This is a genomic window from Sphingobacterium sp. UBA3549 (genome assembly GCF_002376635.1).
GTDB lineage: Bacteria > Bacteroidota > Bacteroidia > Sphingobacteriales > Sphingobacteriaceae > Sphingobacterium.
The window spans coordinates 230,687-288,357 of record NZ_DFOE01000011.1 but is presented as its reverse complement, the minus strand read 5'-3'; the positions used below and the strand labels follow the sequence as shown (position 1 = coordinate 288,357).

The 57,671-nt window shown below is 43.0% G+C and carries 41 protein-coding genes (2 of these 41 running past the window's edge); 17 read left to right on the top strand and 24 right to left on the bottom strand.

All coding sequences use genetic code 11. The features are described from left to right. The 5 genes from B2W36_RS07620 to B2W36_RS07600 all read right to left on the bottom strand — a co-directional run. Positions 1-674, bottom strand: partial view of a ParM/StbA family protein gene (locus tag B2W36_RS07620; RefSeq protein WP_293887226.1) — the 5' portion only. It extends 343 nt beyond the left edge of the window; 674 of the gene's 1,017 nt are visible here — the first part of the coding sequence; its start codon is at positions 672-674; its stop codon lies beyond the left edge, outside the window. A 26-nt stretch (positions 675-700) separates the two neighbouring features. Continuing rightward, positions 701-1,450 carry a response regulator gene (locus B2W36_RS07615; RefSeq protein ID WP_293887224.1) on the bottom strand — a complete coding sequence of 250 codons (750 nt, stop codon included), beginning with the start codon at positions 1,448-1,450 and terminating at the stop codon, positions 701-703. A gap of 108 nt (positions 1,451-1,558) precedes the next feature. Then, the gene (locus B2W36_RS07610; protein ID WP_209579378.1) at positions 1,559-2,212 is read right to left on the bottom strand and encodes a response regulator; all 654 of its coding nucleotides are present in this window, start codon (positions 2,210-2,212) and stop codon (positions 1,559-1,561) included. A 33-nt stretch (positions 2,213-2,245) separates the two neighbouring features. Next, positions 2,246-2,998, bottom strand: coding sequence for a hypothetical protein (locus tag B2W36_RS07605; protein WP_293887222.1), 753 nt, complete (start codon positions 2,996-2,998; stop codon positions 2,246-2,248). 1 nt (position 2,999) lies between these two features. Continuing rightward, a complete protein-coding gene (locus tag B2W36_RS07600) occupies positions 3,000-5,927 on the bottom strand; it encodes a histidine kinase (RefSeq protein ID WP_293887221.1) in 2,928 nt (975 codons plus the stop codon). Between the two features lie 393 nt (positions 5,928-6,320). Here B2W36_RS07600 and B2W36_RS07595 point away from each other — a divergent pair, with 393 nt between their 5' ends. Next, the gene (locus B2W36_RS07595) at positions 6,321-6,935 is read left to right on the top strand and encodes a hypothetical protein (protein WP_293887220.1); all 615 of its coding nucleotides are present in this window, start codon (positions 6,321-6,323) and stop codon (positions 6,933-6,935) included. A gap of 10 nt (positions 6,936-6,945) precedes the next feature. On the opposite strand, the gene B2W36_RS07590 is transcribed toward B2W36_RS07595, so the two are convergent. Genes B2W36_RS07590 through B2W36_RS07580 form a run of 3 tightly spaced genes read right to left on the bottom strand, consistent with a single transcriptional unit; the run spans position 6,946 to position 8,364 of the window. After that, positions 6,946-7,782, bottom strand: coding sequence for a helix-turn-helix domain-containing protein (locus B2W36_RS07590; RefSeq protein ID WP_293887219.1), 837 nt, complete (start codon positions 7,780-7,782; stop codon positions 6,946-6,948). Next, positions 7,758-8,204 (bottom strand): response regulator, encoded by a 447-nt coding sequence (locus tag B2W36_RS07585; protein WP_293887218.1) that lies wholly within the window; start codon positions 8,202-8,204, stop codon positions 7,758-7,760. Before B2W36_RS07585 ends, B2W36_RS07590 begins: the two co-directional genes overlap by 25 nt. 16 nt (positions 8,205-8,220) lie before the next feature. Continuing rightward, complete coding sequence (locus B2W36_RS07580) at positions 8,221-8,364, bottom strand: hypothetical protein (protein WP_293887217.1); 144 nt, start codon at positions 8,362-8,364, stop codon at positions 8,221-8,223. 312 nt (positions 8,365-8,676) lie between these two features. On the opposite strand from B2W36_RS07580, the gene B2W36_RS07575 reads away from it, so the two are divergent. Further along, complete coding sequence (locus B2W36_RS07575; RefSeq protein ID WP_293887216.1) at positions 8,677-9,933, top strand: tyrosine-type recombinase/integrase; 1,257 nt, start codon at positions 8,677-8,679, stop codon at positions 9,931-9,933. A 29-nt stretch (positions 9,934-9,962) separates the two neighbouring features. Here the strand turns inward: B2W36_RS07575 and B2W36_RS07570 are convergent, their stop codons facing one another. The 4 genes from B2W36_RS07570 to B2W36_RS07555 all read right to left on the bottom strand — a co-directional run bounded on the left by B2W36_RS07570 (position 9,963) and on the right by B2W36_RS07555 (position 14,639). After that, complete coding sequence (locus B2W36_RS07570; protein WP_293887215.1) at positions 9,963-11,144, bottom strand: C1 family peptidase; 1,182 nt, start codon at positions 11,142-11,144, stop codon at positions 9,963-9,965. Next, entirely contained in the window at positions 11,141-12,283 is a 1,143-nt protein-coding gene (locus B2W36_RS07565; protein ID WP_293887214.1) for an acyltransferase family protein, read from the bottom strand. The genes B2W36_RS07570 and B2W36_RS07565 overlap by 4 nt, the downstream gene beginning before the upstream one ends. 101 nt (positions 12,284-12,384) lie before the next feature. Further along, positions 12,385-13,467, bottom strand: coding sequence for an endonuclease/exonuclease/phosphatase family protein (locus B2W36_RS07560; RefSeq protein WP_293887212.1), 1,083 nt, complete (start codon positions 13,465-13,467; stop codon positions 12,385-12,387). Positions 13,468-13,553: 86 nt separating this feature from the next. Then, entirely contained in the window at positions 13,554-14,639 is a 1,086-nt protein-coding gene (locus B2W36_RS07555; protein WP_293887211.1) for a mechanosensitive ion channel family protein, read from the bottom strand. 323 nt (positions 14,640-14,962) lie between these two features. Here B2W36_RS07555 and gldL point away from each other — a divergent pair, with 323 nt between their 5' ends. Both gldL and gldM read left to right on the top strand, forming a co-directional pair. Continuing rightward, positions 14,963-15,775 carry a gliding motility protein GldL gene (gldL, locus tag B2W36_RS07550; protein WP_293887210.1) on the top strand — a complete coding sequence of 271 codons (813 nt, stop codon included), beginning with the start codon at positions 14,963-14,965 and terminating at the stop codon, positions 15,773-15,775. 30 nt (positions 15,776-15,805) lie between these two features. Then, positions 15,806-17,341, top strand: a complete 1,536-nt coding sequence (gene gldM, locus B2W36_RS07545; protein ID WP_293887209.1) for a gliding motility protein GldM — start codon at positions 15,806-15,808, stop codon at positions 17,339-17,341. A 147-nt stretch (positions 17,342-17,488) separates the two neighbouring features. Here gldM and B2W36_RS07540 read toward each other — a convergent pair whose 3' ends face one another. Then, positions 17,489-18,583 carry a PAS domain-containing sensor histidine kinase gene (locus B2W36_RS07540; protein WP_293887207.1) on the bottom strand — a complete coding sequence of 365 codons (1,095 nt, stop codon included), beginning with the start codon at positions 18,581-18,583 and terminating at the stop codon, positions 17,489-17,491. A gap of 359 nt (positions 18,584-18,942) precedes the next feature. Here B2W36_RS07540 and B2W36_RS07535 point away from each other — a divergent pair, with 359 nt between their 5' ends. From B2W36_RS07535 to B2W36_RS07515, 5 genes are all read left to right on the top strand, one after another. Then, positions 18,943-20,334: an IPT/TIG domain-containing protein gene (locus B2W36_RS07535; protein WP_293887205.1), complete on the top strand. Its 1,392-nt coding sequence runs from the start codon at positions 18,943-18,945 to the stop codon at positions 20,332-20,334. A gap of 88 nt (positions 20,335-20,422) precedes the next feature. After that, the gene (locus tag B2W36_RS07530; protein ID WP_293887203.1) at positions 20,423-23,491 is read left to right on the top strand and encodes a SusC/RagA family TonB-linked outer membrane protein; all 3,069 of its coding nucleotides are present in this window, start codon (positions 20,423-20,425) and stop codon (positions 23,489-23,491) included. A 10-nt stretch (positions 23,492-23,501) separates the two neighbouring features. Then, entirely contained in the window at positions 23,502-25,520 is a 2,019-nt protein-coding gene (locus B2W36_RS07525) for a RagB/SusD family nutrient uptake outer membrane protein (protein ID WP_293887201.1), read from the top strand. Positions 25,521-25,600: 80 nt separating this feature from the next. Next, a complete protein-coding gene (locus tag B2W36_RS07520) occupies positions 25,601-26,602 on the top strand; it encodes a DUF4973 domain-containing protein (protein WP_293887199.1) in 1,002 nt (333 codons plus the stop codon). Positions 26,603-26,672: 70 nt separating this feature from the next. After that, a complete protein-coding gene (locus tag B2W36_RS07515; RefSeq protein WP_293887198.1) occupies positions 26,673-28,211 on the top strand; it encodes a family 43 glycosylhydrolase in 1,539 nt (512 codons plus the stop codon). An 88-nt stretch (positions 28,212-28,299) separates the two neighbouring features. Here B2W36_RS07515 and B2W36_RS07510 read toward each other — a convergent pair whose 3' ends face one another. Further along, positions 28,300-29,064: a response regulator transcription factor gene (locus tag B2W36_RS07510; RefSeq protein ID WP_209579360.1), complete on the bottom strand. Its 765-nt coding sequence runs from the start codon at positions 29,062-29,064 to the stop codon at positions 28,300-28,302. 2 nt (positions 29,065-29,066) lie between these two features. Beyond that, positions 29,067-32,243, bottom strand: coding sequence for a ligand-binding sensor domain-containing protein (locus B2W36_RS07505; protein WP_293887197.1), 3,177 nt, complete (start codon positions 32,241-32,243; stop codon positions 29,067-29,069). Positions 32,244-32,485: 242 nt separating this feature from the next. Here B2W36_RS07505 and B2W36_RS07500 point away from each other — a divergent pair, with 242 nt between their 5' ends. Continuing rightward, positions 32,486-33,550: a glycoside hydrolase family 43 protein gene (locus B2W36_RS07500; RefSeq protein WP_293887196.1), complete on the top strand. Its 1,065-nt coding sequence runs from the start codon at positions 32,486-32,488 to the stop codon at positions 33,548-33,550. A 110-nt stretch (positions 33,551-33,660) separates the two neighbouring features. Here B2W36_RS07500 and B2W36_RS07495 read toward each other — a convergent pair whose 3' ends face one another. After that, positions 33,661-34,650, bottom strand: a complete 990-nt coding sequence (locus tag B2W36_RS07495) for an Rpn family recombination-promoting nuclease/putative transposase (protein WP_293887194.1) — start codon at positions 34,648-34,650, stop codon at positions 33,661-33,663. Between the two features lie 334 nt (positions 34,651-34,984). Between B2W36_RS07495 and B2W36_RS07490 the strand changes: the two genes are divergently transcribed. The 3 genes from B2W36_RS07490 to B2W36_RS07480 are packed head-to-tail and all read left to right on the top strand — an operon-like array spanning position 34,985 to position 40,979. After that, positions 34,985-38,179 carry a SusC/RagA family TonB-linked outer membrane protein gene (locus B2W36_RS07490; RefSeq protein WP_293887193.1) on the top strand — a complete coding sequence of 1,065 codons (3,195 nt, stop codon included), beginning with the start codon at positions 34,985-34,987 and terminating at the stop codon, positions 38,177-38,179. 11 nt (positions 38,180-38,190) lie between these two features. Further along, positions 38,191-40,050, top strand: a complete 1,860-nt coding sequence (locus B2W36_RS07485) for a RagB/SusD family nutrient uptake outer membrane protein (RefSeq protein WP_293887192.1) — start codon at positions 38,191-38,193, stop codon at positions 40,048-40,050. 2 nt (positions 40,051-40,052) lie between these two features. Beyond that, positions 40,053-40,979 carry a hypothetical protein gene (locus B2W36_RS07480; protein WP_293887191.1) on the top strand — a complete coding sequence of 309 codons (927 nt, stop codon included), beginning with the start codon at positions 40,053-40,055 and terminating at the stop codon, positions 40,977-40,979. A 160-nt stretch (positions 40,980-41,139) separates the two neighbouring features. On the opposite strand, the gene B2W36_RS07475 is transcribed toward B2W36_RS07480, so the two are convergent. The 8 genes from B2W36_RS07475 to B2W36_RS07440 form a co-directional block, all read right to left on the bottom strand. Beyond that, positions 41,140-42,786, bottom strand: a complete 1,647-nt coding sequence (locus B2W36_RS07475; RefSeq protein ID WP_293887190.1) for a RagB/SusD family nutrient uptake outer membrane protein — start codon at positions 42,784-42,786, stop codon at positions 41,140-41,142. 5 nt (positions 42,787-42,791) lie between these two features. Beyond that, positions 42,792-45,842 (bottom strand): SusC/RagA family TonB-linked outer membrane protein, encoded by a 3,051-nt coding sequence (locus B2W36_RS07470; protein ID WP_293887189.1) that lies wholly within the window; start codon positions 45,840-45,842, stop codon positions 42,792-42,794. A 385-nt stretch (positions 45,843-46,227) separates the two neighbouring features. Continuing rightward, positions 46,228-47,028, bottom strand: coding sequence for an endonuclease/exonuclease/phosphatase family protein (locus B2W36_RS07465; protein WP_293887188.1), 801 nt, complete (start codon positions 47,026-47,028; stop codon positions 46,228-46,230). 8 nt (positions 47,029-47,036) lie between these two features. Continuing rightward, positions 47,037-47,912, bottom strand: coding sequence for an endonuclease/exonuclease/phosphatase family protein (locus tag B2W36_RS07460; protein ID WP_293887187.1), 876 nt, complete (start codon positions 47,910-47,912; stop codon positions 47,037-47,039). 12 nt (positions 47,913-47,924) lie between these two features. Next, on the bottom strand, positions 47,925-49,520 hold the full coding sequence (locus B2W36_RS07455; protein ID WP_293887186.1) for a RagB/SusD family nutrient uptake outer membrane protein: 1,596 nt from the start codon (positions 49,518-49,520) through the stop codon (positions 47,925-47,927). A gap of 5 nt (positions 49,521-49,525) precedes the next feature. Next, complete coding sequence (locus B2W36_RS07450) at positions 49,526-52,732, bottom strand: SusC/RagA family TonB-linked outer membrane protein (RefSeq protein ID WP_293887185.1); 3,207 nt, start codon at positions 52,730-52,732, stop codon at positions 49,526-49,528. Positions 52,733-52,891: 159 nt separating this feature from the next. After that, positions 52,892-53,932: a FecR family protein gene (locus B2W36_RS07445; protein WP_293887184.1), complete on the bottom strand. Its 1,041-nt coding sequence runs from the start codon at positions 53,930-53,932 to the stop codon at positions 52,892-52,894. Between the two features lie 46 nt (positions 53,933-53,978). Then, positions 53,979-54,533: an RNA polymerase sigma factor gene (locus B2W36_RS07440; RefSeq protein WP_293887183.1), complete on the bottom strand. Its 555-nt coding sequence runs from the start codon at positions 54,531-54,533 to the stop codon at positions 53,979-53,981. 274 nt (positions 54,534-54,807) lie between these two features. Between B2W36_RS07440 and B2W36_RS07435 the strand changes: the two genes are divergently transcribed. The 4 genes from B2W36_RS07435 to B2W36_RS07420 form a co-directional block, all read left to right on the top strand. Further along, positions 54,808-55,149 carry a helix-turn-helix domain-containing protein gene (locus B2W36_RS07435; RefSeq protein WP_293887182.1) on the top strand — a complete coding sequence of 114 codons (342 nt, stop codon included), beginning with the start codon at positions 54,808-54,810 and terminating at the stop codon, positions 55,147-55,149. A gap of 177 nt (positions 55,150-55,326) precedes the next feature. Next, entirely contained in the window at positions 55,327-55,911 is a 585-nt protein-coding gene (locus B2W36_RS07430) for an RNA polymerase sigma factor (protein ID WP_209579346.1), read from the top strand. A gap of 56 nt (positions 55,912-55,967) precedes the next feature. After that, complete coding sequence (locus tag B2W36_RS07425; protein WP_293887181.1) at positions 55,968-57,131, top strand: FecR family protein; 1,164 nt, start codon at positions 55,968-55,970, stop codon at positions 57,129-57,131. Positions 57,132-57,162: 31 nt separating this feature from the next. Then, positions 57,163-57,671 carry the start of a SusC/RagA family TonB-linked outer membrane protein gene (locus B2W36_RS07420; protein WP_293887180.1) on the top strand. Its footprint extends 3,100 nt past the window's final position, so only the first 509 of its 3,609 coding nucleotides appear in the window; it begins with the start codon at positions 57,163-57,165; its stop codon lies off the right edge, out of view.

Below are 57,671 nucleotides of genomic sequence, written 5' to 3'. Positions count from 1 at the left end.
TTGATATAGAGATAGCCATTTCGAAAAGCCTCATCAAGTTGCTGCATGCTCTGGAAGGATAAATCATGAGTCTGCTGAAGTTGTTCGCGTAGTATATTAACAGCATAATGCATTCCCGGAGCACTTCCCATAGCATTTTCCACCACGCCCTCATCTGTACTCAACCCAGTTTCCAATGTCCCGAAGCCAAAGCTAAAAACAAAAAAAGCACCCCTTTCACAGCTTTCACCTCTGCGCAGGGCTACCATACAGCTCACAATCTCAGGTAGCACATCCACCTGTGTAACATCTATGGGCAACGTGCCAGATCCCTCCTCACCATACACTCCAGGATCCGACTGGATGATATGCTTTCCACGAAGCGTTTGTTCTGCAGTTTCCCGATACAGGCGGTAGGTACTATTGGGCAGGCCTACGGTAACCATCAGCGGGGTGTTGGCACTCACACCGCTCGACAAAATTGCTGCTTTAAAAAGCAATTGGCATTCCAATGAGTCCGGAGATGCATTTAATGGCCTCCTTGGGCTGTTCCCTTCGTTTAGGGCCAATTTACCACAGATATACCATTGCTGGCCCATCCTTATTTTTAATCCCGTCAATAGCGAGTTGGCCGTATTTACCAATGGTGAATTGGTCGCCTGCATCAGGCTTGAGAAAGACTGTATTGTATACATATAATTTTTCGTATTTAAGCGTTATTTTACCACCATCTTTTACCTGAAGTCACCTGTGTTTTCGGCTCAAAAGCAAGCAGAACATGCGGCTCTGTAGCGACATCTATAGCTAAAGTTTCTTCCTTCGCCACAAATTCAGCCACAAAAAGCTCACTCATGACAGCTTCTTGCGCATCCAACCGCTCCTGTACATGAACGAAATCCGGCTCTTCCAGACGCTCCAATACAGGAGCTAACTCTTGCACATTTACTATATCTTGTACATTGCCTGATACGGGCACATCCATTAGTTCTTGCGCTTCATCACGAGTTTCCAACCTTATTTGATTCACCTCGGTCGATTTGTAGCACATCTCAGGTACAGGAATGACCTTCGGATCTCCACCCATGATATGCTTCACCCGCTCGAGTAGTTTGCCCACCACGAGTGGCTTTTTAAAACAGTCTTCCCGCACAATCTCAAGCCCTTCACGGATATGAAGGTAGCTCATGTTCGATGTGATAATTGTCCGCGTCCGAGGAGATTCTTTCATCACCTTATTGATAATCTCATACCCGTTTGCATATTGCATATGCATTTCGGTAATGATAATATCATACTGATAATCCCGCGCTTCCAAAAGAGCGAATGCTTCCTTTCCATTCGCAGCTGAATCCAGCTGAAATGCTTCGTTAGAAAAAACATTGGAAATTATTTTTCGCATAAGCAGATCGCTATCTGCATGCAATACCGAAAACACCCTGGTTTGCTTAGGTTGGACATCATGAATTTGCATACTTTTAATTAAATAGATTAAGTTGCTTTAAAATGGCATCACAAACTTAAAAATACAAGCAAAGTATTTACCTACCCATTCGGGTGGTTTTTCAGAAAAAAACAACCGTCATATTGGCTTATTATATTTCAGCATAAGCTCGGACCTACTGTTGACTTGTAATTTTCCATAGATATTTCTAATGTGAAATTTTACCGTATCCACGCTTATGAACGCTGTTTCAGCAACTTTTTTATAGGTATATCCTTGTTGCAACAGGGAAACAATTTCGATCTCACGCGGAGTAAGCTGTTCGCGATGCCGATAATCAATTTTATGGTCCAGTGCAGGGTTAAAATGGGAAATTACAAGCCGAGCCACCTGCGGACTCATCACAGAGCCTCCTTTCATCACTTCCACCAACAATTGTTCCATCTCAGGTAAAGGCGTACTTTTAAGCAGATAACCGGACGCACCCGCACAAAGTGCCTGAAAGATATGTTCCTTATCATCAAACACAGTAAACATAACCACCTGTATATGCGGAAACTTACGCTTTATATACCAAGTCACTTCGATACCACTTTTATTCGGTAATCCAATATCACAGAGCAACACATCCAAACATTCAGGACTCCAGGCGGCATACACCAGCTCATCAAATTCACGGGCAGCAATCAATAGATCAAATTGCGTATTATTATCATCAAAATAAGAACGTAATGATTCAAGTACCGGCATACGGTCTTCAATGATAGCTAATCTAAATTTTGTGTTCGGCATAAGAATAATATCAGTATATATGAGTTGAATAACTTACTTTTTTTTTATGCCATCCACTACAAACCACAGACTAAACAATAGAAAGCAAAAGCTTACCCACACCAGCTTATCTAGGCTCTTAAGAATATAGGCTTCCTGACTGCTGTTAAAAATAATGGCCAATACCATACTACACTGAAGCAAAAGATAGGTACTGTATACACAATTAAAAATCAGCACTTCTCTTTTTACTGCTTTAGAAGCGGCATCAGAAATATAGTACATCCGCCATTGCCCGATAGCATAGGCTATCGCGAGTGCAAATCGTAACATATAATGTAATTGCTGATCTACAAAACCATAGTGGTGCTTAAAACCCAAAGGGATATCCTCCACAAGCATCTTGAGCAGGTGCTTCTGTTCAGCTACAGGTGCTAGTGCATAAGGGATGATATCAACCAATCCAAAGAAAAATGGCAATAAATGCAGGATCCAAAATTTTGGCAGCGTTGCGTTCGTCGTAAATTTGAGCCAAACATAGAAATAAAAACAAGGCGCCACCAAGTAGTAAAAAGGAATACCTTTGTTATAAATTCGCGGATAATATTGAATTTCTCCCGTATAGATCATGCAATAGATCAACACATGCCAGATCAAGGCCATCACACCCACGCAGAGCAGCAACTCCCCCACCTCCCGGTATTTGATGAAGCGAAAAAGACGGAATAATAGGCCTGATGAACAAAACAATCCCCCAAGCATAGCAAAGCCTAAACTTATCCAGAATTGAGGATTATGCTGCATCATATCAATTAAATAGGTTAAAAAAAAGTTTTTTCACATTCAGCTTCGCAACTAATTGCAGATGATAATAGCTGCCGCTCCTTTCCACATCTAATTTAGCACCTATAGCCTCAGACCTGCGTTTCATGTTGGATATCCCCTGACCACGACGAGGGTACCTCGTATCCGATGTAGCTACCCCCGTAAATTGCAGGGTATTGGAAAGTCTTAAAATCAGCTGATGAGCATCAATTTTTAAAAATACATCCACTTTCCCCTCGGGACTGTGCTTAGATATATTATGTAAAGCCTCTTTAAATATAAGGTATACATTCTGCCTAACATATTGGGGCAGTTGTCCAGCACTGTGCAAGTTGATATCAAATTGTACATCCACATCTTGCATGGGTAAAATCTGCGAGACCAAAAACCTCATTCGGTCTTCTAAACTTCCTGCGCTATTATTGCGTGAGTCTATCGCCCAGATTACATCGTCCATCGTCTGAACCGCTTCCCGGCTATAAGCTGCAATTTTTTCCAAAGACCGATGTCGACCTCCAATCTGCTGATCCATCGTCATCAGATCAGTCTGCATAGCGATTCCAGTAAGCAAGCCTCCAACCTCATCATGCAAATCGCGTGCAAGTTCCAGTCGTAGCTTTTTTTCTCTCTTGAGTTGGGATGATCGCATAATGGCAAGAATATAAAGTAGGACTCCAAGCCCCAAAGTAATCAGCACATAGAAAAGCTGTGTCTCATAAAAATTCGGCTTTTTATAAAAAAGCCATCGTTTGCTTTTCACACTGAGCCCATTGTCACTTACCGTCTTTACGTCAAGTTCGTACTCCCCTGTTTTCAGATCGGAAAGACTGATTTCCCCCGATGCCGACAATTCCTGATAGGATTTTATGAGGGGGCGAAGGCGAAAGTAAATTTTGTAATTTTGCTTATAAGCATCTATTTTGGCTATCCGGAGGTTGACAAATTCGATTTGCTTGTCTAACAGCACAGTATCCTGACCAGCATTTGGAGTATATGAACGAATGATATTGCTCGAGCCACTACCCATAGAAATTGTACCCAATACCGGTTGCGGTACAGTTTGCTGCTTCAAACTATACAAAAATTGCTGAGGTCTAATGGAAATGCATCCCAATATCCCACCGATAAATAACTGTCCGTTCGGTCTATCTTCTAATATGGAAGGCTGATTGAACTCCTCAAATGGAAGACCGTGCATGGCGTAAGCATTATAAAAATTTTTACCGTCCCAAACCGACAAGCCCCTGAATGTTCCCAAAAATAGTAAGTCATCTACCCAAGCCATATTATAGACCACGTTATGTGCCAGACCAATACGCATGTTGTAGTTGTCCACCTGACCCGTAATAGCATCAATCGCTACAAGCCCTTTTCCTTTCGTTGCCAGATAGACCTTGTTGTGCCGAAAGGAATGGCTATATACCTGTATTTTCTCACGCTTATTCGGATAGATTTTACGTAGTCCACCCGCTAAATATTCAAAATAACCATTTTCAGTAGTGAAGGAGATGATTTGTCCCCGTAGCTGAATGGAATTGATCCGCTCACCCATGCCGACCAGCTTTCCCATTTTATCCCTTAACGGACACACAATTCCCGTATCCCGATCAAAAACCCAAATCCCACAGGATGTCCCCACCAGATAGTTGCCATCCCGATATTGACAGAGGCTGTACACTATGGTGGACAAGTCCTCGATAACGCCCTTGGCTTTTTTATAATATAAAGAGCTAAATTTTCCGTGCACCAACAAACCAAGAAAATTACCCTCCAGTCCTACTAACGCCGTATCGCGGCTCAAAGGCAGGAAAGCATAGTAATTATTTAGCGGAGCCGATTCATGAATAGCGAAGTCATTCAGTGTAAAATATTTCAACGGCCCATAGCCACCCACATAATACACATGCTGCTGTTTGACAATTGATCTAGCCGTACCAGTGTTCCAATAGTTCAGGTCGAAAGCAATTCTTGTCAGGCTATACAAGCCATGCTCCGTAGCACAAAGGCCCTCATGGTCATGGAAATCAAGCTGATTGAGTTTAGACTTAAACAGATCCTTACGGATAGCGTGCCGATCTTGACGCAAAGCAGTCATTTCTTGGTTGTTTTTAAACTCAAAATAACGGCCGTCACCAAAAACGAATATAATCTTTTCCCCATCTGCAAACGACCAGTGCGCCCAATCGCGCATGTCGCTTGTATGGAGCCCTTTCAGATGTGTCTTAGCAAAATGCTGCCCGTCAAAAGTCATGTAACCTAAACCATAATTCCGCAACAACAGCCCATTTTGCAATAAAAAAATATCATCTAAGCCTTGATATACGGTTTTAGGCATTTGAAAACGCTGCGTTTCACCCTTCTTTAAGTCTACACAATACAGTGAGCTGTTGTAAGCAAACCAAAGCCTATTTTCATCGGCGAGCATACAGTGCCCCACCGGCCGCCGCAACTCCGATAATGCAGGTTTAAATTCTAGAACTTTCCGTTTCTTAAAACCGATAATCTGCCAGACAACCCCCGATCGGGTGGACACATAAAGAGTATTACCTTTGTTAAAAATGGCGATAACATGCTCCCCGCACAATCCTTTTGAAAATGCATTTTGCCCGATAAATTGCCATTGCTGGGTATCAAAGATAAACAGACCATCCCGCGTCTCTAGCCACAGTCGTCCACAATCATCAGCGGTAAGTTTATTTACCTCTGTAAAGCCCATAGGTCCTAAATAAAGTTCATGGAAAGGTTTTATTGCAACACCATCATATCGGTAAAGCACACTTCCGGCAATAAACCAGATAAACCCTTGCTTATCGCGGCTCGCCGATTCGATGTTACGATGAAAGGGATCGATTCCCGAAATAATTTCAATTTCATGATAACCCGAGGCCCATGCCCTGTTAAATACGGGCATAGCGAAACAAGTGCTTAACAGCAATAGAATTTTTAGCGCTTTTTCAAACACAATAGACTAAGTTCAATAATATGGACAAATCAAATATAGCTATTTTGAAAATAATTATATATTAAAAATCGATATAAAATTTTCCTCCAAAGAGATTTTAAAACTTGTAGAAATAACAGCATCAAAGTTAATAGTAGTCATTATACGCCTAATCTTTTCACAATTGGGAATTTGCACACGATAATCCCCAATTTTTACACGCTGTTATTCATTTTATTCAACTAGCTTTGACCATCAGTTTTCAAAACACGCCACATTAGACCCTAGTGTACCTATTGAACTTATTGACCAAATAATATTATAATACGCTCTTGAGATAAAATTGCAGAGAAAAGATTAAGTATGGGAAAAATATCAGATCAGCAATTAGCAGAATTAATTTCAAAAAGAATACTTGAAATTATTGATTTAACTGGATTGACGATAGAAAGCCTAGCAAGCTTTACAAACGTTTCCACATCCACTATTCGGAGTGCTTACCGTAAAACGAGTTCGTTATCCGTAGATAGCCTTTCAAAAATCTGCACGCCATTTGCTATTAGGCTTACAGACTTTTTTGATCCAATTCTATCTTTAAAAATCGAAGAAGAAAACCTGACTCATTTAAAGCGATTTAAACAGCCTTACACTGCGAATGCAGAATTAAAGAGCTCAAAATTACCTATGGATGAAAGGGTTAATCGAAGCGTATACCATCGCAAGCAGCGCGATTTAATCGCAAAGATCATCCTTCAGTCAGACTATTTTGATAGTCCAAAGACAATTGATGCAATGATCATTGATTTCAGAAAAGATTATCAGATGACCTTCACGACTGACAGATTGTACGCCTTACTTTTGAAGCATTTAGGCAGTGGGCTGCTCGACAAAAAGGCTTTACCGAAAGTAGCTCAAAGAATGCCCGCCAGTAAACGTCCTTTCCTCTACTTTAAAAAAGAGTCGAAAAAGCAAGAATAGATTCCCCTAATTAAATCTGACGAAAGGAAAGCGGATTGTTCCCTGTCTGTCTTTTAAAAAAATTGCGAAAATTCGACTCATCCGAAAAACCCATTTCATAAGAAATCTGAGATATCGATAGATCAGTATGCTGTATATAGCGCAATGCCTGCTGAGTCACCACACTAGATATCACACATTTAGCCGATTTGCCGGTAACTGACAAACACAGTTCCGTCAACTTCCGTGGCGAAAGATGTAAACGGCCCGCATAGTATTGTACGCTGGTATATTCCCGGTAGTGCTTATGCAGCAATACCGAAAATTTGTTAAACAACTGAATGGAAGCTGTTTCTACAGATGACGTCGTTGTATCCAACTTTAACATTTTTTGATACCCATCCAGTAACAACGATTCAAAGCAGTGATGCGCAATCATCATATCCACTCCACAATCCGCAGCGCATTCCTTCAAACGCTCCACGATGAGTCGCTTAAAAACCAGATCCGATCTGCATTCACGCATAGACAGAAAAGGATAATTTCCAAAAAATAATCCCGAATGTAGTATTTCTGTATCAGCTTTGGACCTTTCGTAAAAATCTGCGGTAAACCACAGCAAATATCCGTCAGCAGCATTAGCTTCAGCAAGCTCAACTTCGTATTGTGGTCCGATAAATATGAGTTCGTTTGCATCAAAATCATACAACATGGGACCAATTTTTATACGGACAGGCAAACAGGTTCGAATGATTGAAAATACCGACGCATTGTGTAGCCTCTTAGTTTGCTCACCACGATACTCAGCGAGATGAAGCACATCAAACTGTCGCTCTTCTTTTCCTATAATTGGCTTACAAAATTCCATTTCCTAAATAAATTTTTCTCAAAATCAATAATATCCAAATTTTCACAGAGCATGGTATAATGATAGATGGATGTTAACATTTTTCGGGGAGATTGTTTCGAAAAGACAAGCTTGACGCCACTATCTAGAAATCTCTTTTTTTCATCTGCACTTTCGCTAGCAGAATAGCCAAATAAACGAATCATCGGGTATCGACGTCGTAATAAACGAGCCGTTTCCATACCATCCATCTCCGGCATATGCAAATCCAGAATGCATACATCTGGATGATCGATACTCTTATCAAGGAAATGAACCAGCTCCTTCCCATTATGACAAGAATATAGCATCTCATAGTTCCCCATTTCCCTGGCCAAATGTTCAATTACTTTCAGGTGCAACACATTATCATCTACAAATGCAAGTTTTAGTTTCCTGTCCATGGAGGTCATTGTTAAATTATAAATTTGACACCTTATAATCTACACGTTGGCTGTATTTGGCTTTACTACTGAAACACATGGCCATTGTCTTGTCAGAACTTTCCTGTACAATTAAAAGCATCTCAATTTTAGGCGCGATATACCTTTGTTTACTATTCATATTTAGGCCAATTATAATTTTTTCCACAAACGTGTACGAGCTATTTTAATTTTAAATTATTAGTCTAATTCAGACTAGAAAAAAAACATTACGCTCTGATTACAAATAAGATACATAGAAAACTTTTTGATTCTTAACATGTCTTTTGTACAAATAAAAACATTTACTAACCAAATGGTTATTTTAAAGGCATATCTTGTAATTAGTTAAAAAAAAATAGTTATATTTGAATAGGTAGAATTGTAGTCTGAATTAGACTAATCTGTATAATCTAGTATCTTTATGCTCAGACAATAGCAAAAAGTTTACCTCATGATTTTTAATTTTACTTTATTGAATCCTACTTCAATATCTTTCATCTACCTTGCATTTGTTGACGAGCAACAACAGCAATTTTTAATTAAAACTCCTTTAAAAATTATTCCAGCTCAATGGAATGAAGAAAAGCAAAGGCCCAGTAATATTTATTTAAAAAAATTTAAAAAGCTAAATACAAAGCTCGATGCGTTAAAAATTTCAATCGCATCCTATCTTTCTGACTTAAAGTCAAATAGAAAAGAATTTTCACTACGAGCTATCAACCGCTTGGTCAAAAAATGCTGTACAGATTCAGAATCCACACTTCCAGCAGGAGGACTGCTACAAAGTGTAGACAATTTTATCCAGAGCAGAATGCACCTGATTACCCCAGCCACACACAAACGCTACCTGGTCTTCTTCCGTTTATTGAAACGATTTGAAGGGTTTCAGCAGAAACATCTTATGCTAGAGCAAGTGAATAGCTTATTTGTACAGCAATTTATTGCATATGGTGAAGCTGAAAACTATAGCATAAGCACGATCCACCGCACGATACATTTTGTGCGAACAGTCCTTAATTTTTTGGAGAAAAGAGGGGTCAGAACATTTGTTTACGAATTGGAACTGCCCAAAGTCAGAAAAATAAACCGCGCCATAAGCCTCAATGAAGACGAAATTAGCATAATAAAAAATATAGACGTACCAGCCCATCTAAAGGCTGCTAAAGATTGGCTGATAATCAGTTGTTACACAGGACAAAGGGTGTCTGACTTTATGAATTTTAATCTGGATATGATGGAAATTCTTGATGGAAAGCCCTGTTTATCCTTTACCCAGCAAAAAACACAAAAAAGTATCTTACTCCCACTCCATCCTACCGCGTTAATTATTATGTCAAATAATGGACATCGCTTCCCTCATAAAATGAATGCCCAAAAATACAATGAGCAGATCAAGGAAGTAACTCGCCTTGCTGGTATTACCACATTGGTGAAAGTCAGAAAGCGTAAAGGGTTCCGCGCGTCAGACCAACTTATCCCAAAGTGTGAGGCCATTACCAGCCATATTGGCCGAAGAAGTTTTGCCACGAACTTTTATGGTAAAATTCCGACAGCATTGCTAATGGATGCAACCGGACATAGTACAGAGCAGATGTTTCAGCGTTATATCAGTAATGTCGATACCGAACGTACACGATCTTTAGGTACATACCTAGAAAATATGTATCAAAATCGAAGCAGGACAAAAGAGCAGCAGTTAATTCAATAAATAACTTGGGAAAGCATGTGCTTATCTATTCATTTGATTTTTAACTGAATTTTTAAGCCAGGAGCAAGGGCATCTTTGTGAACCATTAAGGCTGTGCTTTTATAGCGTAAATATTCTTTCGTGAGGTATATAATTCCCCGGAAGGCATTGCCCCTGCCCCAAGAATTCTTAGCCAAATAGTACTCCCGACCATTTTGATCTTGAGCTAAGCCTATAATATGTAGCGCATGATCGTCCGTTGTTTCCCACGCATCAAATGCCTTTTGACGCATCAGGACGTCGACTTTCCGTTCAGGTTGCGGCCGCACAAATTGATACGTCTTTTCTTCCGCTGTCATCATTGACACTGATTTCTGGGGGACATAAGCGATGCCATAAGGCCAAGAAAAACCGGGCTCCGAAATGTCGATCGTACACGCTACCGTAAAACCTTTTTTTAAAGCCCCGTCAACGACAGTGGATAGATCATCCATAGGCATATTGTAAAATTGACTGAAAGACCAATTGTCGGGAATCAAAAACACAAAAGATTTGTAGTAAGGCGCGGTCGTAACGGAAGCAATATGGATATATTGATCCGGATCAATCCCAATAACCTCATCAGCAAAACTACGCGCCGTAAACTCTTTACCCTGATAGTCAAAATGAACAGGTACTTTCCCCAGATGGTCGTCCATCACAGCATCAATTTCTCGCTCCCAACTGCTTTTCAATAGCCTTGTCTTTACCATCCCAGATAGTGTGCTATTCAAAACAGCGCGCATGCGCTTAAAATCCCCCGAGCTTTTCCCCGCTTTAATACCCGTATAGGCAGCTGTGGGCATCGCCCCATGTAAACGCAACATATCCATCACATCATGAAGCTGCCCGCCCTCGTTTAATTTTAATCCACCATGCAGACGAAGATAATTCCGCGCACGTTCCAGATAAGCCATCCGGACCGTAAATAGCGGCGAAATCGCCACAGGGTTTTTACCCATTCGGATCATTTCTGATTCAAGAAAGGAATTCCCAGTATAAGACCAACAGGTATTGGAGGCACCCTGGTTCTTTACTGCTGTACTTTTCAACCGGATCAAATCAGTAAAGACAAATTCTGACCGCAGTAATGTTGAACTTTGTAGATAATAAAATCTATAGAAAAGTACAATACCTACCAAAATAGTAGCTGTGATGGCCAATATGATCCGTTTTCTTAGTTTTTTTCTCATAATCTACCTCCACAGATAACAGCAGTAAAGCGGGGAAATAGCATGCTTATAACCCAAAAAAATAATAAGCCCAAAAGAATAACACAGACTGGACAAACGAAATACAAAAACAGCAGAGCGACATCCGTTTGCGGTCTAACCTGAATAAACAAAAATTTGATAATAAAGACCAGCGGCAAACGGTGGTAAGCAAATATGAAAAAACTCGCACTAACCAAAAAGTGATTTGGCTGCCAGCTACCCTTTTCAATAAAGTGCCCTGTCACTGCAACCGCAGATAGCAATCCCAGCAATACATTGGCACAATACAGATAACTCCACCCACCTTTTCCAAAACCACAAAATGCTGCTATGATCAGCAGCACATAACAGAAAACAGACCAGGGTAAAAATGACTGCATAACGAGCACAAAGTTCTTATTATGTAAACTAAAATAAGCCCCTGCCGAAAAGAAAAAAAAGGATACAGTACTCCATCCAGGCAGATAAAAATAGGGGTTTAAAAGCCAGACTACCCCAAGTATCAGCACGGCAAATATACCCACTTTCCTAATTAAAAAGTAAATGATCGGAGATAGCAGTAAAACCACCATAAGGTCACGAATAAACCAAAAAGGCGAATTGATAGGTAAATTTTTTGCGGCCTTCACATGCACATGTGACGTGTCCCAAAAAGACCAAAGCCAATCGGTCAAATTATACTGGATTATAGGTTTATTGACACCCGACAAATAGCCTCCAAAAAAAGTCTGTGCCAAAAAGAAAAAAAGTAGTACCGCCAAATTCCAAAAAATATATGGAATCAGCAAACTATGTACCCGCCTCCTTAACTTATTAAAATAAACCGAAAACGTGAAAGACGCTGTACCATAAAAAAAAAGAAAACCGGAGATAAAAAAGAAAAGAGGTACACACACCTCAAACACGAGCTTCGAAAAGAGAAGAAAAACCTGCGCAAAAACAGCAAATTGACGCAAATCAACCTGCTTCGAGCCTTGAATGATAATGTTTGAAAAATCTGTATGAATAAAGACAACCCCAACAATCAACGGAAAACGCAAAAAATCAATCGTTTTCGACAACAGCTGCTCTAAAGTCAAGTAATCTAAAGCTAACGGAGGCGAATGGTCTCTTTCCATGAATTGGGCTTGGTTATCTCTCTTATTTCTGTTAAATTAAACATTTTTAAGCAAAATCTCTTGCTTTTTTTTTATAAGAAGAAATCCCAAGTTCCACTTTATTACCCCTCCTTAGGAACTCGATTATCGCTCTCCTCCTCTTTTCCCGCAGCAATCATTTCTTTAACATCGGCCATATCCCCAGCTTCCATATGCTCGATATCCTCAGCTTGTTCCTCAGAATAACGATCAATAAAGAATGAACAGCCCATTGGAAAATGATCCGAGCCTACAGACGGATAAATAAATAGTTTATCGATAAATACCGTTGGACTATGAAATAAAAGGTCCAGTGGTACTCTGAAAAACCAATAATTGGCATGGAAAGAAGATAGAATGCCCCTACCAATACGTGCGTCAATCAATTTGCTGGTTTTCTTAAATAACAGTGAAGATTTAGCCCAGGCTACATTGTTAAAATCCCCGGTCACAACCACCGGCATTTTATAGTCTCTTACTCGTTTCGCCACACTGAGCAGATCGCCATCACGCTCTTTACTATTTTCTTCTTCTGTAGGACTTGGTGGCGGTGGATGAACAGCAAAAAAAACAAACCGATGCCCATCTGGAGTTTCCAGTTCGGCCTCAATACTAGGAATGTCATCAGCTACAAAATAATGTACCTGACTTTTATTGATTTTCAGATTAGTATAAAAATGCATGCCATAGGTATTGTCTAAAGTTACCTTCTCATAATTAGGGTAATCCTTTTCCAATCCACGCAACGCTCTTTCCCATCCAGCATCACTTTCCATGGTCAAAAAAATATGTGGACTCTCCTTCTGAATCAGCTCGATAAAGCAATTATACGCTGTATTGAATTGTAATACATTACAAGAGATCACCTTAATGCTATCCGATGCATCTTCGCCCTTTTGATACGTTTCCCTCCGCCAAAATTTGGTATAGCGTATCAATATATAGCTATGGTATACAACCAAAGTGATCTGTATACCCTGAAGCCACCAAATCCAAGGGTCATAGCCCACCAAATAAAAACCCAACGCAAGGGTGGGCACCTGAAAGACCAACAGCTGCAACTTCACAAACTCAGCTACCCGAAAAATCCAGTGTTGGCTTTGGATAAAGGGCAATACACTCAGTATAATCAATATACTCGAGACTACAATATAGAAAATCAGCATATCGCTAGCACTAACATTTTAAACAAACTTAAACAAATTATGCATATTTTTTCTTGAGACCATCATCTTCGACCGCTCTGCAGACATTAGGAATCTTTGTGCAAACCCTCCTGATAATCCACCCGCGTTTTGGCTAACGCATGAGGGAAGTTCGTATGGATATACGCAATCATTTCTTCCCGGATGTAACAGCGTAGGTCAAAAGCCTGGCCCGAATTGCGGCAGCTCATCAGACACCGGATTTCCATGGTACGCTCTTTGAAGTCGGTCACCTGTAGTACATTGACCTGACCATCCCAAAGCGGGTGGCCGCTAAGTAGACTTGTGAGTTTCTCACGTAATAGCTGTACAGGTACCGTAAAATCTGTATAGATAAATACAGTCCCCAATATCTCAGAAGTAGTCCGCGTCCAATTCTGAAAAGGCTTTTCAATAAAATAAGTAATCGGCAATACCAAGCGGCGCTTGTCCCAGATATTAACAACCACATAAGTGAGGTTAATTTCCTCCACACGGCCCCACTCACCTTCAACAACCAGTACGTCATCCATGCGAATGGGCTGTGTAAAAGCAATCTGAAAGCCTGCCAGTAGATTCCCTAGAGATTTCTGTGCTGCAAACCCAATGATGATACCGCCCACTCCCACGCCCGTCAACAGACCAGCACCAATTTTTTGCATACTATCAAAACTTAGCAGAATAATCGCCAGAGAAATCACAATAATCAGCGTAACAACCACTTTTCGGATAAAAACAATCTGAGTTCTGATCTTTCTTTCGCGCAGGTTATTCTCTTTGTTGATATCAAAACGATGGTAAAGATAGTCTTCAAAAACCTTAATCCCCTGTATCAGTACTAGTGCAAAGAAACTCACCAGCAAAAGTTCGTTTGTTTTACTTACCACACGCAGCGTCCGGTCGTTAAATTGAGCAAAAGGCAACAAACTGTTAAATAAAATCAAAGGTATAAAAACACTCAGCACACGGTTAAATCGTCTAACAAAAGAACGGAACACACTGTAAGACTCCTGCTGAATGGCCTGTCGTCGCAAAAGCGGTATAAAAATCAGTTTAATCAAAAAACCTATTAAAAATGAAAATAGAATTAATGCAATATTCCAGAGCCAGGCAGGCCATTGCTGTGAAAGTTGAATTAATGTTTCGTTCATCATGCTGTACTATCTTTGTGTTTATATTTTATTCTTATGAAAGAATAACTGTTAAGAAGGGCTAACGTTTGCTTTAATTTGAGAAAGATCAATTCAGACTTCTCCTGTCGGTTTTGAACACCATCGTTATGTCTAAATTTGCTGCAGTTCGGAAACTCTTTTTGGTATGTTTTTTGAGTCTAAAAAGCCTATTGCAAGGCAACTAACAAAATATGTACATCAGCAAGACGATATACTACAGAAAACACATTTACCGTTTATTGATGATGGAAATAGGTTAGCACAAGAAACTTTCCAAGAAAATTAAACCAAACACTAATAAAAAAATGAGCAAGAAAAAAGACAATTCAAGATGGCTAAATGTGGCCATATCCTGGGGAGCAAGTATCGTCATCATTGGAGTACTGTTTAAGATCCTGCATATCGGTGGCGCCACAGCCGATTATGTGATCGGAATTGGTTTGGTCGTAGAGGCTTTCCTTTTCTTTTTAATGGGGTTCAATCCGCCACCACCCGAACCCGACTGGACCCGTGTCTATCCAGAATTGGACGAAAAATTTAATGGTGAACTGCCACAAAGAGCAACAACTGTTGTTGCCCAGCCGGCCGGCGCCTCAGCAACTGCTGCTTTAGATAAAATGTTTGCCGATGCCAATATAGAACCAGCAAGCATTGAAAACCTAGGCCGTGGCCTACGTGACTTTAGTGAAAAAGTATCTGCCATAAACAAGCTTTCTGATGTCTCATTAGCAACAGAAGAATTCACCAATAAGCTACGAACAGCAACTTCTAAGTTTGACAACCTAAGCATCGCCTTCGAAAAAGCGTCCGAAAACCTCGTCGCGATGTCAAATACTTCAGGCGATACGTCCAACTACCACCAGCAGGTAAAAAGTTTGACAACAAACCTAAGCCAGCTGAATGAGATGTACGAACGCGAATTGCGCGATTCGGCATCCCATTTACAATCGATGAACAAGTTTTATGAAAATCTAAGCTTTACCATGCAAAACTTCAATGAATCACTGGATGACTCCAAAGCATTTAAAGATGAAGTAGGCAAACTTGCGAAAAACCTCAATGCCTTGAATGCCATCTATGGAAATATGTTGAGCGCGATGAATCAGCCGCGTGTGTAATTAATTCTTGTATTACTTAAATCAAAAACAATGGCATTAGGAAGAGAAACTCCAAGACAAAGGATGATAGGCATCCTCTATCTGGTCCTGCTCGCCTTATTGGCGCTCAATGTACCGGATTCCATCTTGGATGCATTCAAAAATATAAACAACAGTCTCGAAACATCCAAATCGAATGTCAGCACAGCAGTACAGCAGCTGTTCAATGCATTTGAAAACACCAAACTGAAAGAAGAGCCCGCACGTGCGAAGCCCATCTATGACAAGGCAAAAAAAGTTCAGGCAATTATCGGCGAACTCAACCAGTATATCGCCTCCTTAAAAGAAGAATTTGTCAAACAGGGCGGTGGATATGACGAAGAAAAAGGCGATCTAGCCCAGCGTGAAAACCAAGACATCTCGCCAAATCTTATGATCAATAAGAAAAAAGGCACCGTGTTAAAAGACAAAATCAATGCTACTCGCGCAAAATTGCTCGCTCTGCTCACACCTGAAGAACAAAAGATGGTATCATTTTCCTTGGAGGCAAAAGATCCAGAAAAAGCCATCAATGGCAAAAAATCATGGGAGGAAATCAATTTCGGTAGCGGCACCCCTTTAACCGCTGCGATGACCATTTTAACGAAAATACAAACAGACGCGCAGAATGCAGAATCTGATGTAGTTAAACTTATCTTGGGCAAAATGGATCAGGCGGTGGTCAATCTAGATAAATTTGCAGCAGTTGCTGTTGCCCCAACATCCTACTTAGTACAGGGCCAGCCCTACAAAGCAGAAGTATTTCTGACAGCATCCGATTCCAAATCTCAACCCGCAATCTCGGTCAATGGATCAGCACTTCAAGTAGTTGATGGAAAAGGGGTATATGCAGTCAATACCAGCCGTGAAGGAATCTATACCTGGACCGGCGTGATCAAAGTCAAACAGACCGACGGATCATATAAAGAATATCGCACCCCTGTACAGACCTATCAAGTAGCACGTCCATCGGCCGTTGTATCACCCGACAAGATGAATGTACTCTATATTGGTGTAAATAATCCCATTTCGGTATCAGCCCCAGGAACGCCAGCCGATAAAATCCGTGTCAGCATGAGCGGAGGCAGCATTTCTAACGCTGGTGGCGGCAAATACAATGTGAAGGTAAGCTCTCCGGGCACAGCACATATTTCAGTCTCTGCTGAAGTAGCACCCGGAAAAACACAGACATTGAGTTCGACCGAATTTCGTGTAAAACGCATTCCAGACCCCATTGCCAAATTTGCTGGCAAAACAGGTGGTTCCATGGCTACCGTGGCCCTTAAAGCGCAAAATGCACTGTTCGCAAAATTGGATAACTTTGACTTCGATGCCACCTTCAGGGTAACCAAGTTTACGATGATCATTGCTAAGCCACGGGCCGATGCCATCGTATTATCGACATCCGGAGGACAGTTGAGTTCAAGCATGTCTTCTGCCTTAAGTGGAATTGTACCAGGTACACGTGTAATATTCGATAATATTGTTGCAGTGGGTCCTGACGGTACATCAAGACAACTGAATGCTGTCGCGTTAACGGCAAACTAAAGTTGCCAAATATACTTGCATTTAAATTTTTTTAGCTATTAAAAACTACAAAAACAGAGCTACCAAAAATGGGTAGCTCTGTTTTTATTTTAAAGAATGAACGCGAAAAACTATATCAAATAGTTGTTCCTGTGTATACCATAGTTCCTATGAATGATGCGGAAAAAACAAGCGAATAACCGTTCCCTTACCTAGCTTACTGGAAAGATTAACAGTACCGTCCAAACGTTCCATCAACTCCTTTACCAATGAAAGTCCTATTCCCGATCCCTGCGCTTCAACAGTGTTGCTCGCACGCTCATGCGCTTTAAATACAAGCTCCAAATCTTCTTCCGGAATACCGATCCCATTATCTTCCAAATAATAGACAGTCCCTTTGCTCGTATTTTCACTATAGATAGCAAGATAATCCTGCTCTGTCTGCTTGGCGTATTTTACAGCGTTAACAATCAAATTAAAAAAAATCTGATACACTACACCACAATCTGCTTCCAGCTTAAGGAGATTCCCCAACCTAAATGCCAGCTGGGAAGCCGGATAAATAAGCTTCGCTTCAGCAATCCATTCAACAAGTTTCTTATCCATCTCGATACATTCTTTAACAGGATTGACAGCACGTATTTTATTGATCTGCAGTGTTTGGTTAATGATAGACTGAATATTCTCTATCGCACCGCGCATATTTTCATACCACTTTTGCTGAACATGTTCCGGTAAACTGATATCCTTTTGACGCAACATATCATTTCCCATCTTCAAAATAGACAATGGATTTTTTAAATCATGGGAAAGCGTATTGGACAGGAGATCCAATTTTCTATTGAAAGAGATTTGCTCCTTCTGGCTTTCCGCTTTCTCATAGGCTAGCTTTCTTTCGGTAACATCCCACGACGAATGTAGAATAGCATAGGTATTTCCCTTCTCGTCCAGCAATGCTTTATACTCGAAATCAAAGTATCGTCTGATAATATTTTTCCCCGATACGATATCAGCAGGTGTATCCTTGGCCCGGTAGCTAATCCCGGTTTTCCATACATTTTTTAAAATAGATGAAAATCCTTCTTTTTCAAAACTGGGAAAGCAAGCGCTTAAAGTACGTCCTATAATCGAGCTGTCTGCATGCCAGGTATTCAGCATCGCCTGATTGGCAAAGGCAATATTTAAGTCCGCACTATCATAGATAGCCGTAGCTAGCGGAGACTGCTCCAGTACCGAAAGCAAAAGGTGCTCATCAAAAGGCATAAACAAAAATTTAATGTTCGTGTATCAATAAATATATGGGAATTCTAAACAAATTTACGCAACAGAAATAATGCCATTATTACACTCCTGTACACAAAGAAAAATTAAAAAACAGCTGCAAAAAATGCATATACCAGTATCCTAACAGGTTACCTGCACGCGCGATCTGAGACAAATCAACAAAAGATTGAATGGATTGATATTGCGCATTCCCCGAAATTAGCAGTATTAGATAAACCAATTTATAAACCAAATTCACGATTACTCTTAATTCTCGCTGTCCACAAACGCGAATCTCAAGAAAATCAAACGCATACTTCACGTAGTTTGAAAATCGGCAGAATTTAACCGAATGAATGATGAAAAAGTATAAAAAGCATTTTATGCACCTCAGCTTAGCTGTGATTTTCGGCCTCCTTTTTAATTCCTGCAAGGAAAAAGAAGGCGCCAGTGAAGATCCAGACAAGGGCATCTCAGGCAAGGCCGTTTTTACCGATTTCGCCCCAAAAAAAGGAGCCGTCCGCACAAGGCTGTATATTGAAGGAAGTAATTTCGGCAGCGATGTCAACAAAATTAAAGTCTTTATTGGTGAGCAGGAACTCAAAGTTGTTGGGTCAAATGGCAGCCAGATTTATTGCATGATCCCGCGGTACACCAGCTCCGGAAAAGTAAAAGTGGTTATCACCCGAAGCGCAGGAGAAGCAGTTGAACACATTTTCCCAGATGAATTCCAGTATGCTAAAAGTACCGCTGTCGGCACCCTTGTCGGCAATGTGGATGAAAACGGGAATTCATCCATTATAGATGGTAATTTTGAAGAAGCTAGATTTGCCTATCCAGCCTATATCACCTACGAGCCCGAAAGCAATGCGCTCTTCGTAACCGAATTGGACAGAGCCGTCCGGCGCGTAGACCTACAAACGAAAACAGTCTCTACACTGATTACCAATGGACAGGCCGGCTTCACAAAAATGCAGACCACCACATTAAGTGCAAATACAGATACCCTATTCCTCACCGACGACAACCAAAATCTGACGGCCAGAACCAAGGTCGCCATTGCCTATTCCCTCCGCTCCGAAAACTACCGCCGCGTACATCCTTATCTCTATGATCCTGCCGCCTATTCCTGTGCCCCACACCCCATTCACAATAACATGTTCTACAATGGATATGCCGGTATCGCTATCAAAAAGGCAGTATTTGATTCCTTTCTGAATGAACTCGCTCCCAAGGAACTCTTTAAAATAGGCGGAAATACCAATAACAGTTCCCTGATCTTTTTTCATCCAACAGGCAACTACGCATACATCGTTTCCTACGGCTGTATCTATAAAAGCGTGTACGACTGGACGACCCGAGAATTACAACCTCCCATTATCTTTGCCGGTAGTCCTACCGCCAAAGGCGATGTGGATGCCATTGGCACCTCCGCCCGTATCGAGCGTGCCTATCAAGGTGTATTTGTAAAGAATCCCGACTATACAGGACAGGCCGATGAATATGATTTTTACTTCTGCGACCAGTACAATCAAAGTATCCGCACGTTAGCCCCTACAGGTGTGGTCAGCACTTTCGCAGGCAAGGGTAGCCCCACCCCCGATGGTAGTAAAAGCGGCTATATTGATGGCGACCCGCGCAAGGAAGCCCGGTTTGCCGATCCCACAGGAATCGCCTACGATGAAGAACGTAAGATATTTTACATTGCCGAGCGCAATAATAAACGTATCCGCACCATATCGATCGAATAAAGAAATTTAAAAGCATACAAACAGATCCATTCCGTACGCTATAATCTAAAGATAGCGTCAGAAAGGCGTATTGACCAATAATAAACCGATGAAAAAAAGAATTCTACTGCTCCTACTGGCTCTGATCGCCGTTAAGCTCAACCATGCGCAAAACGGCTCGCGCATTCCGGTCACCATCACCGGAACTGTCAGCAACAAGGCGAAGGAACCGCTTAGCGGCGTTACGGTAACCATAAAAGACCAACCCGGACTCGGAACAGCAACCGACAACAAAGGAAACTATACCATCAAAGCATCCAAGTACCAATGGCTGGTCTTTGCCATGCTCGGTTACGAAAAACAGGAAATATTAATCAAAGATGACCTCAAAATAGATATTATGCTAAAAGAAGCAGATCATAGAGCCATGGACGAGGTCATCGTCACTGCGCTCGGGCCACAAAAGAAAGCCACAGTCACCGGTGCCGTCACTACTGTCGATCTCTCCCAGCTAAAGACACCAACCTCGAGTATTACCAACGCACTAGCAGGAAATGTGGCGGGCGTAATGGCGATGCAGTCTAGTGGTCAGCCCGGAAGTAACATGTCCGAATTTTGGATAAGAGGTATCTCCACATTTGGCGCCGGCACCTCAGCTTTAATCCTTGTCGACGGATTTGAGCGTAGCCTAAATGAAATCAGTATTGAAGATATCGAATCATTTTCGATCCTCAAAGACGCCTCCACAACCGCGATATATGGTTCTAGGGGAGCCAACGGTGTCGTTTTGATCACCACAAAAAAAGGAAAAACAGATCGCGTGAGCATCAACGGCAAACACGAGGCCTCCTACAATACACGAACATTTACACCGAGTTATGTCGATGGGCATACCTATGCAAGCCTCATGAATGAATCACGCATCACACGCAACGAAGAACCATTTTACAACAACGAGGAACTCTTCCTCATAAAAAACAGGCTCGATCCTGATCTATACCCCGACATCAATTGGATGGATATGTTTTTAAAGGACGGTGCCTTTACACAACGTAGCTCGCTCAATTTCGACGGTGGCGGCTCACTGGCAAGATACTTTGTTTCCGGAAGTTACATCAACGAAGGCGGAATGTACGAAACTGACGAGAACCTCAAAAATTATAATACCAACGCCAACTATAGGAGATGGAATTACCGCGCCAATATCGATATGAACCTCACCAAATCCACTTTGCTAAGCGTGGGTATCAGCGGGTCGTTGGGCAAACAGAACCTCCCCGGTGGCACCTATGATGAAATCTGGGCCTCGCTCATGGGGCAGAATCCCATTTCTATTCCTATTAAATACAGCGATGGACGTGTTGCATCCAGAGGTGGAGCAGAAAAGCAGAACCCCTGGGTATTGATCACACAGCAGGGATATATCGAAAATTGGGCAAACAAACTGCAGACCAACGTTACACTAGAGCAAAACCTAGATGTGCTGACCAAGGGGTTACGTTTTGTAGGACGCTTTGGTTACGACATCAACAACAACAATAATATCCGCAGGATGAAATGGCCAGAAGGTTGGATGGCCGAACGGCTGCGCAACTCCGACGGCGAGCTTGTACTCAAAAGAACAATCACCGAGCAGCTCCTCACACAGCGCTCCAATGCCACCGGCGACCGCTTTGAAACCATGCAAGGTGAATTGCACTATAACAAACAACTCAAAGATCATACCCTCGGCGGAGTCGTACAGTATACACAAGAAAAACGCGTCAACACCTCCAATTATGGCGAAGACATCATGCAGGGCATAGAACGCCGAAATCAGCGGCTCGCAGGTCGGTTTACGTATGGCTATCAGTCGCGTTACTTCTTCGACTTCAATTTCGGTTACAACGGATCAGAGAATTTTGCCAAAGGCCATCAGTTTGACCTCTTTCCAGCCGTCTCCGGAGCATGGAATATAGCAGAAGAAAAATTCATCAAAGAGCGGCTTAGCTGGATGAATATGCTCAAGATCAGGTACTCTTTTGGTAAGGTCGGCAACGACGCCATGCCCGTACGCTTCCCGTATCTAGCTTCTTTTAGCACCGATGAGAATCTCGGCTACAATTGGGGCGATATCGAAAGCAAAAATCTATACCCCGGACTCACCTATTCCCGCATAGCCTCCAATTCCATTACCTGGGAAATTGCCACCAAGCACGACCTCGGACTTGATTTTTCTTTTTTCAATGACAAATTCGGTGGACAGCTCGACTACTTTCATGAACAACGTGATGGAATATACATGGAACGTAAATATATCCCTTTTGTGGTCGGCCTACAAGGACAAGATCCCAGGGCCAACGTCGGTTCTACACGATCAGAAGGCTTTGATGGCCAGATGCGGTTTACCCAAAAGATCAATCAGCTCAGTCTAACGGCGCGCGGCACCATGACCTACAGTAAAAACACCATCCTCGAAGCTGACGACCAGTTCAGCAACTACCCATACACCACCCTTTCCGGCTTTCGGGTCAATCAGAACAAAGGGCTCATCGCCTTAGGACTTTTTAAAGACTATGAAGATATCCGAAACAGTGCTACCCAAAACTTTGGCCGTACCGCCCCCGGAGATATCAAATACAAAGATATTAATGGCGATGGTAAAATCGACGACACCGATATCGTACCCATCGGCGCAACGCGTTACCCTAACCTCGTCTATGGCTTTGGCTTATCAGCAAACTACAAATCATTTGATGCCAGCGTACATTTCCAGGGTGCTGGAAAATCCTCCTTCTTTATCAATGGGTATACCGTATACCCATTCAGCCAGGGCGACTGGGGAAATATTCTGACCGATGTGGTCGAATCCAACCGCTGGATACTTGGCGTCAACGAAGATGTAAATGCCCAATACCCCAGACTCAGTTACGGCGGTAGCGCCAATAATTACCGCGCTTCAACCTATTGGCTCCGCGAGAGTTCGTACCTACGGCTCAAAACCCTCGATATAGGATATGCCATACCCAACGGATTCACAAAAAGAATAGGCGTCAAATCGGCACGGCTCTATGCCATGGGCACCAACTTGCTGACCTTCTCCAAATTTAAATTGTGGGACCCCGAGATGAACAGTTCCAATGGCCAAGCCTATCCACTGGCCAAAACAATCACCCTCGGACTTACCATCAACCTCTAACGATAGAAACATGAAGAAAATACCACTACTCGCACCCTTGCTGCTCAGCGTCAGTTTATGTCTATCCATCAGCTCCTGCTCCAAATACCTGGATGTTGAGCATTTTTTTGATGACCGACAGAGCGAAGATCGCATTTTTAAAAGCAAAGATTATACCGAGCAATGGCTCGGAAACTGTTACAACAAACTATTGGATTACAACCTCGAAATGGGCCATCGAAATTATACCATCTCCAACTACTCGGACGATATGTTCTACAATGAATCTGCCGGAGGCAACGGCGATGAGTACCGACGATTTAAATTTGGAGAGTACGATTATACCTGGCAGCGTCAATCGTGGGCACAGTCCTATGGCGGAATCCGTCAAGCCTCAGTCATGATCCACAGCATGGCTGAAGGCGGCGCTTTCACGCCAAAACAGGTAACGGATTACAAGGCGCAGGCACGCTTTATCCGCGCCTACCTCTACTGGCTACTCCTACGCAAGTATGGTCCAGTACCAATTATGCCAGATAAAGGCGTAGACTACGACGAAAGCTACGACAAACTAGCCTACCCGCGTAACACCTACGATGAAGTAGCCACCTTTATTGCCGAAGAAATGGCCCTGGCAGCGCAAGATCTCCCCCTAAAACGCGACAATCGCAACATCGCCCGTCCTACGCGTGGAGCAGCATTGGCCACACGCGCCAAAGCATTATTATTTGCGGCAAGCCCCCTGGCCAATGGTAACGCAGAAATGAGCGACTTTACAGACGATAAAGGCCGCGCGCTGATTTCGGCACAATACAACGAAGAAAAATGGGCACGCGCAGCAGCGGCAGCCAAAGATGTAATCGATTTAAATGCCTACAAGCTGTATACAGCCGATTTTAAAGCCAAGGGTACTACCGACTATCCGGCCACCATCACCCCCCCATATCATCCAGCATACTCCGAAAAGAATTTTCCCGAAGGGTGGGCCAATATTGATCCCTTCGAATCCTATCGCGCCGTATTTAACGGTGATCTATATGCGGCCGAAAATCCAGAGATGATCTTTACCAGAGGCGAAAATCAAACCGATGAAAACCATGGTATTATCGCGCTGACAAGGCACCAGATGCCCCAGGTGGGCGGCGGATACAACTGCCATGGCATTACTTTAAAACAATGTGATGCCTACGCCATGAATGACGGAACCACATTTAATAGACAGCAAATCCGGCAGCAATACGGAGCAAATATGTTTGTGCAAAAGGCTGAACTCGATCAATTCAAGCCACTCCTGGAAAATGTTTGGAAAGACTTTGCCCATCGAGAACCACGATTTTATGCTTCAGTGGCCTATAGTGGTACGCTGTGGACCATGTCTAGCGCCACCTCCAACTTATCCAATGTCACGAACAAGCAGATCTTCTATTATCGGGGTGAAAATGAGGGTATGATCAATGGCGACCGCTGGCTACCTACAGGGATAGGCATGATGAAATTTGTCAACCCAAAAGATAATGCCACAGGCAATGGCGGCAAGATATACCCCAAAGTGGAAATTGCCATACGATATGCCGACCTGCTACTCATGTATGCTGAAGCGCTCAATGAGATCAATGGATCCTATATGATTGCTAGCTGGGATGGCAAAACTACCCATCAGATCACTCGAAATATCGATCAGATGAAAAACAGTATAGGTATGGTTCGTATCCGCGCGGGAGTGCCCAATTATGACAACGCCATATATACCGACCAGACAGCTTTACGCCGCCAAATCAAAGGTGAGCGGCAGATCGAATTGCTGGGCGAAAATCAGCGCTACTACGACTTGCGCCGATGGAAAGACGCTCCAATAGATGAGGCGCAACAGATCTACGGTTACAATGTCTATATGACCAAAGACAATGCAGACCTATTCTATACCCCTGTGCGCGTACCGCAACTCCAAACTATATTTTCTAAAAAAATGTACTTCTGGCCCGTCGACTGGGATGAGCTCCGCAAAAACAGACGCATGACGCAGGCACCGGGATGGCCTTCTTTCGATTAATCAAACCAGCCAAAAAGAACTAGATAGAAAATACCGCAAGAGACATTGCATACTTATTTAAGCATTAGAAATAAAAACACATGAAAAAGCTTTATATCTATATTTTAACCCTAGTCTTGGTCTTGTTCCAAACGGGGTGCAACGATGAATGGGAAGAAGAATTGTATACACAGATGGTGTCTTTTAAAGCCCCAATTGGAAGTGAAGGTGTATCCGAAGTCTATCTGCGCTACAACAAGACCGGCGAAGTCACCTACAAATTGCCTGTCATCCTGAGCGGCTCCCGCGAGAACGACAAAGATCTATATGTCAAGGTGGTTGTGGATAGCGATACACTGGCCACCTTTAACCAGGAAAAATATCAGTACCGCGAAGACTTATATTTTAAACAGCTTCCCGAACAGTTTTTTGCACTGCCCAAGGAGAGCTGCCTGATTCCCAAAGGAGCACATACCGAAAATTATCCGATCAAATTTAAGTTTGACAACCTCGATCTTGTCGAACGCTATGTACTTCCACTCTCCATTCAGGAAGACCCCTCCTATGTAACCAATAAGCGCAAAGGATGGCGCAAAGCATTGCTTTATATCAAACCATTCAATAATTATTCGGGCAATTATTCAGCCACGTCCATGAATGTCTATGCCGACGGGCAAACTAAAAATCCACTTGTATCTAGCGTCAGAACATCGTGGGTGGTAGACGAAAAAACAGTATTTTTCTACGCCGGAGTTCTGGAAGAGAAATCAGAAGATCGGGGCCGTTACAAGATTATCATGGAGTTTATGGAACCCTCAGAGGATGTTAACGGTATAAAATCGGGCACCCTTCATGTGTATGCCGCCGACAAATCCATCAATTTTGAAATGCTCGGGCAGCCCACCTATCAATTAAGGGAAATCGAAGATGCGACCAAAAAATATTTGGTCAAACAGTACTGCACCGTCAACCTAAAATACAAATATGACGATATCACCACCATGCCCGGTGTGCCCGTGCGCTACCGCGCCGAAGGAAGCATGACAATGGAACGCTCACGCAACACCCTTATTCCAGATGAAGACCAGGCAATACAGTGGTAGCATACGTCCAGGTAAATGCTGATCAAATAAACGATGCAATCCAATTGAAAATCTTTAAACAAACACATCCATGAAAAGAATGACAGTGACCTTTTATTTTATGATGAGCAGCATGTTATGGGTATCTGCCTGTCAAAAAAACAGTCCTACAAACGATTTAGATCCTATCCCAAAAAGCAATACCCAACCCGTAGATCCCACTGTAGATGATACAGTAGTTGTAGATAGTACCTTCTCCAATCCACTCATGCCCGGAGGTCCCGATCCCTGGGTAATCCAAAAAGACGGTACTTACTATTATACCTATACCCAGGGAAGCAAGCTCGTCATCCTCGAAACCAAAAGCATGTCCGAACTCGCCTCCGCACGGCGATATGAAGTCTATACCCCTCCTGCAGATCAGCCCTATTCAAAAAATTTATGGGCACCCGAATTGCATGAAATCGATGGTAAATGGTATTTCTATTTTGCAGCAGATAATGGCAGCAATGCCAACCACAGAATGTATGTACTCGAAAATTCTTCTCCCACCCCCGTTCAGGGCAACTGGGAAATGAAAGGTAAGATTTCCGATAGTGCAAGCGAATGGGCCATTGACGGAACCATTTTGCGGCATGATGGAAAGATGTATATGATCTGGTCGGGCGGGAATGCCGGCGCACCGCCCCAAAACATTTATATAGCGCCCATGAGCAACCCCTGGACCATTTCCGGACCCAAGGTCATGATTGCCACGCCCAACTATGCATGGGAGAAAAACGGAAATCCAATCAACGAAGGCCCCCAGGTGTTGATCAACCCACAGGGCAAAGTACATATCGTTTACTCGGGTAGCGGTTACTGGTCTGACGGCTATTGCCTCGGCCTGCTCACACTAAAAGATGACGGAGACCCACTACAGGCAGCAGATTGGACAAAACGCAACCATCCCGTATTTTCCATGAGACCCGAAAGTAGCATTTATGGTCCCGGCCACAACGGCTTTTTTAAATCTCCTGATGGAAAAGAAGACTGGATGATTTATCACGCACGTAATGTAGCCAACGACGGCAATGCCACACGACGTCCCTATATCCAGCGATTTTCCTGGCATACAGATGGCTCCCCAAACTTCGGTTTACCGGCCAATCCTGCACTCAAACAAAAGCGGCCAGCGGGAGAAAAATGGCGGAAAATATATACCAAGAAAGGGTGGACGGTCGCTGGCTTCAGTTCCGAAGAACCCAATAACAACCGGTCTGCTGCCGCAGTGATCGATAACAATATCAACTCCATATGGATAACCCGCTATTCAGTCAATCCAACAAAATACCCCGACCATTACCTCACCATCGACATCGGAGCAGCCCAATCCGTAGATGGTTTTGTAATCCATCAGAAAGATGGCGACAGAAAGATCAAAGAATTGGAAATCCATGTCGGCAATGACAATCAAAACTGGGAAAACCTGGGCACCTTTACCTTGAGCGATGTCAATCTGCTGCGGCAGTTTATCGACCTGGCGCAGACCAAGCAATTTCGCTATTTTAAACTCATACCCAAGTCAGGCTACGACAATCAACAGCAGCCCGGCCTGGCGGAAGTCGGTATATTCCGCAATAGCGATTAGTATACCCTAAACGATGATTACTGAAAACTATAGGGGCAGTCCAAAATTATTGGATTGCCCCTTTTTAAACCCCTATCGTTACATCGAATCAGGATCTCGGCATTGACTTCAGGTAAGCCGATGGAGATACCTTATAATACTTTTGGAAGTTCTTATTAAAGATACTCTGCGAACTATACCCGACTAGGGTAGCGATCTGCTGTAAACTAAATTCATTTTGCGCCATGAGTTCAGTCGCTTTCTTTAAACGCGTTTTATCGACAAGTTCCTTGGGCGAAAGCGCAGAAAGCTGCTTTATTTTTCGGTAAAATGTAGGCCGGCTCATCAACATATGTTCAGCAAGTTCATCAATACCAAGTTCCGGATACCTAAAGTTTTTTTTGATATAAGCATCCAGCTTGTGCAAAAACTCAGCGTCCAGCTTTGAAGGCGCCAGCAAACGGACATCTTCAAACGGTGCATGGGCAAAATGAGTTTTTACATTCACCCTATTTCTTAGCAGATTGTCCACCTGCACCAATAAAAGTTCCAAAGGAAAAGGTTTCTGAACATAAGCATCGGCACCTACTTCAAGCCCCTCGATATGCGCAGTATAACTGTTCTTTGAAGTCAGCAATAGTACCGGTATATGGCAATAGTTCAGATTCGATTTGATGAATTTACAGAGTTCGAAACCGTCGATTCCCGGCATCATAATATCCGAAATAACCAGATCAATCATTTCGCTATCTAAGATAAGTTTTGCGCTTTCACCGTTGTCAGCGGTGTGTGTGCAATAATTTTCATTCAATTCTTCAGACAAGAATTCCAGAATTTCTAAATTGTCGTCAATAATCAATATATGCTGTCTCATAATTATCTGATTTTTTTCCAACTGCTAAGTTCAAACTCCCTTTCCTGCCGTAGCGGCAGCACCAATTCAAATACAACAAGGCTACCACCATGTTCTATAAGCTGGAGCGTCCCCTTGTGCAGCTCGCTGAGCGACTTGGCCAGCGAAAGACCGATCCCGGTTCCAAACCCAAGACTATTTTCTATCCTAAAAAACGGCTCAAAGATCCTTTTTGCATATTTATCAGGAATAGGTTCACTATCATTTTCTACCGCAATGTTAAAACTGTTTTTTTCGATATCTGGATCTGCCAGCCGCACATTCACGTAGGTGAGACCATATTTTATAGCATTAGAGAGTAGATTGTTCAATATTTTTACCGTAGCTTCACGGTCGACAAAAGCGATGACATCATCCTCCGGATAAGTACTGTTCAAACGGATATTACTCTGTTCGGCGATCTGTTCAAAAGAAGACATCACTTCTTTTAACAAATCAACAATATTTGTTTTCACAAAATTGAGCCCAAATTGATGCAATTCTGTTTTTCTAAAATCCAACAATTCCGCTGTCAGTTCGGTCAGTCTCAATGTATTTTTTTCAACCTGTAACAAGTTTTTACGGATAGTGTCGCTATCCGTAATTTTTCGTAGCATGCCCTGCACACGACCAAGGATCAACGTCAACGGCGTTTGTATTTCATGCGTGATATGCGTAAAAAACTCAATTTTAGCCGCATAGATTTCACGTTCTTTTTCATGTTCAAACCGCATAAGTTTAGCCACATTTTTTCGAATGGCCCATCGATGGTAATAAAAAGCAATCAAAACCAAAAGCACGATCACCAGCAAAGTATAGAAGCTGTATGCGGCAAAAGTTTTCCAAAATGGCGGCGTTATAATAATCACAAGCCTACGTTCAATACTCCTCCAGCTGCCCGTATTACTTTTCGCCCGCACAGTGAAAATATATTTACCCGGTTGTATATCCGTAAAATAAGCCTTTCTATTGCTAGCAAGAATTGTGCGTTTTTGAGCTAACCCCTCCAATATATATTCATATCTGGTAACGGCCGGAGAAGTATAATTGAGCGCAGCAAATTCAATACTGAAGTTATTTTGGTTGTAAGCTAAACAGATACTGTCGAGGTATACTACCGAACGCTTGATTGGACTTTTTTCCACACCAGGATGGATAGCTTTATTGTCTATCTCCAGGCCAGTAATAAATAAAGCCGGGCGAGGTCCAGTGTTTAAAAAATCTTTGGGATCAAAGGCGATCAGCCCTTTCACTGACCCAAAATACAAGATACCAGACCTGTCTTTGTAAGCCGAACAAAAATTAAACTGATCAGTGATCAATCCGTTGGCTTGCTGATAGTTTTTAAAGGCCCCCGTTTTAATATCCAGGCACAAAATCCCCTTCAACGAACTTATCCAAAGGTTTTGAAAATCATCTTCCAGTATACTAAAATACACATTGGTCGGAAAGCCCGCAGCAGTGTCGTATCTTTTAGTTGACGTTCGGTCTCGACTTAAGCGGATCAGCCCACCACCTTCCGTGGCAAACCAGATCGCCCCCATGCTATCTTCATGGATACCATATACCGGAAATTCGGGAATCTGACCTATTTTAGTGCTGCTCCCAAATCGAATATTCCCCTGTACACCCGACTTGGGATGATAGTAATAAACACCGTTCGACATGGTGCCCACCCAAATAAACCCATTTCTATCCTCCCGGATGCTTAGCACATAAGGACGACCAGGGATATGATTGATGCGATCAAAAGTCTTTCTTTTGAGGTCGTAGCTGAACAGGCCGGCGTTCTCATCATAAGCAGTACCCACTAATACCGTGCTGTCACTTGTCTGAAAGATGCTCAACACAAAATCGTTGCCAGATTCGGCGGGTAAACCTATAGCACGATGCTGCTGACGGATTAGCCCTGTCCGAATATCCATAATCTCCAATCCCCGGTGAAAGGGTCCCACAAGAAGATCATTTCCCACAGCGAGCAGACCGTGGATATTCGGATAGGAAAGCGCATTTTCACCTGTTGTTGGATAGTGCCTAAAAAATTGCCTCTGCGGATCAAACCTATTGAGACCGGCATCTTCCGTGCCAATCCAGAGGTGACCATCCCGATCAGGAACTAGCTCACGGACGGCATATCCTGATATCGAATTCTGTCCCACAATAGGGTAGTATTTCCGAAAACGTGCGTTTTCAAGCGAGCAATAGTTCAGTCCACCAAAAAAAGTACCCAGCCACATCCCCCCGCTTTTATCTTTGCATACTTTATAGACCGCGTTATCCGTCATCGCATACGGGTCATCAGCACGCTTGCCAAGATGCCGGCATTTTTTGATATTGGCATTATAGATATACACTCCAGATTCAGTTGCGACCCAATAATCGCCATTATTTCCCTTACAGATATCCCGCACAAAAATAGCACTATCCTCCTTTTCACTAAGCACAATGGTCTTCGTTGTTTGCTTATCCAAATCATAGCGCTTAAGCCCAGCTCCAAAATATCCAACGAGTACGGCACCATCATCAAGCGGGAAAATAGCACTAATGGTATTCATATTCGAAGGCCTGTTAAAGTTCACCGTTTTCATGGTTTTCGCAAGCACCCCACGCGGGTTGAAAATACGGAGTTCCCCCTGCTTATTACCCGTCCACAGATTTTTGGCACCATCCAAAAATAAGGCAGTAGTCTGTATTTGATAATTTTTGACCATGCTCTTTTTTATGCTATAGCGCCAAAGCGACGAATTGGCAATAAACCAGATATCATCCCCATTGGCAATTACCTGTTCGATATACACCTGCGGAATCAGATCAACCGGCGATATCACCTCACCAATGGTATCGTACCGATACATTCCCTTTCCTGTGCCGATCCATAGTATTCCTGGCTGCCCTTCGGTCAAAGTATTGATTACATTGTTGCCGATGTTATTAAAAGGATCATCTTTATTTTCGCAAAGCTTAAAATTGTAGCCGTCAAATCTGCACAGACCAGCACGCGTGCCGACCCACATAAAGCCTTTGCCATCCTGTAAGATGGAGCGAACAGCCTGATGAGGAAGTCCATCCTGCGTCTGGTAGTGCTTGAAATAATATTGGGCATGACAAACAACCACGCTAAACTGCAGGATCAGCCAAACAAAAAAAGTAGGATAAGACATAATCTATGTTGGCAATCGGTTCTTTCAAATATAATCAAATGTACCAAAAAATGACAAGAGCACATGTGATGACATTACGGACAGCCAATAGCCGTGTGAAACAAAAAATGGTACAGCGCAGTCTAAATCAAGAAAATGTTAGCTAAGTCTATTCACTTTGAGACAAAACGACAAAAGATTGAGCAAAAAAGGAATGAAATTTTGACTTCTTTTGAAGAATTTAACACCAATTATACATGACGATGAAAAGACCACTTCCATTATTGTTATTTATCCTACTATTATCTTTTGTGTTAAAGGGACAGACCGTAATACAAAATCCTTTACCAATCGCTTTCGGTGATCCTTTCGTCCTGACGGATTCCGATGGGAAATATTATATGTATGGCACCGGCGGCGATGTAGACAAAGGCTTTGGAGCCTATTCATCCACCAACCTGCAAGACTGGACTTTTGAGGGGCAGGTTTATTATCATGACAATAAAAACGGATGGGGAATAGATGCATTTTGGGCACCTGAAGTATACCGGCGAAATGGTCGTTACTATATGCTGTATAGCGCCCAATGGAAAGATAATCCGACGCGAGAACTTGAGAATTTCAGGATCGGTGTTGCCGTATCAGATAAGCCCACGGGGCCATTTATCGACTGGTACGATCGGCCAATTTTTGATCCAGGCTATCCCATTATCGATGCCAATCTTTGGTTTGAAGATGGCCGGGTTTACCTCTATTATTCCAGATGTTGCTACAAACATCCGGTCGAAAGCGAGGTGGCCACCTGGGCAAAAAAGAAAGGCTGGTATGATAAGGTGGAAGAAAGCTGGGTATACGGCGTAGAAATTAAACCTGATTTTTCCGGTATCATTGGCGAGCCTAAATTACTGTTGCGTCCACCACTAACAATGGGCGTTTCGGACGATTGGGAGAGCAGATCGGTAACCAGCAGAGAAGTAAATCGGCGGTGGACAGAAGGCTCTTATCTCTTTAAAGAAGGCCACACGTATTATATGATGTATTCGGCGAATAATTTCGATGGCAAAAATTATGCAATCGGTTATGCCACTTCGAAAAGTCCATTAGGCCCATTTAAAAAAGCCTCAAACAATCCCATTTTACAAAAAAATGGGCTGGTAACAGGTACTGGTCACAATAGCATAGCCTATTCGCGGGATGGCAAGCAGCGGTATTGTGTCTATCACGGTCGCACCGAAGCAACGGGGCATCAACGACTGGTTTTTATAGACCCGATGGAAATTACCGCTGATGGCAAGCTTATCGTACATGGACCCACATTAAAAAAGTGATAACACAAAAAAGCGATGTATTCCTACACAGTAGAAATACATCGCTTATATAAAGACAAAATCTCTTATTAACTGGATTTAAAAACCATGCACCTATTAGATCAAAATGACTAAACCATTTTAAGTTTTTCAATTTCTTCAATAGAAAGACCTGTAATATCACTAACATCCGCTTTGTTATAGCCCTTCACTAGCATCTTTCGAGCAGATTCCAAAGCCTGTTTATGCTCTCCTTTCGCGAGCCCTTCAGCAAGACCTTTTTCAAGACCTTCAGCAAGACCTTCAGCAAGACCTTCAGCAAGACCTTTAGCAAGACCTTTCTTAAGACCCATTGCTTCGCCAGACCGAATAGCTGAATTGTAAACGCTCTCTGCATCCCGCTTATGTTTTAAACTCGATTCGTATGACATCCGATCCTCCTCTGTTAATTTACCTATTTCTCCTATTTCAAAGATAAGGCCAAATATCCTTTTATCCAAAAAAGACGGTAATTTATCCATGGTACTCAAGTGTTTAAGTACATATAACCACTGATCCATGACTGATTGAAGCTCCCCGGGCTTTTTATTAAACATCGGCAAAGACACGAGTTTATACCCCAGCTTATTATAAAAGATTTCATGCGTTGTCTTATCACATAATGCGACATCATAGAAATAAGGACGATCAGTCTTGCGTAAAAGAAAAGCCTCATCCTCCCCATGAAGTTTAAATTCTAAAACCCCTATAAAATAAATCACAGGTAAACAGTAATCATTACCCTTCTTCCCCTTTGACAATTGCTTATTAATCAAACGTGACGTATAATAGACAGCGCGATCCTTGAAATATTCCTGAAATAATTGCTGCATCTCTATAATAAATATTTCTCCATCTGTACCGATACAATGTAAATCAAAAACAACCCTTCGCATATCTTCTTGATCACCGTCATACTCTATTGACTTATAAAATAAATCGGAAATTATTTTCTCACCTTCAAATAAGCTATTGAGGAATTCGATTAAAAGAATCTTATTTTCCTCTCGCCCGAAATAAAGCTTCCAACCAAAGTCAGTACGGGGATCAACATATTTACCGATCGATTTTAATCTTGCCATGATAATTTAAGTTTTTGGTTATCAATACAAATATAACAAAAAAAACTAAAATATTTAGTAAATAAGTTTAATATATTACTTCCTTTATTTTGGCCATTCCAAAAAATGTTTTAAATAGCTGCGCTCATTTCATTTACAGCCAAGCCAACAGTTCAGGACAGTTGATTAAAAAATTACCCCTATCATTACCCAACAAACCTGTTACAAAGCAATTCTTTAATGGAATATCTTCCACGCAAAATAGTGGATAATACGAACTTGTTCAGGTTTGCACGATAACCAATTAATCTGCCGTAAAACGCTTTTTAAAACCTATTATAAACAAGTTAAATGTATGAATTATCCATTTTTCAAAAAATCTTTGCTAAAGCGGAGTATCAAGCTTCTTTGCCCCCTGCTTGCGCTCTCACCAGCCCCGGTTTTTGCATCGCCAACAACAAATTCTCCACTTCTGCTTTCCACAAAATTTGCCGGTGTTACCGGCCGTGTGCTTGATCAAGACGGCAAGCCTGTCCACGGCGCAACTATTCTGGTCAAAGGCAGCAAAGCCGGCGTAAAAACAGGAGAAGATGGGGTATTCCATATCAACCTTCCTGCAGACAATACAGTTATTGTTGTGAGCTATGTGGGCTATAAAGTACAAGAAATAGACACGAAGGGCAAAACCAATATCACAATCCGGCTCGAATCCAATACCAGCATAGATGAGGTCGTCGTGGTCGGATACGGCACAAAAAAACGGCGCGAAGTCTTGGGTGCCGTAGCCTCTGTTGACCCAAAAGAAATCCAGGACATCCCGGCAGCCAATATTGCAGCAGCCCTACGCGACCGCGTCGCAGGATTAGGCGTAAGCGAGTCTTCGGGAAGGCCAGGCGCAGCAGTTACCCTCAATGTTCGTAATGCTTTCGCCTCAGACCAAGCCAAATTGCAAGGGGTAACCAATGAGCCACTGTATGTTATTGACGGTATTATTTCATCATCCGATGTCTTTGAAAACCTAGATGCGTCCATGGTAGAAAACATTTCGATTCTTAAAGACGCATCCGCAGCCATTTATGGGGCCTCCGGAGCAAAAGGGGTTATCCTCGTCACCACCAAAAGAGGGCAGGTAGGAAAGACACAGCTCACCTACAACGGTTACCTCGGTATTTCAGACGCTACGGTAAAGCCAAAAATGCTTTCAGCCTATCAACACGCCAAATTACTGAACGAAACCTACGCACTCAATAATGCCCAACCCACAGAATTCTTTTCGGATGAAGACTTAGCCTATTTAAAAACAAATCCGTACAAAAGCTGGTATGATGAACTTTGGAAACCCTCTAAAATGGAACGCCATAACCTATCCATTTCCGGTGGAAGTGAAAAGATAACCTTCTTTGCAGGCGGAAGCTATCAAAAAGAAGACGGTAACTATGCAGGTATGAGCCAACAGAAATATTCATTCCGATCCGGCTTCAACACACAAATTATTGACGGTTTAAAAGCTGATATTGCCTTTAATGTAAATAATACAAAGACCAATAGCCAAAACAGCCTATCCGACGACCGCGATCAAAACTTCTATCAAACCCTGATTACGACGCCGCAATGGGTACCCATACAGATCGATGGCCTACCGGTAAACTTCAGTAACATCAATGCCAATAGCAATACCAATCCACTGGCAATTATCAACTCAGGCTACTACCAAAAACGCAGCAACGCAAATTATAACATTAACGCCTCCCTAAATTATGCGCCAGAATACCTCAAAGGATTCAGCGCCCGCATACAGATCTCCAATTCGGGAACATCTTCCAGTGGTCAAGAATACCTCCCGGCTTACGATCTATACGAGTTTGTACGCACAGGAAACAACAACAAGCTCTACACCAACACCGTAGACAAAGTGTTTCGTATGGACGGTAGCAAGACAAGAATTTTACCCTCCTTGGGTAAAGGGAATAGTTACCAGGGAAATATCGTATTACAATATGCAAATACTTTTGGAAAGCATAGCCTTGATCTCATGGTAGGTGCAGAACAGTCGGCTTCCAATGCAGAAGGATTATCCGCTTACTGGACCAATCAACAGCTGCTAAATTTAGATGAATATTGGGCATTCGACCAATCGACTTTCACGCGGTCCGACCGATCAATCACCGAAGCCGTCAAACGATCCTTCTTTGGACGGCTCAATTACGATTACAAGAAAAAGTATCTACTTGAAGTGATCACCCGTGTCGATGCCTCCTCCAATTTTGCGAAAGGTAATATCTGGGGGGTATTCCCCACGGTAGCGACTGGTTGGGTGGTCAGTGACGAAGAATTTTTTAAAGACCTCAATTATCTCAGCTACTTAAAACTAAGGGCTAACTATGGACTGGTAGGTGAAGACCGCGTGTTAGCGCGGCTATGGCAAGAACGGTTCAGTGTCGACCTCGTCAATACAGGCTATCTCTACGGCGAAACTCCGGTCGCATCACTCAACCCAACCATTATTGCCAATCCCGATATCTCCTGGGAGAAACACCGTACCTTCAACTTCGGAATAGAATCCCGCTGGTTTGACAACAAACTGAGCTTTGGGTTCGAATACTATCTCCGAAACTCGTACGATGTATTTGACAAAGGTAACGACGAGAATTTTCCGATGTACGCCGGATTCAAAGCACCAGTCGTCAACTACCAGAAACGAAGAGGCTGGGGTACCGAATTTTCCTTGGGTTACCAAAACACCTTCTCCAACGGATTCAAACTTTCCACCAATATGAACTTTGGCTATTCGGCAAGTTACACGACCCAAATGTACTTCAACAAATTCCAGCTATGGGATTTCTCCTATCCAGACTGGAAGGTGGAAATGGGAACAGACTCCCGTAAATACAACAGTTCAAATTATGGACTGATCTATCAGGATATGTTACGTACACAACAGGAAGTGGATAATTTCTTGGCCAAGAACCCCAACTATACCATCGACGGCAAAGTACCACAGGTCGGCTGGACCGTATACGAAGACACCAATGGCGATGGCAAGATCACCGAAAAAGACCTAACCACCATGTTTGATAATACATCGCCGGTTTTTTCAACAGGGATCACCGTTGGCTTGGCTTATAAATCGTTCTCCTTAAACACCAATTTCAGGGCCGTATTTGGCGGAAAAGTATTCTATGAGTCCCAAGCCATGACCGCTCCTACTGCATTCGTGAATGTTCCAAGTTTTTGGGAAGACCATTGGTCGTTGGAAAACCCCAATGGAAAATTCCCAAGATATGACGATGCTGCGATGATGAAAAAGTGGAATTCTACCTTCTGGGCAGAAGATGGTACAACCATCCGTATCAACAATATGGTGTTCAACTGGAGTGTCCCTAAAACCTTTACAGATAAGATCAATGTACGCTCGCTCAAGCTGATGCTGTCGGGTAATAACCTATGGACCATTGTCGCACCATTTAAACACCGCGACCCCTATTCCTCTTCTTTGTACAATTATCCCACAATCCGTACGATTTCCTTTGGTTTAAACTTTGGTATTTAAAATTTTAAGACATGAAAACACATTTTACATACATAATAGCCTTATTGGTGGCGTCGAGTACAGCCCTGATGACACAGAGCTGTAAAGATGATTTTTTTGAGCTCGTAGATCATGGTGGTCTGGACGCGCGCATTTGGGACAACGAAGGTGCCATTGAATACTATCTGGCTGGTACCTATAGCATGATCATGCCTACCCATCCGCATGAAGTCACAACAAACGATATGCAGATGCACTATGCCAGTGACGAAAACTACTTTTCGGGAACGAATGCAGCCAGCAAAAAAGTATTGGGTCTGAGTGGGGAAATCACACTTAATGATGTCAAATACATTGCCACCAAATACCAGGGTACCAATATTGGGGATAACCGCTACTTTGACATTGCACGCTGCAACAATGCGATCGCCTATATTCCAGCAGGAACCCTGCCACCAGAGGTCAAGAAGAAATTTTTAGGACAGTTTTATGCCCTACGCGCCATCGTATATTTTGAGCTTACACGGCTCTACGGTGGCGTGCCCCTTGTACTCGACCCTCAAAATCCAGACAAACTGGAGTTAAGTGGTCGGGTATCCGCAAAAGCATGCTTTACACAAATCGTCAGCGACTTGGATGCTGCAATGATGAATTTAGATGGCGTAACCTGGGACGATGGCACTGGCCGCGGTAAAATTACCAAAGCAGCAGCAGCAGCGCTGAAAGCCAAAGCGCTGCTATACTGGGCCAGTCCACAGTTTAATCCAACCGACAATGCAGCGCATCCCTACGAAGCACAACGTTGGCAAACTGCTTTTCAGGCAAGCAAAGAAGCCTATGAACTCTGTCAAGCTACTGGGCGGGCCTTAATGCCCAACTATAATGAAATCTTTTTAAAAGAAGGCATAGCCAATACAGAAGCGGTACTACTTCGTTCCTATTCTGCCACATCACCTAAGCGTTACACTATTGTCGAACGCGCATCGCGCCCCGCCTCCGAAGGCGGAGCACCAGCAGATTATTATGTTCCGACCACCCTTTTGCTCAAAGCCTATCGCATGAAAGATGGCACACCCGCCAACGGGGATAACCTCCTGTATGATGATGCGCTTTTTTGGAAAAACAGAGATCCACGGTTCAAAAACACCATCGTCTATAACGGTGCAGACTGGCCATTGAGCGGCAAGACAGGACGAAAACAGTGGAACTACACCAATGCAGACGGAGAATCCTCCATAAAATCCTTTTATTGCAAAAAATTTGTCAATCCATCACTTTCATCTGCATCTGTGGGCATTTTCAATGACATAGGCGGCAATGGTATGGACTGGATTGAAATCCGATTTGCCGAAGTCATGATGAATTATGCTGAATCAGCAAATGAAACAGGCGATCTGGCGCTCGCGAAAGAACTGGTCCGTAGTATCCGGCAACGTGCCGGCATCGAACAGGGGAAATACGATTACGGTTTGTCTCTCGCTGCCAACAAAGAACAGATGCGCGATCTACTGATGAACGAACGGCAAATTGAATTCGCTTTTGAAGGAAAGCGCTATCACGACCTACGACGGACGCGTCGCATGCATACCCTCGAAGGAACGATCCAAACGTATCTGTTCGAAACCAAATCCGATGCTCTAAAGAAAATATTAGAAGCAAAGAACGCTGCCGGGATCGTGCATCGCGAGCGTTTGGACATGAACAATAGAGATACCGTATTGAATTACTTCAAATATCCGTATAATTTACGCGCAGAAAGCGCAAATGGAGCCTTTGCTTTCCGTGATTATTATTATTTCTACCCACTACCAAATACCTTTATGAGCTCATCTCCATTGCTCGAGCAAACAATCGGTTATGAAGGCGGTACATTCGATCCACTAAACAACTAATTATGAAAAAGAAATATTTATTGCTCCTTATCCTCTTCAGCATATTGCTTTCCTGCAAACGGGAAGGCGACAATATTTTCAATCAGTTTACGGATGTTAAAGTGACCCTGCACCAAGAAAATGAATTTAGTATTGGTACTTACAAGGATGTTGCTTCCGGAGACTCCATCTATGTCGATTTTACGATTAGCTCAGCTTCCAAAGACATGCATCAGGTATGGATCTTTTACAATGGCGCCGGTGCAGCGGCACTCAAAATCCCATTGGCAGACGGCGAAAAAAGAAGCTTCCGCTATGTCTATAAAATTAAGGCCGATAAGGTGGGTCTTACCACTTTTCGAATAATGGCGGTGGACAGCGAAGGCGTATTTATGGGCGATGGTTATACTTCAGTGACCTATAATGTGCTATCAGATTACGCCCATCTGAACAATCGCATACTCTATATGCCAGATAGCGCAGCGCAAAGCAGCGCTTGCTTTATTGACCTGATGGAAGGGAAAACATATACCTATGCTGAAGCCAAAGCGAATGCAGGAAAAATCGATCTGGGGATGTATCGCACCTATAAAGTAGAAGCCAATGGTGGCATTACCTATTCCTATAATATCTATTCGCTACAAGCCAGTCCAATTCCCTTTAAAGCTTTCGACTTTACGGATCTATCCGGAAAAGGCCGGGCAACCTATTTTTCCGGTATACAGACCAATCAGGCCTCCACATTTCTAAACACCTTAACGTCTGGAACAGTTATTCAGAACAATGCAATTTCCCGCAAAACGACCAATCTTTCGCTAAATGATCTTAAAGTGGGCAGCATGTTCTACTTTAAGACACCAGACGAAAAATATGGTGTCGTTATCGTCAATGCTTTGAGCGGATATGACAACAATCGCTATCTAAACATCAGCATTAAACGTCAAAATTAATTTGTCCCTTTTATCCCTTTATAGTATGGGGTACCGCAGCTCTGCTGGTACCCCTAACATAATAACATTATTCAAATGTAAATTACCCACCTATTTGGACCAAAAAAAGCGATGTATCCCCCTATAGCGTAGAAATACACCGCTCCTAACCCGAAGCATCCTAGTAACCAGGATTTTGCTTTAAGTTGGGATTCATCGATATCTGCTGTTGAGGTATCGGAAACACCGTTTTGTTTTCAGCAGTAGGTTTATGATCCCACCACGTTGCGGTATGAAATTTACCAAAACGGATTAAATCACGCCTTCTGAACCCCTCAAAAATAAACTCACGCCCACGCTCCGCCAAAAGCTCATCTAACGTCAGCGTACTCGTATTGTATTGTGCTGCCGCCCAGTCGGCATCAGCAAATGCCCTTTTTTTGCACATATTAATCAAGTCAACTGCAACTTGTGAAGCAGTACCGCCGCTTTTGCGCATCAGCGCTTCGGCTTTCGCAAAATAAATCCAGCTCAAGCGATACACATTCCAATCGGTATTGTTGTAATTTTCGTCAACAGGTATTTTAACACCATTGACCGTACCGACCACATTATTTCCAATTTTATATTTATTAAATCGGATTCCACTGTTTTCTTCACCGTCACTCATGGTAGACGATGTACCCCCCGATTTTGCCCGACGAATATAATCCACAAAGACAAGCTGTTCACCTTTATACTCTTCCGATCCTTCAACCATTTTACCGTCCACAAATTTCACCATTGGGCCGCTTAAAAACCATTCCTTTTTCCGTAGATCATTTGCTGCATACTGACCGAAAACACCAGGAACCAATACAATCCCATTATTTCCGTTTCTGCCGCCACCATAGATTTCACTCTGCACAAAATGATAGAACTCACTCGGAAAACCCGCCGAAAAATCAGCTTTTTTATAATCGTAAGCGATAGAAAAAATGGTTTCCTTGGAGAGATCATTCGTCGGAACATAAGCGTCCTTAATATTCGGATCTAATTCCATGGCACCATTCAAACCACCCCCGTCACCCGATATCAACTTATCAGCTGCCGCGATACAGTCATCCCATCTCGGCTGTCCATACCATTTCTCAGCATTTAAATATAGTTCGACTAGCATCGCGTACCCTGTAGCCTGCGACACCCGACCCAACATCGCCCGCGATAATTTTGGGGCTAAGTCAATATTATCTCGAATTTCTTTCTCAATAAATTCAAACACTTCTTTGGTAGAAGAGGGCTCCGGTAGAGGTTCTTCAGCAGTGGTCGGCGCTTTTGTGGTTATCGGAATATTTCCGAAAAGATCCATCAGCTTTAGGTAGTGCAATGCGCGTAAAAGCTTAAGCTCGGCAATGTATTGATTCTTTTCTTCCGTTGTAATCCCCATACTGGCCACATCAGATTTTTCAAGAATATCGATGGGGCTATTGCATAGACCTACCCCCCAGTACATTAACACCCAGGCATTGTTTAAACCTCCTTCATCTACTGTCCAGGTATGATAATGTAGTCGCTTCCATTTGCCATTATCTTCTCCATGCCGTCCTTTAGTTGGCCAGGCCAATTGGTCGGCCGATAATTCGGCCGGACGCCACCAGCCATCCTGTCCCGAAGGCGATATCCAAGCGTTGGCATGGGTATAAGGTCGCAATACAGCAGAAATTACTTCATTCTTATTTGTATAAAAATCTTCTGCAACAATAACATCGTAAGCATTTTCATCCAATTTTGTACAACTCGACGCACTGACGACGCACGCCAGCATTAAAATTTTAAAAATATTTTTCATAGGAATTAGAAACTAAAATTTACACCAAACAAAAGCGACCGCGTATTCGGATAAGGACCGCGGCTGTCAATCCCCAAGCGCTGCCCATTCACTTCATTCCCCAAACCCGTATCCAATACAAAATCTGGATCGTTGCCCGAGTAACCGGTTATCGTCGCCAGGTTTTGTACAGTCATGTAAGCACGCAGGTTGTTTACCCAACTGTCATTTTTTAATTTAAATCGATACCCCACGGTGACTTCGTCAATTTTTAAGTGACTTCCACTTTCGAGGTAGTAGTCCGAATACATATAGGTATCGTTGATATCTTTGTATTTGGTGAAAGCATCTCTCAACAGGTTGCCCGACCACACTTTATTACCATACGAAAGCGCAGTCGTATTTAAGATGTCATAATCAAATTTCCCACGCATAAACACCCTGAGGTCAAAGTTTTTATACGAAAAGTTATTTGTCCACGAAAGATAATATTTGGGTACAGCATTTCCGATCACCGATAAATCCGAAGCGTTGAGATCATCCCGCGAATTATTGATCTGATCATTTCTTACCGCCTCACCATTTCGGTTATAAAACAGCCATTTCCCATCCGCATCAAATCCGGCAAATCGTTTACCGAAAAACTCCCCGATGCGATGTCCTTCATAGGTGGTAAATGCGTTGCCGAGGGCACCCGCTCCGCCGATGTCCCCAAACTCCTTATACTTAACCGTAAAAATATCATTCGAGTAACTATCCATTACATTCTTCAACGTACTCGCTGTAAAGTCCATATTCCATTTGAAATTGTCACGTTCAATAGCGCGATAACTTAGCGCCAATTCGATACCTTTGGAAGAAAGCGTACCCACATTAGAATAGATATTATTTCGTATGTAAGGAGGTTGAGGTGTAGTGTACGTATCCAACAGATCAACGGTTTTACGCTGAAAAACATCAATCGAACCCGAAAGTTTGTTGCTGAATAGCGTGAAATCGACACCGATATTCGTCTCCTTTTTTGTCTCCCAACGCAAGTTAGGGTTGGGGTTACGATCAGGACCGTAAGTTTCCCGGTAGGCTCCGTCGGGGTATAGGTACTTTCCGCCGCCCCCTAATGTCAATCGGGAAGCGTTGTTGGAAAACCCTGTATTTCCCGTTTCTCCATAACCCGCACGAAGCTTCAAATTGTTGATAAAATCAACATCCTGCATAAAGTCTTCATTGCTGATATTCCAGCCTACCGATACGGCAGGAAAACTGCCCCACTTATTGTTTGCACCAAATTTAGAAGAACCTTCTCGTCTAAGGATAAACTGAGCCATATACTTATCGGAATACGTATAATTTACCCTTCCAAAAAAAGCAATCAACGTATTGTCATTCTTGTAGCTGTCCATATTAGCACGACCATCGCGTAATGCTTGCCCTTCCGAAAGGTTATCCTCATGAAAACGATCATTTATAAAACCCCTATTATCTGCACTCTGCCCCTCATCTTTCTCATAACGATAACTATAGCCAGCTAATGCTGTTATGCTATGCTTCTCAGCAAGGGTTGTGTTATATTGAAGTGTAGGCTCAAACGCATACCGCTCATTCAGCAAATTCGATTTCGAAGCATAGCCTCCACCCGGATAATCCTCATCTTCCATAGACGCTTCACTGTTCAATGCCCGATACGAACCATCGATATACGAGTTGCGTTGCACCGATCCAAACACGCTGGCTTTTAGTCCCTCAATGATGGTAAGATCCGCCTTTCCATCCAGCGACGATGTTTGTTGCTTCCGGTAACTGGTTTCCGTAAATAAGCGTGCAAATTCATTTGTGCTTGTGCGGTCGTAACGATACGATCCATCGTCATTAAAATTTGACAAGGTGGGATTTTTAGTCGCCTCACTCTCCCAGCCGCCCCCGCCCAGCAGATTCGCATTGTTGGTATTCGTCGCGATGTTCATCAATACATTCAAGCGGTCATTCAAACCTTTCTGATTAATACTGGCGCGCACCGTATATTCCTTCCGCGAATTTTCCTTGGCGATACCTTCCAGATTTCTGAAATTTACACTACCACGATATGTGGTCGATTCATTGCCACCAGACAGGGATAGATTGTGATTTTGTGAAAAATTATCCTTGTTGATCAAATCTTCAAAAAAGTCTGTTGAGTGGCCAAAATCCGGCTGCTTTAATTCGCCCGATGCAATCTTATCCCTGAATTCCTGTGGAGTCAAAAAATCGGGTCTATTATACACAAATTCCTTTCGAAAATAATTGGAATAGTTAAATACCGATTTTCCCGGCTTTCCTCGCTTGGTCGTAATCAATATGACACCTGCGTTGGCACTGGTACCATAGATCGCCGCGCCCGAACCATCTTTCAAAACATCCACAGACTCGATATCATCCTGTTGGAGCAGATCCGGATTTCCGCCAGGTATTCCATCAATTACAAATAAAGGACTTGCACTTCCGGTCACAGAAATTGCTCCGCGCAATTGCGTCGCTACACCTGAATTTGGGTTAGAACCGCTTCTGGACACCTGTAAACCCGCCACTTTACCCTGTATAAGATCTAAGGGATTTCGCGCACCACTTTGACGAAATTGGTCTGCGCTCACATGCGCAACGGAGGAAGTGACCTCCTTTAGCCTTTGTGTACCGTATCCGACAACGACCACTTCATCCAATTGACTCTGATCAGCCTCCAGTTGAATCGAAACACTGCTGTCCTCCACAAAGGCTTCTTTGGTTTTGTAGCCGATGGAAGTCGCCACCAGTACTTGCCCCGCCTTCGCATCCAGCGTGAAATTTCCCGATGCGTCAGACTGTGTACTTTTAGCAGTTCCTTTGACAGTGATAGTCACACCTGCAATTGGCTTCCCATTGCTGTCCAGCACTTTACCTGTTAATTGTTGTTGGTTAGTTTTTGTCTCCTTCAGGAAACTGCTCTCCAGAATGGCTCTCGGAGCTGATTGTGCGTGAGTGATCGTACCTGCCAGCACAATCAGTGAGAAAAACAACCTGGATTTCCCAGTCAAGCGCACCATTGTCTTTAAATCAACATTGCTCATGTCTAATAATTGTTGGTTTTAAAACGTTTTAGCTTTTAGCCAAAATCGCATCTTGTTTAATAGTTAGCATTATATATAAATAGTTCGTTGGAATAACTCAGACACATCTGCGCCGCCTGTTTTGCAGGTTTACAACAATGAATTAAACAAACCTCAAATCCATTTCGTTTGGCAAAATCGGTTTTGCATGAAAAATTTTATAGAAAAAAGCAGTCTACATCAGTACATAAAAAAGGGAGTCCAATACAAGACTCCCTTACTGCACCCTTTTTACTAGGCCGCCAAATCCTCATGATCAACGTCTCAATCTTCTCTTTATCAAGGCCTAATCTTTCTTACTACTGATGCCACATCTTTCTTGTTATCCAGCGCTCTTGGCTGTTTCTTAATCGTATTGAAATACAACCGATACAGGCAAATGATCTGATGCATATTGACCGGTCAGCGCAACGGATGAAACCAAGGTATAGCTACTGGCGGCCTGAGCATTAAATAAAACAAAATCAATGGCTTTCGTCGGTGTCTTAACCGGGAATGAAAGCGGACAGCTGCTCATACAAGACAAAGTAAACCGCTCTTTAAGTTTGACCATTTCGCTGCTCGACGGTATTGCATTATAGTCTCCCCCTACAAAAAGCGCCTTGTTTAACGAAGTGCTCAGCTGGTTCAAAAATTCAGCCTGTGCGGTCCTGTTAGGCACATTCAGATCCAGATGCGTCGATGCAAATTCAATGCTTTTGCCATCGGGCAGAGTCACCGTGGCCACAGCAATACTGCGTTGTTCGCCCGCTGTCGGCATGGGCAGCAACTCCCGCCGCTTGTTGGTCATCGGATACTTACTTAAAATAGCCACACCATATTCACCACCATTATAATCAATGGACTTCGAAAAATGATATTCCATTCCCAGTAGCTTTGCCAGCTCCGCAGCCTGATTCACTTTACCCGAACGTGCCACATTGACATCCACTTCCTGAAGTGCAACAACTTCCGCTCCACTGCTTTTTATCACCGCAGCAATATTAGCCAGATTGACCACCTCTGAATTTTCAGGTGCCCCATGGTGAATATTGTACGTCATGGTGACCAACTTCTTCTTTGCAGGAGGCGTAAGATCTAATTTCTCATCCCCACTGCAGCTCATTAAATTTAACAGGGCCATCGCCCCAAGAATTATTTTTTTCATGGTATAATTTATTTAGGAAGTTTTAATTTGAACTCTGCAGTCATCGGCAGAAAGTTATTGGCCGATTTAGAAAAAGGGCCATATTTACTGAGTTGGAGCTTATCGTCCATATTCTTAAAGGTGATATAGTCAAATACACCTGTGGGTTTATCTTTTGGTGCATTCCAGGGGCACCCAGTACCTAAACACGCAAAGGTAAAGCTGCCCTTAAGATAAGATAGTACAGGACCATTGGCCGACTCCTGTTCATTTAGATTACCGACCAAAATCACGGGTTGCATCAATTTCTCCGTCGCATTGAGCAAGTCAACGACTTGAAGCGCCCGGTTATTGGCAACCGATGGATCCAGCTCAGTGCCCGCAAAATACAGTGCATGCCCTTCCTGTACCTCCACTTTAATCATCACCATACTCCGAAGCTCGGCCGTACTCCCCTCCTCACGACTCAACAATTGGCTATATTTCTCCTTCACCGGAAATTTGGACAACACGGCATTCCCAAATCCCCCCGTCTGGTAATCTATATTTTTCCTGAAATAGGATACCATACCCAATGCTTTCCCGATGGCAGCCGGACGATCTACCTTCCCCGCCCGGGTCGTCGCACTATCCACCTGCCGCAAAAACAATAAGTCAGGATCATATTCTTTAATCAGATCCAACATAGCATCAAAGTTCGCAACGGTTGTACCCACATTCATATTGAGCGACATCACTTTCAAACTTTTGGTAGCTGTATCATCGGGCTCCTGGGGCTGCTCCGGCTCTTTCGCCGGCAGCAAATTCCAATCACCTGGACTATAGGTCTTGCGGCATCCCTGCAAGCCCACAACAGCCTGCAGCAGGAGCAGGCCCAACAAAACGATCTTTATTTTCTTTTTCATCAGTATGAAATATTAATAATTTGGATTTTGCACCATATTGCGATTTGCAATGATCTCAGCCTCTGGAATAGGCCACAGGCCCTCGCGATTTCTTTTGTACGTACGGCTCTGTACCCGCACAAGTTCTCCCGTTTTAGGGTTTGTGGCTCCAAAGACCTCCCCATTCATTACAGCTTCATCGATCCCCCAACGGCGGATATCGAAATAACGGCCTCCTTCAAAAGCAAGTTCCGCCTGACGCTCCCGACGGATGAGCTCGCGCATTTTTGCCTGCGTGCCGTATATCCCACTGTTAACCGCAGGCATCGCTGCCCTTGCCCGCACTTCATTGATCGCAGCAAGCGTTTCAGCATTGCTCCACTGCCCCGTCTCTATCATTGCCTCCGCATAGTTGAGCAATATTTCAGCATAGCGTATGATCATAAAATCAAGACTTCCGCTCTTAGCCTGACGATCTCTGGCATCAATATATTTCTTTATCCAATACCCTGTGGCAGTAGATTTCGTTTCACCGATTTTATCTGTCGGATTATAAAAAGGATCAAGGGTATATTGGTTCTGAAATTTATCGTTCGGTGAAAAAACCGACGCTGCCAACCGTGGATCCCTGTTGTTTTTATAATTTGGATTACGCTGATAGATCAGCACCGAGTCACGTCCAAGCTCCTGGATGGTCTTGCCCTGTTTGGTTTCAAAATTATTGACTACCGTATTCGTGGGCGACAGATAAGTTTCGCCCCCGATACCAAAAGGAGCAAAAGATGTCCAGGCATTCGCGCAGCCATTTTCTTTAAAAAATATCCGTTCATCATTCAGTTCACCCGCGTAGCTAAAGAGCTCCGAATAACTGTCATTTTTATTTGTCGTACTGATCCAGAGTTTATACACTTTGGAGTCGATCACCTGCTTTGCCGAAGCCTTCGCAAGTTCAAAATCTTTATAGTACAATCCCAGTCGCGACAGCAGCGACAGACAAACACCACTTGTCATCCGCCACCGATCAGCATTTACATAACTTGCCGGCAGCTTGGCAGCACAGTCCTTCAATTCGGCTACAATAAAATCATATACCTCTTTTTGAGCAGTTCGAGAAGACTGATTTTCCGTCGGCGTCAAAGACTGAGTCAATAAGGGGATATCACCAAACACCAACATCAATTCCATGTGATAATACGCTCTCAATGCCCTAGCCTCCAGCTTCATCCTTTCTTTCAGTTCGGCATCAATATAAGCCCCGTCTATGTTTTCCAAAAACCTGTTGGCCCGACGGATACACGTATAATCATCTGCCCATAAGCTATTCGACACCCCCCAGCGGCTAGAGGCCAGGCCGCGGGTGAAACCGTCGTAATCACCCTTAAAGTCACCGCGCTGCACGGCTTCGTCCGTAAGTCCTGCATAATACATGATGTTCCGCCCAGAACTGCCCCCCGGTATTCCCGCATAAACAGTTCCCAAGGCATTATACCCATCTGTTTCTGTATTCCACCACTGCTCGTCCGATACACCCTCCGGACTGTCGATCGTCAGGAATTTTTCACATGAGCTAGTTGACAGGACCACCACAAGTAGGCTCAGTAATTTTATCTTAGTTTTTATTGTATTCATGTTTATTAGAAATTAGCCGTTAACCCAACAGAAAATATACGCATCATACCATAGGTCCACGATCCCCCTTGCGACTCCGGATCAGCCATTTTCAATTTGGTAAAAAGAAAAGGATTTTGCGTATTGATGTAAAAGCGCGCATTTTTAATTCCGTATTTATTGAGGTAGGCGCTATTCAATCGGTACCCAGCCTGAATAAATTTGACACGGAGGTACTTCGCATTAAACAACCAAAAGTCACTGCGCAGCACGTTATTTGCCGGATTTGCCAGCAAACGGGGATAGATGGCATCCTGGTTATTTTCGCGCCAGGTATTCGCCGCCCGATAGGTTGTCGGGATACCACCCGAGGCACTCAAATTCAGCGGATGCCATAAGTAACCGGCAGATTTACCCCCGAGATTCGCCGAATAATCGTGGTTACCTGCCCCCTGCAACAAAAACTCAAAATCGAAGTTCTTGTAACTGAAACTTACATTACTAAAATAATTGATCCTCGGCGTAGGGTCGCCGATCACTTTTTGGTCGCTCTCGTCAATCATACCGTCGCCATTAAGGTCAACATACTTGATATCGCCCGGGCCTTCGCCCGCGAGCGCCGGAACCAATGCTGTTTTTTTATCAGCAGCAAAATCAGCATATTGCAAAATACCATCCGTTACATAACCATAATGACTCTTTATAGCATACCCCACCTCATTCGTCGAGATACCCGAATAGTACGGACCACCCAATAGTTCAGTAATCTTATTCTTATTGTAAGAGATGCCCGGTCTTATCGAAAAACTAAAGTCATCGCCGAGCTTATCGTTATAATTCAGCGACAGTTCCATTCCGGTATTGCTCACCTTACCTGCATTCAAAGGAGCCGAACCAATAGCGCCGGAGGGTGCCACAGTAGGTTTCAGAAGCACATCCTTTGTTTTTTTGTCGTAATAATCAAAGGTCAAAGAAAGCTTATTTTTGAAAACCGACAGATCCAAGCCCACATCCAGGATATTAACCTTTTCCCAGGTAATGTTTGGATTACCCCATACAGACTCTGTTCCATTGGTCGCATTGATAAGATTTTGGTACAGATATAAACCAATATTCTCATTGCCCAGCTGTCCATACGAAGCCCTCAGCTTCAGATTACTGATCGCATCCACATGAAAAAAAGCTTCATTATGTAGGTTCCATCCCAATGCGATGGACGGGAAATAACCATATTTCTTTCCAGGGCCAAATTTGGAAGAACCATCTGCACGAAAGGATAGTTCGGCAAGATAGCGGTTGTCGTACGAATAATTTGCTTTCGCATAGCTCGACACCAACGACGATTCTTTCCAATAACCCTCATTAAATTTTTCAACAGAAAATCCACCCATCGCAAAGAGATTATGCTTTTTGAACGTCTTGTTGTAATCCAACGCGCCGCTCAAATAATAATAGGTATTTCTGGTCTCCGAATATGCATTCCGCTGTACCGCCCAGGTCTGTACCAACTGTTTGGTATAATAATCGAAGAAATAAAAATTATCCCGGTTTTGCTTATAAACATCACTGTTGAGCCTATAGCTAAACTGCCCCCGCAAGTTCAAATTGTCAGTAATAGACCATTTTGGCTGTAGATTGATTGTTGCCTGATCATATTGATACCCAATGGTACCGCCAACCTCTTCATAAGCCAGTGGGTTGACAATATCCGCATACCGACCATAAATGGTTGGCCATCCCTCCTCTTGTGGATATTTGGGCAGTACCGTAGGCGGCAGCCGATAAAGGTCGTCCAAGATTCTGCTGCCCCCATTATCGATGGTTCGGTTTGGGTACAAGGTATTCCGTCTGATACCCAAAACATCCAGATTAATCAAAAACCGCTTCGAAAGCGATACGGAGGTATTCGCACGGATATTAAAGCGATCCATCTTGTTGAGCGGCAACATCCCTTTCTGGTACATGTAATTGCCCGTTACCGCAAATCGTGCTACATCATTTCCACCGCTCACAGCTAAAGAATGGGAGGTTAGCGGACTATAATCATCGATAACAATATCCGTCCAGTTGGTATTCGGATAATTGATGGGATCTTCCCCAGATTCGGTTTTGCTAATCTGCTCATCCGTATACAATATTTGCCCTCCGGATGCCACCTGCGCATAGTTATACATACGCATGTAAGTAGGCGCATCCACAAATTCAGGGAGGATTGTCGGCGATTGCTGACCGTAGTAACCGTCGTAGAGTACATTGATCTGCCCCGCTTTTCCGCGTTTGGTCGTCACCAAAATAACGCCGTTCGCTGCCCTGGCACCATATATAGCTGCTGCAGCCGCATCTTTTAATATGGTTACACTCTCCACCGTTACCGGATCAATATGATTCATATCCATGGGTACGCCGTCGACAAGCACCAGCGGGTCCGAATTATTTAACGTCGAAATACCCCGTATTTTAATACTGGCCGCATCACCACCCGGCAGGCCTGAGCCTTGCTGAACGGTAAGTCCTGTAACACCGCCCTGCAGCGACTGCGAAAGATTGGTAATAGGTTTTCCTTCGATATTGGATTTAATATCCAATGAGGCGACAGAACTGGCTATATGTTTTCGCTGCATTTCCGTCATCCCCACGACCACCACCTCATCCAGATCCGAGACATTTTCCTTAAGCGATACCGTAAGGTTCGCTTCGGTCTTATTCACCAGCACCTCTTTGGTCAAGAAGCCAACTGCTGAAAACGACAACCTGCTCCCTTTAGCTATCGTGATCGAATAATAGCCTTCATCGTCCGAAACCGACGTGGCCATCCCGCCTTTTTCAGCTACCGTAACACCCGAAAGAGGAACAGGAGGTTCAGCCGTATTAAAAATGCGCCCTTTGACCGTTATTTTTTCCTGGAAAACAACCAGTCTGCTAATTGGCTGACTGCGGGCAGTCAGGTCGGGTATTACAGTGATTTGCCCAGCCCCCTGTGCAATCGTCAAATTAAATTTCCGGAGCACCTGCCTTAGCGCTGGCACCAGCTCCTCTTTGTCAATATCGACGTTTATCCGTTTGTCGGCCAATAAATTTTCAGGGTAAAGCAGCGCAATATCAGTCTGTTTTTGAACAGATTGCAGAAAATGCTTCAAGGGTACATTTTTCATTTTGAGCGTTATTCGCTGGGGAAACGCGAGTGCACTGACAGAAAGTAAAACTCCTGTAATGGCAAGGGATCCTATCTTCATATTATACCTAATTTTAGGTGACAATAATTGTCTAGAGGAGAGATTTTGTCCCACCTGTTTTTTTTTCATAATTTTGATGAAATTAAATTTTTAGAAACGTTTAATTTAAACGGATAAAGGGGACCGCAATTCCTCTTTATCCAATTTTATGGTTAGTAATCAATTGTTTTTTATCCACACCTCCTTTTCTACTTGTGTTATCCTATAGTTTCTCAGCGCATATATCGTACTTAGCGAAGTCAGTATATCAACATCCAGATTGATCCTGCCAGAATAGACCGTTGCATTTTCCAGCACCGATGGGTCAGCATGAATGCGTACATTATAAATACGTTCCAATTTTTTGATCAGATCTTTCGTAGACAGACGGTCTAGTACAAGCTGCTTTTTAGTCCATAAAATTTCATTCCCTTCCGCTTTACTATCCACGATGACTTTCTGCCGTTGCAGATCATATGTAATCAATTGACCTGGCACCATGGTGATGTCTTTGAAATGCGGACTGCTCAGTTCGACCTTGCCCGTAATCAATTCAATAGCCATTTTTTTATCTTCTTCATACGACGATAGATTAAAGCTGGTGCCCAAAACTTTTACGGATGCGTTTTTTGTTCTAACAATAAACGTTGTACCCGTATGAGCGACATCAAAATACCCTTCGCCATTGAGGTATACTTCGCGGGGTTTGCCCAGCATATCTGGAGTGTAGGTGAGGTATGAACCTGCATTGAGCCATACCTTGGAGTGGTCTGGCAACGTAAACTCCTGCCTTTTTCCGTAAGGAACAAATAGGGTATGGTATTGAGGTGTAGCTGCTTTAGGCTCAGGCCCCATCAAGTCGAGTATGTCAGATGAACCCTTTACGTTCAAAAATGAAATCGCATGGCTTTCGGTATGCGGATCAACAGAAATAAGCTGGAGGCTATCTTTGTGTGTATTCAACGTTTGGCTGATGGATGCTATCCTTTCGATATCAAGCCTCGGCTCCATTGCTGCATCCCTTGGAAAGAACAGCTTGAAGCAAACTAACAGGCAGGCCACAGCGGCGAGCGGCCCAATATAGAATAGCAACCTACGGGTACGTCTTTTAGCTGTACTGCGGACAATCCGCTCAAAGAGCTTTGCCTTATCTTCTTTCGACAAGCCCTGCTCTGGCGTGAGGTTGAATATGTGCTTAAATTTTTCTTTCTTGGTTTTCACAAACTATGCTTTTATAACTATAGAGCATAATTTTCAAAAACATAGACTAAAATCTATTAAAAAAAATATAAAAAATAGTAAAAAGTTCAATGGGCTTCAATTCCACTTTTAATTGCTTGATTGCCCGAAACGTCAATGTCCTGCAGGTCTCCACATTTACCCCCATCATCTGCGCAATCTCGTCGTAGGAAAAATCGAGGTAATAGCGCAAAAAAAGTACTTCCCGCTGCCGCTTCGGCAATGCATCTACCTTTTCTTTGATTACTTTCACGACACCGGCTTCCACCTCATCGTTGATGAGCTCAAGTTCGTGGCTATTCGTCCAATACACGTCTTCCGAAAGCGAGTCGATAGCCACAGTCTCCACCTTCAGCCGCAGCAGCTTCCGCCGCAACGCCGCGAAAAGATAATATTTCACCTGAACGTCCTTCGCTATTTTTGGATTATCAAATAAGTGCACAAAAAGGTCGTGGATACAATCCAACACGGTATCCTTATCATAATGATACTGCTTACCATAGCTGTACAAATCATCGATATAAGTATCGTAGATTTCCTCAAATGAACTTCGGTTACCCTGTATAAATCCAATCCAAGACATAAAAGCTGGTAGAAATTTTTCGCTAATTTCCTCTTTTTAATATTAATCTTACATGAAATAATGGTTATGTTATCACTTAGGTCTATTTCATCAAGACAAGAGCTGGAAACCCTCATGGCAAGTATAACAAATTTAAAATCAATAATCAAACTAAAAATAAGCCCTGCCGAGTGTCTGTTTCCTATCCAGATTTAAGCCCTTACTTTTTTAATACCGCACCAAAAAAATTGTTTATGCATTTTTTTTCGTACCTTAACCCATTACAAATCTTCAAATGAAAACACTAGGCAAAAAGATCAGGTTGCTCAGGCAACAAAAAGGTTGGACGCAACAAGATGTAGCAAAGAAATTAGACGTTTCAATTCCTGCATTTTCAAAAATGGAAACAGGGATTACAGATCTTAACCTCTCTCGGTTAAATCAAATCGCCAAGTTATTTAATTTGACATTGGTGCAGCTGATATCCAATTCGGAGACAGACGACGTTAAAGATTACACCAAAGAAATAAGACTCCTGAACGAAAAGCTACAACAAAAAGGCGATGAGGTTATCCAGCTCCGCAAAAAAATCATTGAGCTCTATGAGCAATTAGAAAAAGATAATCCAAGGCCTTAAGCTCCGGTAAAGGAAGTCAACAGTCCTCTCCAGCCAGCCTATCCACATTTTACAGCATAGCATACTGTCGGCAGAAAACTATTGCCCGCAATAGGAAGTATTAAGCCGAAAAGTTGTAAATTTGACAGCTGGCTTCAGATTTAAACCGCATAGGATCTGACCGTTGAAAAGTTTACTATGGATATTACTGCAGAAAATAAGCTATTGATTTCGCTTTCCCATGGCGACGAACAAGCTTTTTTTGCCTTATATGATCAGTATAGCCATGCCCTATTTTCCACTATTTTTCGAATGGTCAAAGATCGGCAGGTCAGTGAAGAGCTCGTGCAGGATGTATTTCTAAAAGTCTGGCAAAAAAGATCGACCATTGACCCCACTCGAAGTTTTAAATCCTGGATTTTTACAATTGCTAAAAATGATGTGATCTCCTGGTATAGAAAATTAGCGAAGGAAGCCGCGATGCAGGAAAATTTATACCAGCATTTTGAGCAGCTCTACCTGATGGAAAAAGAGGTTGATATCGAAGAAAAACAATCCGCATTATTAGAAAAAGCGCTCAACACCCTAAGTGAGCGTAGAAGAGAAATATTTGTGCTATGCAAAATAGAGCAAAAAAGCTACGAAGAGGTTGCTAAGCAATTGCATATTTCAGTATCCACCGTGAGTAATGCCATGGTCAAATCCAACCAACATATCCGCCAATTTGTGCAAGACCATTATGAAGAGATTTTAGCAATTCTTGTCACATTCTATTTTTTTTAAAAAAAACACCACAACGATAGTGTTTTTGCTAATAAGTTGCGTATTAACTTATAGATATGGCAAAAAAAATAGACAATATTTACAAGAAGTATCTAGATGGAAGTATCAATCGTGTCGACCTCGATAGACTGCTCCACTATTTTGAACGTGCCAGCGACGAAGAGCTCGAACAGCTCACTTCTTTGGCCTCGATCGATATTGACGAACATCAAATCGATCCACCTTTTGCGTCCCATATCGCCCGTATTAAAGAAAGATTGGAAGATAGGCTAAACCAATCAGAAGGATTAAACCAAACGAACAAACAACCGCTTCGTTTAAGGTACAAACAGCGGTGGTGGGCTGCCGCTTCCATTCTACTGGTTGCCGGATTGGCCACCTGGTTTTACCTCGCACAGCGCGTGGCACCTTCCGATATTGTTGCACCATCAGCACCTACCTTATATGTTAAAGATAAGTCTGGCAAAGAAATCGCCATTTTTCCAAAAACAGATTCGGCTTGGCAGATCGGCGAAATCGCATTTGCTCGTATCGACAGCCAAACGGTTAAAGTCACCGCAACAGGAAAAACCCCAAGTCTGCAAACCATCTATACCCCCAATTCCGACTTTAGGATTATTTTGGAAGATGGCACCAAGATTACGATGAATGCAGCATCTACCCTCACCTTTCAGGTTCCTTTTGATGCTGTCAAAAGAGAAGTTTCTCTAGAAGGAGAAGGCTATTTCGATGTAGCTCACCAGGCACAAAGACCATTTACTGTACACGCTGGAGCCACAAACGTCGAAGTGCTGGGCACCGTTTTCAACGTACGAAATTATGCGAGTGACGGACAGGTCACCACCTCCCTGCTGTCCGGCCGGATCGCGTTGAGCAAATCCGGAACGGCTCAGCGCATTGTGCTTCATCCCGGGGAAACAGCCATCACCGACCACAATGGCATACATCGGGAGCAGGTCGCGCCAAAGCAAGCTACCGCCTGGACGGCAGGCTACTTTGACTACCGCGATCAGTCGCTCCGTGTCATCCTCGCTGATTTGTCCAGATGGTATGGCGTCGAAGTCGATACCATCACACTACCTACCGATCAATCGATCTATATGAAGGTCCGAAAAAATATACCGTTACAGGAAATGTTGAACCTCTTAAACGAAGCAAGCGGCCTCCATTTTCAATTGGACAATAAAAAAATCACCTTAAAAACTACGTATAAAAAATAAAAACTAAATTTTACATTAACCTACATCTACCATGTCCTACCTAACCCCAAAGCGACCGGTATTTTTGCGGAAATACTTGAGTTTGGTCGCTGGAATTGCCCTGATGAGCATGATTGATCCCTACGAGCTACATGCTCAACAGGTTCAATTAAATTTTAAAAATGCCGAGGTCAAAGAAGTGATTACAAGCCTATCGGACCGCTACGGCTACGAATTTGTTTTTGACGGCAACCTGTTAAAATCAGCCCGTCCGATCAGTGTCAACCTTAAACTCTCGAGCGTTGAGGACGCCTTGTCCATTTTGTTTAAGGATCAACCCTTCAGTTACCGTCTGGAAAACAAGCGCATCATCCTGTATCGCAAAGCGGCATCCACCACTGGTCAGCTTGTACGCGGTAAAGTAATCGACAGTTTGGGCCATACTATTCCCGGCGTGTCTATTCATAATCTACAGGATAATAGCCAGACGATGAGTTCCGGAGATGGCGATTTTGAACTGAATGTTGCCAGCTCCGCCGACATCCAGCTGTCCTTTAGCCA

What these genes read in the sequence shown, in the direction of transcription:
- B2W36_RS07615 (WP_293887224.1), bottom strand. Translation starts at nt 1,450, where the DNA reads ATGCAAATTCATGATGTCCAACCTAAGCAAACCAGGGTGTTTTCGGTA.
- B2W36_RS07610 (WP_209579378.1), bottom strand. Translation starts at nt 2,212, where the DNA reads ATGCCGAACACAAAATTTAGATTAGCTATCATTGAAGACCGTATGCCG.
- B2W36_RS07605 (WP_293887222.1), bottom strand. Translation starts at nt 2,998, where the DNA reads ATGATGCAGCATAATCCTCAATTCTGGATAAGTTTAGGCTTTGCTATG.
- B2W36_RS07600 (WP_293887221.1), bottom strand. Translation starts at nt 5,927, where the DNA reads ATGCCCGTATTTAACAGGGCATGGGCCTCGGGTTATCATGAAATTGAA.
- B2W36_RS07595 (WP_293887220.1), top strand. Translation starts at nt 6,321, where the DNA reads ATGGGAAAAATATCAGATCAGCAATTAGCAGAATTAATTTCAAAAAGA.
- B2W36_RS07590 (WP_293887219.1), bottom strand. Translation starts at nt 7,782, where the DNA reads ATGGAATTTTGTAAGCCAATTATAGGAAAAGAAGAGCGACAGTTTGAT.
- B2W36_RS07585 (WP_293887218.1), bottom strand. Translation starts at nt 8,204, where the DNA reads ATGGACAGGAAACTAAAACTTGCATTTGTAGATGATAATGTGTTGCAC.
- B2W36_RS07580 (WP_293887217.1), bottom strand. Translation starts at nt 8,364, where the DNA reads ATGAATAGTAAACAAAGGTATATCGCGCCTAAAATTGAGATGCTTTTA.
- B2W36_RS07575 (WP_293887216.1), top strand. Translation starts at nt 8,677, where the DNA reads ATGATTTTTAATTTTACTTTATTGAATCCTACTTCAATATCTTTCATC.
- B2W36_RS07570 (WP_293887215.1), bottom strand. Translation starts at nt 11,144, where the DNA reads ATGAGAAAAAAACTAAGAAAACGGATCATATTGGCCATCACAGCTACT.
- B2W36_RS07565 (WP_293887214.1), bottom strand. Translation starts at nt 12,283, where the DNA reads ATGGAAAGAGACCATTCGCCTCCGTTAGCTTTAGATTACTTGACTTTA.
- B2W36_RS07560 (WP_293887212.1), bottom strand. Translation starts at nt 13,467, where the DNA reads ATGCTGATTTTCTATATTGTAGTCTCGAGTATATTGATTATACTGAGT.
- B2W36_RS07555 (WP_293887211.1), bottom strand. Translation starts at nt 14,639, where the DNA reads ATGATGAACGAAACATTAATTCAACTTTCACAGCAATGGCCTGCCTGG.
- gldL (WP_293887210.1), top strand. Translation starts at nt 14,963, where the DNA reads ATGAGCAAGAAAAAAGACAATTCAAGATGGCTAAATGTGGCCATATCC.
- gldM (WP_293887209.1), top strand. Translation starts at nt 15,806, where the DNA reads ATGGCATTAGGAAGAGAAACTCCAAGACAAAGGATGATAGGCATCCTC.
- B2W36_RS07540 (WP_293887207.1), bottom strand. Translation starts at nt 18,583, where the DNA reads ATGCCTTTTGATGAGCACCTTTTGCTTTCGGTACTGGAGCAGTCTCCG.
- B2W36_RS07535 (WP_293887205.1), top strand. Translation starts at nt 18,943, where the DNA reads ATGAAAAAGTATAAAAAGCATTTTATGCACCTCAGCTTAGCTGTGATT.
- B2W36_RS07530 (WP_293887203.1), top strand. Translation starts at nt 20,423, where the DNA reads ATGAAAAAAAGAATTCTACTGCTCCTACTGGCTCTGATCGCCGTTAAG.
- B2W36_RS07525 (WP_293887201.1), top strand. Translation starts at nt 23,502, where the DNA reads ATGAAGAAAATACCACTACTCGCACCCTTGCTGCTCAGCGTCAGTTTA.
- B2W36_RS07520 (WP_293887199.1), top strand. Translation starts at nt 25,601, where the DNA reads ATGAAAAAGCTTTATATCTATATTTTAACCCTAGTCTTGGTCTTGTTC.
- B2W36_RS07515 (WP_293887198.1), top strand. Translation starts at nt 26,673, where the DNA reads ATGAAAAGAATGACAGTGACCTTTTATTTTATGATGAGCAGCATGTTA.
- B2W36_RS07510 (WP_209579360.1), bottom strand. Translation starts at nt 29,064, where the DNA reads ATGAGACAGCATATATTGATTATTGACGACAATTTAGAAATTCTGGAA.
- B2W36_RS07505 (WP_293887197.1), bottom strand. Translation starts at nt 32,243, where the DNA reads ATGTCTTATCCTACTTTTTTTGTTTGGCTGATCCTGCAGTTTAGCGTG.
- B2W36_RS07500 (WP_293887196.1), top strand. Translation starts at nt 32,486, where the DNA reads ATGAAAAGACCACTTCCATTATTGTTATTTATCCTACTATTATCTTTT.
- B2W36_RS07495 (WP_293887194.1), bottom strand. Translation starts at nt 34,650, where the DNA reads ATGGCAAGATTAAAATCGATCGGTAAATATGTTGATCCCCGTACTGAC.
- B2W36_RS07490 (WP_293887193.1), top strand. Translation starts at nt 34,985, where the DNA reads ATGAATTATCCATTTTTCAAAAAATCTTTGCTAAAGCGGAGTATCAAG.
- B2W36_RS07485 (WP_293887192.1), top strand. Translation starts at nt 38,191, where the DNA reads ATGAAAACACATTTTACATACATAATAGCCTTATTGGTGGCGTCGAGT.
- B2W36_RS07480 (WP_293887191.1), top strand. Translation starts at nt 40,053, where the DNA reads ATGAAAAAGAAATATTTATTGCTCCTTATCCTCTTCAGCATATTGCTT.
- B2W36_RS07475 (WP_293887190.1), bottom strand. Translation starts at nt 42,786, where the DNA reads ATGAAAAATATTTTTAAAATTTTAATGCTGGCGTGCGTCGTCAGTGCG.
- B2W36_RS07470 (WP_293887189.1), bottom strand. Translation starts at nt 45,842, where the DNA reads ATGAGCAATGTTGATTTAAAGACAATGGTGCGCTTGACTGGGAAATCC.
- B2W36_RS07465 (WP_293887188.1), bottom strand. Translation starts at nt 47,028, where the DNA reads ATGAAAAAAATAATTCTTGGGGCGATGGCCCTGTTAAATTTAATGAGC.
- B2W36_RS07460 (WP_293887187.1), bottom strand. Translation starts at nt 47,912, where the DNA reads ATGAAAAAGAAAATAAAGATCGTTTTGTTGGGCCTGCTCCTGCTGCAG.
- B2W36_RS07455 (WP_293887186.1), bottom strand. Translation starts at nt 49,520, where the DNA reads ATGAATACAATAAAAACTAAGATAAAATTACTGAGCCTACTTGTGGTG.
- B2W36_RS07450 (WP_293887185.1), bottom strand. Translation starts at nt 52,732, where the DNA reads ATGAAGATAGGATCCCTTGCCATTACAGGAGTTTTACTTTCTGTCAGT.
- B2W36_RS07440 (WP_293887183.1), bottom strand. Translation starts at nt 54,533, where the DNA reads ATGTCTTGGATTGGATTTATACAGGGTAACCGAAGTTCATTTGAGGAA.
- B2W36_RS07435 (WP_293887182.1), top strand. Translation starts at nt 54,808, where the DNA reads ATGAAAACACTAGGCAAAAAGATCAGGTTGCTCAGGCAACAAAAAGGT.
- B2W36_RS07430 (WP_209579346.1), top strand. Translation starts at nt 55,327, where the DNA reads ATGGATATTACTGCAGAAAATAAGCTATTGATTTCGCTTTCCCATGGC.
- B2W36_RS07425 (WP_293887181.1), top strand. Translation starts at nt 55,968, where the DNA reads ATGGCAAAAAAAATAGACAATATTTACAAGAAGTATCTAGATGGAAGT.